Genomic DNA, 52890 nt, shown 5'->3' on the forward strand with positions numbered 1-52890 from the left:
ACGTCCACCGAGAAGGTCGAGACCGGTTGCTCGGTGGTGCGCTTGACCGGGTTGTCGTCCGGCCGCTCGTAGACCTCGGTGTTGGCCGCAGGCACAACCTGCGAGCCGGTCATGACGATGCCATTGAGGGTCGGGGCGCCCGCCATCCTTGCCATTGGCGCCGGTGGCGCGGGCAGCGGTGAAGGCATGGGTCCAACGTGCCTCACCTTCTGCGAGCAGCCCGCCACGACCACGGCGGCCACCAACACCATCACGCAACTGCGTACTTTCATCGGCCAACTCCTTGCCTGGGGTTGGGCGGAGCATAGCGCCCCGCCCGCCATCGGCAAGCATCGGCCGCCGGTCAGGCGCGCAGGCTGGCCAGCGATGCGTCCTGAAGCTGCTGGTAGATGCCGAACTCGTCGCTGACCTTGGCGCCCAATGCCTGCTCGAAGGCATCGCGGTTCGCGCGGGCGGCGTAGGCACGCTGCTCGTCACCGCCCAGATTGGACTGGAAGATGCCCGCGGCACTCACCGGCAGGAAGTCCTCGTAGATGATCGGGTCGGCACTGGCCAGGCCGCGTTCGATCAGCACCTCGGCCGGCAGGTCACGCTCGGCCGCCGGCAACGCACGGCCCACCTCGGTCAGCGCGTAGCGGTAGTAGCCCAGCCCTTCGCGGCGCAGCACGTCGTGGTCGTCCGGGAAGCCGGCGAAGGCGGCCTGCAGGCGCTGCATGTAGTCGCCGCCAGTGCTGCCGGCACCGCCGCTCTCGCGCGCCTGTGCCAGCAAGGTGTCATACAGCGCACGCCCCTTCGGGGTCAGCGCCAGGCCGCGCTGCTCGATCTCGCCGAAGCGCGCGGTGTGGGTACCGGCCTCGTTGTCGGCACCGGACGGGAAATGCACCATCTCCTCCAGCGCCTTGAAGCTGGTCTGGCGCAGCAGGATCGGGCACTCCCGGCGCGGCGGGCCTTCGATCACCGCCTTGGCAGCCAGGCCACGTTCGTGCATCGCTGCCTGCGCAGCATCGATGTCCAGCGTGCGCGGGGTGAGGTGGTTGATGTGCGGGCCACGGAAGCTGACCACGTCGGCCACCAGGCGATGCGCGCCATGCAGCGCATGGTAGGTCTGCAGCGAGACGGTGGCTTCGTTGTGCCAGCGGAAGGTCTCCAGCGCCTCGACCACGAAGCGCCAGGCGTCGTCTTCGACCAGGCCACCGTCGCGCTCGCACTGCTCGATCAACTGCAGCACGCCCGGGGTGAAGATGTTGCGGCGGGACAGGATCTGCGCGGCCTGCGTGCGCAGCGCTTCATCGTCGATCAGCTCCAGCCGCAGCAGCGAGGTGAACACGCGGAACGGGTTGCGGTTGAGCGACTCGCCGTCCACCGGGCGGAACGCGGTGGAATGCACCGGCACGCCGGCCACGGACAGGTCGTAGTAGCCCACCGGCTGCATGCCCATCACCGCGAACAAACGACGCAGCGTCGCCAGTTCCTGCGCGGTACCGACGCGGATCGCGCCATGGCGCTCCACGTCCAGCCGCTCGCGCTCGCCGCTGCGCTGCATCTGCTCGGCCATTGCCGGCTGCGCCGCCAGAACCTCGGCGTTGATCTCGCCCACCAGTTCCACCAGGGTGCCGTACAACGGCACTTCGGTGCGGTACATGTGCGACATGGCCTGCGAGAACAGGCTGCGGATGTGGTCGGAGGAAACGAAACGGTCGGCGGTCATGACTGGGCGCGCTGGCGCGAAATCGAAGGAACCGCCATTTTCGCCCGGAATGCGGTGCCGCGCCTATCCGCCCGGCAACAAAAGCCTCCGTGCCAGCGGTGTCAACGACGCCCGCCCGGCGCGATGCCCCGCCCCGCCGCCATCAGGCTCGCAGGGGGTTCCGCTCGCTCACTGCGCCTTGCGCGCGGCCGCATCCCGCTTCGCGCGATCGCCCAACTGGCGCTGCAGCAACGGATCCAGGCGGATCGGCCGGTCCCAGTGGTCGTAGCTGGCCACGATGGCATGGCGCAGGGCCCGCCATTGCAGGTTGTCCACCGCCCGGCCATCGCGCTCGAGCACGGCCTTCCAGTCTGCGTCCGGCTGGGCGGTGCGGGCACGCACCCACTCCCGGCAACCGGTCGCGCTGACCTGGCCCCAGAAGCAGGCCAGGTAGACATCGGCCGGTGCCCAGCCATGCGCCTGCATCAGTGCCTGGACATACCCCGGGCGTGCCCCGGCATAGCGCACCAGTTCATCCAGGAAGGCATCCGGATAGCGCGCCGCATAGGCATTGATGTCGGCCAGCTGCCGGTCCACCCAGGCATCGCCGGTGGCCGCCGCGTACGCAGGTGCGAGGGCCGTGGCCGGTGCCGCGGCGGGCTGCTGCGCGCCCGCCACGGGGGCTCCCGTGAGCAGGCCCAGCACCAGCAACGTCAGCACGGGCCGGCGCTGCGGATGGCGGACGCTGCCCATGCTCAGCCAGCCTGCGCCGCGATGGCGCGTACCGCCTCGACCCACTGGTGCGCGGTATCGGCCTGGTGCAGGCGCGGTGCATCGTCGGATACACCGTGCTCGGCCTCGTGCGCCCAGGTGACCGCATACGGCGTGTACACGCCCCAGCCGCCGAGCTCCAGCACCGGCTCGATGTCCGACCGCAGCGAGTTGCCCACCATCACGAAGCGCTCGGCCGGCAGGTTGAACTCGGCCAGCACGCGCGCGTAGGTCGACTGGTCCTTCTCCGAAACGATCTCGATGCGCGGGAACAGGTCGCGCAGGCCCGAACGCTCGATCTTCTGCTCCTGGTGGAACAGGTCACCCTTGGTGATCAGCACCACCGGGTACTCGGCCGCGATGGCGGCAACGGCGTCGCGCACGCCGTCGATCACGTCCACCGGGTGCTGCAGGGTGCGGCGGCCGATCTCGATCACCTGGCGCAGGTGGTGGGCGGAGATCTTCTCGTCGGTGAGCTCGATCGCCGCTTCCAGCATCGACAGGGTCATGCCCTTGGCGCCATAGCCGAAGATGGCCAGGTTGCGCCGCTCCACGGCCAGCAGGTGGCGGGCGGTATCGGCATCGTGCAGGTCGATGTAATGGCCGAGGATGGATTCGAACTCCTGCTCGGCCAGGCGGTAGTAGTCCTCGCTCTTCCAGAGCGTGTCATCGCCATCGAAGCCGACCAGGCCGATGGCGGAGGGGGAAGTGGTCTGGTTCATGCGCGACAGGATACCGCGTTACCCCGTCCGGCCATGCCGCGCACCACCCTGGAAACAGGAGCGCCCCTCTCCCCAGCCGGGAAAGGGGCGCTCCACCTGGGGGCTTACTTCTGCTGCTTGGCCGCGTATGCGCGGTACTCGTCCGGGGTCAGCTTGCCGTCCTTGTCGGCGTCGGCGTCATCGAACACCTGCGACAGGCCGGCGTTGGCCTGCGCCTCGGTCTTGCTGATGCTGCCGTCACCGTCGGTATCGACGCTGCCCCAGGTCTGGCCGCCATTGGCGGCGGCCGAGGCCTGCGCGGCGTTGGCGGATGCATCGGCCGCGGCATCCTGCGCCTGCTGCGCCGCGGCTTGGGCGGCGGCGGCCTGGTCCTGTGCATCCTGGGCCATGGCCGGCATCGCCAGAGCGGAGCCCATCAGTGCGGCCAGAGCGAACAGCGGGGCGCGATTACGAATGGTCATCAGGTTTTCCTCGTCGTTGTTGGGAAAGCGCGGCAGGTTCCGCACGGCCCCAACCCTGACGGCCTCCAGCTGAATCGTCCTTGCCCCGGAAATCCGCTGCAGACGTGGCCTTAACCACTCCCCGGCCCACTGCCGTTACCGCCGCGGTTAGCCGGTCGTGAAGTGGATGTAAGCCACCGATTCAACTGTTCCAGCAAAGGCACCTATCGGCCTGGAAACGGCGCTCAGGGTGCATCGGTGGCGTCCTGCGCCAGGTGCCGGGAACTGAATGCCCACCAACCCAGGCCCACGCCGATCAATGCACCGATCACTTCCAGCACCACACGCGTCCCCAGCTGGTCCGGATCGTGGATCGCCGCCAGCGCCAGGCGGGCATACAACGGTGACTCCAGCCGCACCATGCCCAGGTAGAACAGGTTCCAGCCATCCACGCCGCTGGAGATGGCCACCGCGGCAAGGCTGGACCAGCCCACCGCATGCCCATGCGACAGGCCATGCCGCCGGCACACCTGCCACCACAGCGCGTAGACCACGAAGCCGACGGCCAGCGCGATCAATGCCGCTTCGAAGGAGCCGAGCAGACCGTAGTGCAGGACCAGGTTCATGGGGCAACGGGGAGATGACAGGGACAGGCAGTCTACCTGCCATGCCCCGGCTCAACGCACCGGGAAGTCGTACGCCGTGTCCGGGGTGGGCTCCGGCTTGAAGGTGAAATGCCACCATTCCATCGGATAGTTGGCAAAGCCCTCGGCCTGCATCGCGTCGAGCAGCAACCGGCGGTTGCGCGCCTGCGCCGCGCTGATGTCCGGGCTGGCGGTATGCGCCAGCGGATCGAAGCGATCGAAGCCGGTGCCCATGTCCAGCGCCGTGCAGTCGCCGCCACGGCAATCCAGCAGGCCCAGGTCGACGGTGGCGCCGCGGCTGTGGCCGGAGGTCTCGGCGATGTAGCCATCGAGCAGGGTGCGTTTGTCGAGGTTGGGGTAATAGCGCGGCTTGGCGATCTGGTCGGCCGGGTCATGCACCCAGGCCACGAAGGCCTTCACCGAGCGTACCGGCCGATAGCAGTCGTACAACTGCAGCGCCATGCCCTGCGCCTGCAGGCTGCGCTGTACCCGCGCCAGCGCCGCGGCCACCGGTTGCAGCAGATAGCAGCGCGGCGCCTCGTAGCCGGGCACGACGCGGCCGGTGAAGTTGTCCTGGCCGGCGTAGCGCATGTCCAGCACGAAGCCCGGTGCCAGGGTGGCGACATCGACCATGTCCGCCTGCTGCGGCGTGGTGGCGGGCGAGACATCGACCGCCGTCGCGGCGCCGGCGGCGCCGCCCAGCAGCACCATCAACACCGTGTTACGGACACGCGCCGACACGGTGGAATTCCAGGTCCTGGTAGTCATAGCTGAAGTCGATCTCCGGGTCGATGGCGCGCATGCGCATGACAGGGTGCGCCGCATCACCGGAGAATTCCAGCCACGCATCGGCGTCCTCGCCCAAGTCTCGGAACGCGACGAACCACTGCGTGCCGCTGCGCATCACCGGGCCTTGCAGCGTCGGTGACTTGACCGAAGCGAACGCGACACCGCCCCCCGTGGCACACAGCCGCACCTCGCCGAACCACGGATCGCGCCAGACACCCAGCGCATCCGCCACTTCGGCCGGTTGCGCGGCCTTGCGATCGGCCAGCGCCGGACGCACGTGGCCGGCGGCCTGCCGTTGCCGCGCGGCCTGCTCCATCTGCCCGGCGTAATACAGCACGTCCGGCGCGTTGGACGGCGCCGTGTACTGCTTGAGCAGGGCCTGGGTCAGAGCGGTGCGCGCGTCCTCCGCCTCGCCGTTGATCAACATCACCACGCCGGTCCTGCGATCCGGCAGCAGCGCCAGCGACGAATACATGCCCGACAGCGTCCCGGTATGCGCGACCTTCCATTGCCCATCCATGTCGGACAGGCGCCAGCCATAGCCATAGGCGGAGAAATGGCTGTTGTCCCACTCGCGCTGGCGCTGGCTGATCGGCATCGGCATGTGCGCCGTCCACAACGCGCGGCGCTGAGTCTCGTCCAGCCACCCCGGCGCCTGCGCCGGATCCAGCAGCACCTGCATCCAGCGCAGCATGTCATCCAGGCTGCAGCGGATGCCGCCGGCGGCCATCGACGGGAAATCCTCCACGCGTGCCGGGTCGGCCGCGGCGGCGATGTTTTGCCCGTCGTTGCGGTAGTGCGGGCGCGCGATGTTGTCCACCGTGGCCGGCGACCATTCGCCCACCAGGCAGCGCCGCATGCCCAAGGGTTCGAAGATCTCCTGCCGCACCAGCTGCGCGTAGGGTTCGCCGCCGGCCACCGCGGCCACCTCACCGGCGACCACGTACAGCAGGTTGTCGTAGGCGTAGTCGGCGCGGAAGCTGCCGGTCGGCTTGAGATGCGCCAGCCCGGCGATGATGTCGGCACGCCCGAAGTGGTTCGGCTCCGGCCACAGCATCAGGTCGCCGGCCCCCAGCCCGAGCCCGCTGTTGTGGATCAGCAGGTCGCGCACCTGCAGGTTGCGCGTCACCCACGGGTCATGCATGCGGAACTGCGGCAGGTACCGCGTGACCGGGTCGTCCCAGCGTAGCTTGCCGGCCTGCACCAACCGCGCCAGCACCACGGCGGTCATCGCCTTGGTGTTGGAGGCGATCTTGAACAGCGTCTCCGGATCGACCGCCCGGCCCTCGCCCACGGCCAGTTCACCGCGGCTGATGCGCTGGACGACCTTGCCGTCCTCGATCACGCCCACGGCTATGCCCGGCAGGCGGTAGTGCTGCACGGCCTGGTCGACCAGCACTTCGCTGCGCGACGGCCCGGCCGCCTGCGCCACGCCCGTGACGGCCAGCGCGCAGAACCATGCAAGTTGCTTGATGCCCATCACTGCCTCCCCAAAAAGCGAACGGCCCGCCGAGGCGGGCCGTCCGTTCAACGCACCATCAGAAGTTCCAGGTCACGACCAGGTTGGTGTAACGCGGTGCCTGCCAGACGGTGCCTTCGCCGAAGTAGGCCATCTTCGAGCCGGGCGCACTCTCATACCGCGAGTGGACGTTGACCGTGGTCTGCCGGTTGAGCAGGTTGTACACCGACAGGCGAGCCTTCAGGTCGATGCCTTCCACCGGCAGCGTCCACATCACACTGGCGCCCAGGTCCACGACCCACGGCATGCGGCCGAAGGCACCGCGCTCGGAGTACGTCAACTGGCGGGTCTTCCAGTCGCTGCAGTTGTTGGTCGGCGACGACTCACACAGCCAACCCGAACCACCACCACTGAACTCACCCGGGCCACCGGCATTGCGGCTGTCATCCGGCCAGACCACACCGAACGCGGTGATCGGGCCGCCCGAACGGGCCGACAGGGTGCTGCCGAAGGACCACTGCTCGTTGAGCTTGTAGGTGCCGCGCAGCTTGAACTGGTGGCGGAAGTCATTGAACAGCACGCCATAGCGTTCATTGACGGCCGGATGGTCGTAGTACTGCACCAGGTTGGTGTCGGCGTAGCCGGTATCCGAGTTCACCGGGCCTTCGATGTTGCCCTCGCTCTTGGACCAGATGTAGCTGGCATTGAACGACCACTTGTCGTTCCACGCGCGGTCCAGCTGGAACTCCACCGCCTTGTAGGTGCGCTTGGGCTTCTTGTACCCCATGACCAGGCCGCTGCCACCGGCCTTGTAGCCGTCCTTCGACGAATCGAAGGTGACCCAGCTGTTGGTGTCCGGGCACCACAGCGTGTTCTTCTCGCCGGGGTTGATGATCGGCCAGTCACCGGAGTACCAGTCGCAGCCTTCGACATGGTTGATGCGTGCGTCTTCCACCGCGCGGGTCATCTTGCGGTAGGTGGCGTTCACGCCATACGACCATTCCTGGTTGATCGCCTGCTGGAAGCCGAGGATGAACTCGTCCTGGTAGACCTGCTTCAGGTCCTTCGCCACCGCGGTGCGGACGTCGCTCGGCGCCGGTGCGTTGCCGTCGGTGTTGACCGGGCCGATCTGCTGGCCGAGCTTGGGCACCAGGTACGGCTTGCCGGTGAGCGGATGGGTCATCTCGGTCCAGCCGTCGAGCGCATAGTAGGTGTGCTCGTCGATCGTGCCACCGCCAAAGTAGTCGGCGATCTTGTTGGTCAGCGGCGTGTAGTAGCGACCCGCGTTGCCGAACACCTTGGTGGTGCCATCGCCCTTCACGTCCCAGCTGAAGCCCAGCCGCGGCGAGATCATGTCGTTGAACTTGGTCTTGGCGAACGTCGCGCCCGAGGCCAGCTTGTTGTGGAACTGGTCGAAGCGTACGCCCAGGTTCAACAGCAGGTTCGGCGTGACGTTCCAGTTGTCCTCCAGGTAGAACGCCTGCGCCTTGGTCGTCACCGGCGAACCGGTCACATAGCGGCGCGCATCGACGATGTCGGTGACGCCTGCCGGCAGCACGGTGCCGTTGACCGAATCGCCCGGCTTGAGCACCAGCGCCTGGTAGCTCCTGCCATCGCCCGGGTAGACGACCGAACTGTCCGAATCCATGTCCTCCTGGTCCACGCCGAAGCGCAGCAGGTGGTCACCCAGGGTCCACTCGAAGTCCAGGCGTGCCGCCTCGCGCTTGTCTTCGCGGCTGCTGATGCTGCTGTTGGTCGGATGGCAGCCCTGGTTGGACTTCGGGCCATACTTGGTGGTGTAGCTGGCGGCGAGCGTGATGATGCTGCAGTCGCCGTCCAGCGGGCTGTCCGCCACCGAACTGCGCTTGTTCACGCCATACATGGCCTTGGCGACGAAGTTGTCGGTGAGGTGGCCGGTATAGGTGAGCGACCAGTTGTCGCCGCCCGAGCTGCCGCTGCTGACACCCGTGGTTTCACCGAACTGGTTGGTGTCCCACACGTAGTCTTCGTAGCTGTTGGTGACGAAGTCCGACTTGTCGGAGAACGCCAGCAGTTCCAGCATGTGGTTGTCGGTGATGCGCCAATCGAGCTTTCCGCCCCAGAAATCGTTGTTGCTCTTGGTCTTCCAGGCCTCGTTCTCGTCGACGTCCTTGGAGTCGCTGTCGCGGTTTTCGTACATCGCGAAGAAGAACAGCTTGTCCTTCACCAGCGGGCCGGACGCCCACACATTGGTCTTCGTCAGCGGGCTGGTATCACGACTGGTGCGATCACGCTCGTCGATGGTGCCATCGCGGTGGAAGTGATCCTTCTTTGACGAAGCCCACGCCGACGGCTCCATCGTGACCTCGACGCCGCCCTTGAACTCGTTGCCGCCGGACCGGGTGATGGCATTGATGACGCCGCCGGTGCTGCGTCCGAACTCAGCCGAGTAGCCGCCGGTCTTGACCTGGAACTCCTCGTAGAAGTTGAACGGAACGGTCGAGAAGCCCTGGCGACGGTACGGGTCGGTCACGTTCAGGCCGTTGATGTAGGCCACGTTCTCGGCCACCGACGAACCCCCGAAGGTCAGGCCGCCGAAGGTCGCGCCCGATGCCACCACGCCCGGCGCCAGCAGCGCGACGGCTGCCACGCTCTGGTCCACCGGCATGCGCGAGAGTTCTTCGCGCTTGATGTTGAAGGAGGACTCGGTGGAGTACACGTCCACGCGGTTGACGATCTTCGAACCAGTGACCTGCACCGAGTCCAGGGTCACCGCACCACCGTCACCGCCCCCCAGGTTGACCGCGGTGGTGCCACCCAGCGACACGCTGACGGCCAGCGGCTCCTTGTCGGTCTCACCGTCCCGCTTGACCTGCAGGCTGTAATCACCCACCGGCAGCTGGCTCAGTCGATAGGAACCATCGGCACCGACGGTGACGGTGCGGGTCAGGCCGGTGGCCTTGTTGACGATGGTGATCTGGTCACCGCTGCTCGCGCGGCCTGCGATCGCGCCGGTGGCGCTCTGCGCCATGACGCTCGGCGCCAGTGCCCCCAGACACGCGCCCAATGCGACGGTCAGCGCCGCCCGCTTCAACATTTTGCTGTTCATCCCCTGCTCTCTCCTGCAGATAGTGAAGTAACGACTCGAACTGCTGTCTATTGCCCTTCCAGCGGCAGCACCTGCGTCTGGAAGTCGTATTGCCACTGGTTGAAATAGAGGTTCCCGCCCTTCCACTCCACTTCACCACGTTGCAGGTCCACGGTCTCCGAACGGAAGTGCTGCTTGGCCGGCACCAGCGCCCGTGAGTAGTCGTCGTTGAAGGCGATGCGGTAGGCATCGATGCCGCCGAAGTAGAAGTCGCGCTCGGCCGGCACGCTGCTGTCCAGCGCGCCGGTGGTCACGTCCATCGGCACCCAGCCGTACGGGGCCAGGTACACCGCGCCCCAGTCGTGCAGGTTGTTGTAGCCCACCGCGTCATCGGAATAGACCATGCCCGATTGCCAGCGCGCCGGGATGCCGTTCAGCCGCAGCAGCGCCACCAGCAACAGCGTCTGCTGGCCGCAGTCGGCATGGCCGGCGTGCAGCGCGTAGTCGGAGATGTTGCTGATGGTGGAGTATTCGCGCGCGCCACCCCACGGGATCTGGTCCACCGCGTCGAACAGCTTCCGGGCGACGCGGTAGGGGTTGGTCTCGTTGCCCACCACCTTGCGCGAGAACGCACGCAGCGCCGGGGTGAACACCACGTGCGGCGCGCGCTGCGCCAGGAAGGGCGCCAGCGCCGGGTCGGATGGCGTCGGCAGCACCTTGTCCGGGTCGATCACGAAGCGACGCGCGGAGATGGTGACTTCATAGTTGACCGAGAACTCGGTCGGCGTGCCCGCCACCGCGGTGCGCTCCAGGTAGGCGGTGCGCTGCAGGGTGTCTTCGGGCGCGACCTGCGCACCGTCCGGCACGCTGCCCAGCCAGCGGATGTTTTCCTGCTGGCCCGGGATCGCGCGCGGGTACGGGATCCAGGCACGCACGGTCTCGCCGGCGGGCACGGCGTCGGCCTTGACCGTGATCGACTGGGTCACGCGGATGCGGCGCGGACTGACACTGTTGCGGCCGCTGCGGTCGGAGGCGGCGATGACTTCGGCGTGGTGCGGCCCCAGCCGCTCGTACGGCCCCGGTCGCGAGATGCGCTTGTCCGCCGGGCGACGCTGCGAGGCTTCCTCGCTCAGCAGGAACAGGTTGTTCGGGGCACGGTTGAACCAGCGGCGCTGGCCGTCGATGTCCAGATGCTCGATCAGGCCGGCATCGTCCCAGGCCTTGAACTCGGCCTCGCGCAGGTCGGGGATGGAGCGGCGCACCGCGGCCTTGGCCTGCGCTTCGTCCAGGCTGAAATCCAGCCGCATCCGGCGCATGCGCTCCTGCTGGAAGGCATAGGCCTGGCGCGCCTGCGCATCGGTCCCCGGCGCGGCCAGGGCAGCATCGATCTCGGCCTGCGCACCGGCGAAGTCACCGCGGTCGATCCGTGCTTCCAACGCCGGCAAGGGCAGCGTTGGGGCCTCGCCGGCCTGCGCCGTGCAGGCGATGCCCAGCCCCAGCAGGGAGACGGCTACCTTGCGGGCGAGAGCGACACGGACAAAGCAGGCAGAATCGACAGTTGAAGCCACGGCAACACATCCAGAGGTGCAGGGTGGTAACGGCTGTTTAACACGCACCCGATAGCCGGTCAATAATTTATTCTTGCTTTCATGGATGAAAGGAATAAATATTCCGAAGCATCTCCAAGGGGAGTTCCAATGAACGTGATCCCGGCACACCTTCCGCGCCGACGCCTCGCCCCGCTGTCGCGGGCCCTGCTCCTCGCTGCGGCGCTCTGCGCCGGCCCGGCGTGGGCACTGTCGCCGCCGCAGGCGCCTGCCCCGGCCTACGCGGGCATCCTTGGCCTGGAGGAGAGCTTCCTCGCACCGCAGCATTGGATCGCGCAGTTGCCCGATCCCGACGCGGTGATCCTGGACCGCGCCGGCATCGACGCGCAGAACGCGCGCATGCGCCAGCAGGACAGTTCCATCCACGACCTGCGTGCGTTGCCGGCCAACCTGCCGCGCGCCCTGGTGCTGGAGCAGATCAACGGCATTTCCCGCGCCCCCACCCGCCCACTGTACGACGTGCAGGGCAAGCCGGTGGGCGCGGCCCAGCTCAAGGCCATCACCGACAACCTCGCGCTGGAGCGCGTGCCGGCCAGCCGCCCGATCCAGTACGGCCTGGTCGTCCACCGCGCCGCGTTGCGGGCCTTCCCCACCGAACTGCGCGTGTTCAGCAGCCAGGGCGACACCGACATCGATCGCTTCCAGGAGTCGGCGCTGTTCCCCGGCGACGCCGTGGCGGTGCTGCACGAGAGCGCCGATGGCAAGTGGGTGTTCGTCAGCAGCGAGCGCTACGCCGCCTGGATGGAGAAGCGCTTCGTCGGCATCGGCGACGCCGCGCAGGTGTTCGGCTACGGCAGCACCGGCCCGTACCGGGTCATCACCGGCGCCACCGCACGCACCGTGCACACGCCGGAGGAGCCGCGCGTGTCCGACCTGCAGCTAGAAATGGGCGTGCGCGTGCCGGTGCTGTCCGACTGGCCGGCGATGACCCCGGTCAACGGCCAGCAGGGCCATGGCAGCCATGTCATCCAGTTGCCGGTCCGCAACGCCGACGGCAGCCTGGCACTGGTGCCGGCCCTGTTGCCGCGCTCCCAGGACACCGCCGCGGACTACCTGCCACTGACCCCGCGCAACCTCATCACCCAGGCCTTCAAGTTCCTCGGCGAACGCTATGGCTGGGGCCATTCCTACGATACCCGCGACTGCAGCGGCTTCGTCTCGGAGATCTACCGCAGCTTCGGCGTGCTGTTGCCGCGCAACACCAGCGCCCAGGCGATCAGCCCGGCGCTGGACCGCACCGCCTTCAGCGAGGCCGACGGCAAGGCCCGGCGTGACGCGGCCGTCGCCAACCTGCAGGTCGGCGACCTGGTCTACATCCCGGGCCACGTGATGATGGCCATCGGCCAGTCCAACGGCATGACCTGGGTGATCCACGACACCTCCGGCGGCAGCTGGTTCGACGCCAGCGGCAAGCGCGTGCACGCCAGCCTCAACGGCGTGTCGGTAACGCCCCTGGACCCGATGATGGCCAGCGACACCGCCCGCTACATCGACCGCATGACCAACATCCAGCGCATCGGCCCGCACACCACCAAATGAAGATCACCGACATCGAACTGGGCATGCTGCGCGTGCCCCTGAAGACCCCGTTCAAAACCGCGCTGCGCACGGTGGAAACCATGGAGGACGTGGTGGTGCTGGTCCGCACCGACAGCGGCCACACCGGCTATGGCGAGGCCCCGCCCACGGCGGTGATCACCGGTGACACGCACGGCTCGATCATCGAGGCCATCAACACCTTCATCAAGCCGCGCCTGATCGGCGAGGACATCAGCAACCTCAACCGCATCTGCGGCCTCATCCAGTCCTCGTTGGAGCGCAACACCAGCGCCAAGGCGGCGGTGGAAATCGCCGTGTACGACCTGTGGGCGCAGCTGCACGGCGCCCCGCTGTACCAGATGCTGGGTGGCGGCGACCCGGTGATCACCACCGACATCACCATCAGCGTGGACTACATCGACAAGATGGTGGCCGACTCGCTGTCGGCGGTCGAGCGCGGCTTCGAGTCGCTGAAGATCAAGGTGGGCAAGGACATCGGCCTGGACATCGAGCGGGTCAAGGCGATCCACGCCGCGGTCGAGGGCCGCGCCCTGCTGCGCCTGGACGCCAACCAGGGCTGGACCGCCAAGCAGGCGGTCTACGCGATGAGCGCGCTGGAGAACGCCGGCGTGGTGCTGGAACTGCTGGAACAGCCGGTCAAGGCCGCCGACATCGCCGGCATGAAGTACGTGACCGAGCGGGTGAACACCCCGGTGATGGCCGACGAAAGCGTGTTCAGCCCGCACCAGGTGTTCGACCTGATCCAGCAGGGCGCGGCGGACATCATCAACATCAAGCTGATGAAGACTGGCGGCATCTCCAACGCGATCAAGATCGCCGACATCGCCTCGCTGTACGGCGTGCCGTGCATGATCGGCTGCATGCTGGAGTCGAGCATCAGCGTGGCCGCCGCGGTGCACCTGGCGGTGGCCAAGTCCGGCGCGATCACCAAGGTCGACCTGGACGGCCCCTCGCTGAGCCAGTTCAATCCGGTCGAAGGCGGGGTGATCTTCAACGAGTCGGAGATCACCATCACCGACGCCCCCGGCCTGGGCATCCTCCAGGTGCGCGACCTGGAGATGATCAAGCCGTGATGCACGCGGCGACGGCAACCGCTGCTGCAGCCGTTGCCGCCGACGCACGAATTGCCGTTGCTGTTGCTTATGCCCCCTCCCTTGCGCAACGCGCAGGGGAGGGCCGGGGAGGGGTAGCTCTGGCTCTGCCCTTGCCGTCCCGTAAAGCGAGCCGAGCACCGCAGCCCACCGAGGGAACAAGGCACGGGGGTTGGAGCGCAGCGCCTCCCGGCGATGCTTACTTCTGGAGTCCCCTCCCCACCCCTCCCCCGCACTGCGTGCGAGGGAGGGGGCGCACCCCAAAGCAACCACCACACTGCGTGCGAACGAGGGAGCCCAGGCACGTACTCCATCCTCTCCAAAGCGACCGTCCATCCCGTAAAGTCACCCACGAACTCCCGGCACACCGCCCATGGCCCCACTGCTGAAAATCCGCGCCGAACGCGAACAGATGTCGGCCATTGAACGTCGCATCGCCGACTTCATCCTCGACAACGCCCACCTGCTGCGCGACTACTCCTCCCAGCAGCTGGCCAATGCCCTGGGCATCAGCCAATCCAGCGTCGTCAAGTTCAGCCAGAAGCTGGGCTTCAAGGGCTATCCCGACCTGAAGTACTCGGTCGGCTCGGCCGTCGCGCTGGCCGGCAACGGCGAGACCACCGACTGGCCGCCGGAAGAACAGCCCGGCGGCTACCTGCTGGCCGCCGACACGCTGCGCCGCGCCAAGTCCGCCGCCGAGGAGGAAACCATGGCGGCCAACCCGCAGGCCGACGTCGAGGCCGTCATCGCGCTGGTCGACAACGCGCCCAAGGTCTTCATCTACGGCCTCGGCGACGACGGCCTGTACGCCCGCGAATTCGCCATGCGGCTGTCACTGCTGGGCATCCTCACCGTCCAGCACGCCGACCCCATCCTGATGACCGCCAACCTCTCCGCCGCGCGCCCCGGCGACGTGCTGCTGGTGTTCTCCGAGTTCGGCAAGCTGCCGCAGCTGTGGCAGCTCTCGCGCCAGTTCCAGGAGGTCGGCGGCAAGGTCGTGTCGATCACCCGCCACACCGCCAATCCGCTGCGCGCACACGCCGATGCCGCGCTCGCCATCTGCGCGCATGACCGGCAACCGCAGATCGCGCAACTGCTGTACCGTTGCTCGCTGCAGTACCTGCTGGACTTCGTGTTCGTGCTGTTGTGCCAGTCCAACCCGGACCGGCAACGACAACTGGCATTGAACCAGGAACGCATCCAGCACCTGATCGACAACTGACAGCCGGAGCCGCCGCCATGCCATCCCTGTTTCCCTCCCTCGCCCGGCAGGTGCTGTCACCGCTGTTGTGCCTGTTCGCACTGGCGGCCCCGCTCGCCTCGGCCCATTCGCGGCCTGCGCCGGCGCACGCCGCGCGCCAGTTGATCCTGGTCACCACGCCCAGCTGGGACACCCCTTCGGGCCACCTGCAGGCCTTCGAGCGCACCGAACACGGTTGGCAGGCACATGCCAGCGGCTTCGACGTGGCCCTGGGCCGCAACGGCAGCGCCTGGGGCATCGGCCTGCATCCGCCCCAGTCCGATGGCCCGCACAAGCGCGAGGGCGACGGCCGCAGTCCCGCCGGCCTCTTCGCCATTGGCCCGGCCTTCGGCTATGCCGAACACATCCACAGCGCCCTGCCCTACCTGCCGATGCAGGCCAGCAGCTACTGTATGGATGTACCGGCCTCGCCGCTGTACAACCGCATCGTCGATGCCGCCCAGGTCGGTGCCGACGCGGTCAAGGGCTCGACAGAGGCCATGCGCCTGGACCTGCACAACGACGGCGACCGCCGTTACCGCGAAGGCTTCGTCATCGAACACAACCCCGGCAACGTGCCGGGCCAGGGCAGCTGCATCTTCGCCCACCTGTGGCGTGCCCCCGGCGAAGCCACCGCCGGCTGCACCGCGATGGAGCCGCAGCAGATGAGTGACCTGCTGGCCTGGCTCAACCCCGCCGCCCAGCCCGTGTTCGTGCTGCTGCCCCAGGCCGAGTACGAACGCCTGCGCCGTGACTGGGGACTGCCCTCCCTGGCGGAGGCCGCGCCTTGAGCACGCCTGCACGCCGCTTCACCGTCTCCGCGCCGGTCAAGGTGCTGATCGCGCTGGCCATCGCCGCCATCGTCGGCCTGTCGCTGGCCCGGTACGATCCGGCGCTGGCGCTGAAGGTGGCCGATGTCGCCCGCCCGATCGGCCGGCTGTGGCTCAACGCGCTGCAGATGACCGTGGTTCCGCTGGTCACCGCGCTGGTCATCGTCGGCGTCAACACCGCCAGCAATGCCGCCGCCTCGGGCCGTACCGCGCGCAACGCGATCATCGTGTTCCTGGTCCTGCTGGTCGGCTCGGCCGCGTTCTCGGCCCTGGTCACCCCCGCCCTGCTCGACCTGGTGCCGCGTGATGCCGAAACCATCCGGACCTTCCGCGAGGCGCTGCGCTCGCCGGCCACCGCCGCCACGCCGCCATCGGCGGCGCAGTGGATCAGCGGGCTGATCCCGAGCAACGCGCTGGCCGCGGCCGCATCGGCCTCGATGCTGCCGCTGGTGGTGTTCGCCATGTTCTTCGGCTTCGCCCTGAGCCGGCAGGAAGCCGGGCGCCGCGAGCGGCTGCTCGACCTCATCCGCACCGTCTCCGACACCATGATCAGCATCGTGCGCTGGGTGCTGTGGGCCGCGCCGGTGGGCGTGTTCGCACTGGTGCTGGTGGTCTGCGCCGAGGTCGGCATGAGCGTGCTGGGCGTGATCGGCTACTACATCGTGCTGATGTGCGTGATCTACATCCTGATCACCCTGCTGCTGTACGTGGTCGCACGCTTCGCCGCCGGCGAACCGCTGCGCCGCTTCGCCGCCGCGCTGGTGCCGGTGCAGGTGATCGCCGGCAGCACGCAGTCCTCGCTGGCCTCGTTGCCGGCGATGATCGACAGCGCGCGCAACCGGCTGGGCTACCCGCCGGCGCTGACCGCGCTGGTGCTGCCGATGGCGGTGTCGCTGTTCCGCATCACCAGCCCGGCGCAGTACATCGCCGTGGCCAGTTTCATTGCCTGGCTGTATGGCTTCGAGATCCACGCCTCGCAGTACGCGGTGGCGGTGCTGCTGGCGGCCGTCATCAGCATGGGCTCGACCGGCCTGCCCGGCCAGGCCAACTTCATGACCAACAACCTGCCGATCACCCAGAGCATGGGGCTGCCGGTGGAACCGCTGGGCGTGCTGCTGGCGGTGGACACCATCCCCGACGTGTTCTGCACCATCGGCAATGCCACCGGCGGGGTCACCGCCACCGGCATCGTGGCCCGCCATACCGCGCCCCACCCGGAACCGGGACCGGAACCCACCGAACCGGGCTGAGCCTGGCCGGAGGGGGTGAAATGACGAAGGGCGGGTGCATGGCACCCGCCCTTCGTCGTTGCGCTGTACCGCGCGGGCTCAGTCCTGCGGCGGCAGCGGCGGTGCGCCGTACAGCGCGTCGGCCGCCATCGTGTCGCGGGTGTTCTTCTGCACGGCCACCGCGCCAAACAGCGACAGCGCGTAGGACATGCCGTAGAACCCTTTCTCGCTCAGCAACAGGGTCGCGTTCCACAGCCCGACCACCAGCAGCAACAAGGCCGACAACAGGGCGAACCAGCACAGGCTGTAATACAGCGCACTCACCGGGATCCCCTCCACGCGGTCGCGCACGCTCTTCTGCAGGGACACCGCGGCGAACAGGCCGAACAGCAGCAACGACAGGTAGTAACCCTTCTCGTTGAGCAGCATCTCCGCGTTGAACAGGCCCACCAGATAAGCGACCGCGCCGAGCATCAACGCCGTCCACGATGCGGCGATGAAGGCTGCCGAGGGTCGTTGCACCTGAGGTTTCATCAGCCAAACTCCTTGTAGGGACACACCGCCCGGTCTTGGACGTGAGCCGCTACGTTATGCGATCCATCGCCACCTTCCCAGAGGCCCGGGCCCGGAAGATCCCGACGGGCATGGTGTAATGGCGCGGTTGGACAGACGTTTCCCCTCATTGGAGAACCCCATGCCCCGTCCCCTCCTGCTCAGCCTCGCACTGGCGATCACCCCGGCGCTGTTCAGCACCGCCTGCGCCGCCGACCCCGCCGATCCGGCCGCCGAAGCGGCCATCAAGCCCGCGCAATGGCCCTTCGCCGCCACCGAGGTCGCCCGCTTCAACGAGCCGTGGGCGATGACCTTCCTGCCCGATGGCAGCCTGCTGGTCACCGAAAAGGCCGGCAAGCTGCTGCACGTCGACCCGGTCAGTGGCAAGCGGAACGAGATCAGCGGCGTACCGACCGTGGCCTATGGCGGCCAGGGTGGCTTCGGTGACGTGCTGGCCCATCCGCAGTTCGCCAGCAATGGCTGGGTCTACTACAGCTATGCCGAGGACGGCCAGGACGACACCCGGGGTGCCGCGGTGGCGCGCGCCCGGCTGGTGCTGGCCGCCGACGGCAGCGGCCAGCTCAGCGACGCCCAGGTGATCTGGCGGCAGACCCCCAAGGTCAGCGGCCGCGGCCATTACGGCCACCGCCTGGCGTTCGGCCCGGACGGCAAGCTGTGGATAAGCTCCAGCGAGCGGCAGAAGTTCGACCCCGCCCAGGACATGAAAACCAACCTGGGCAAGATCATCCGCCTCAACGACGATGGCAGCGTTCCGGCCGACAACCCGTTCGTGGCGCAGGGTGCGCCGGCCGACCAGGTGTGGTCGCTGGGCCATCGCAGCGTGCTGGGCATCGCCTTCGACGGCAACGGCAAGCTGTGGGAGCACGAGATGGGCCCCAAGGGCGGCGACGAGCTGAACCTGATCCAGCGCGGCGGCAACTACGGCTACCCCATCGTCTCCAACGGCGACCACTACGACGGCCGGCCGATCCCCGACCACGACACCCGCCCGGACTTCATCGCGCCGGTGGTGACCTGGCGCCAGGTGATCTCGCCCGCCGGCTTCGTCATCTACAACGGCGCGCTGTTCCCGCAGTGGAAGGGCAGCGGCTTCATCGGCGGGCTGTCCTCGCAATCACTGGTGCGCGTGGCCTTCGACGGCGACACGGCCCGCGAAGCGGAACGCTTCGACATGGGCAAGCGCATCCGCGAAGTGGAGCAGGGCCCGGACGGTGCACTGTGGTTGCTGGAAGACGGCACCAACGCCCGCCTGCTCAAGCTGACCCCGAAGGCCGGCTGATCGCGGCCGTTGCATCCGGCGACAAGGACCTGTTGCGATGTTGCTGCGTTACCTGCCCGCCATCGTGATCGGCGCGGTGGTGGCGGTCCTCACCGCCACCGCCTCGGTGCTGATCCTGCTCGATCACCCCGCCGCGCTGCTGGTCGTCCTCTACGCGCCGCTGCTCGGCATCGTGTTGTTGCCAGCGCTGCTGCTGGCATGGCTCTACGCGCTGGTCCGCGACCGCGGCAGGACACCCTGGGTGGCGCATCTGGCGATGCTGGGCCCGGCCGTGCTGGCGGCGCTGATCGTGCCCGCGGGACAGAGCCTGCGCAGGCAACATGACGGCCTGTTCGGAGCCCCTCCGGTTTCCGAAGTCCACGTGAACCTGACCGGCCAGACACTGTGGCTGGACGACAGCGTCAGCACCGGCTTCACCAGCACGCCGGGCATCGGCCATGTCATGCCGGTCCCGGCCCTGCCGGTCGGGCAGACCACGCAGGTCACCCGCTGGCCGCCGGCACGGCGCGCCGACGGCCGTGCGTTCCCCTATGCGGGACATGCGCTGAAGCCGAGCCGCCTGCAGATCGGCCGGGCCCTGGGCGATGGGCGGCCCTCGCCCGATGTCGTGCCGCTGCGGCGGCCATCGGCCGCCTTGCCATACGACCTGCCGGCGCGTGACCTCCGCCACGTCTACTACCACTACCCGGACCATGTGGACGTGGTCCTCACGCCGATGCGATCACCGCTACTGGTACGCACCCCCGCCCGCCGTGCGCCCGCGGGTTTGACCCTGGTTTCGGTGGCCGATTCGGGCACGGTGCCAATCGTTCGGCTGGAGCTCAACGGGCAGAACGTCGACCTGCTCCACACGGAACTCGCGCAGGCCACCTGCCCCAACCGGCGCGAGCCACAGGCGCCGGTCGTGCTCGGCACCGACACCCCGCTCACGGTCCGCTGGCAGCGCGCCTACGCCCCGCAGCATTGGCACGAAGCACAGCTGGCGTACCCCGCGTTGCCACTGCCCAGCGGCCTGGCGAAGCAGGCCTATACCGCGCAGCTGATGCTGTATTTCAGCGACACCCTGCCACCGGCCGTGCAACGCTTCCAGGAAGTGCCCACCGGCGACGTCCGGCTGAGCCTGGCCACCAGCCCCGCACCGGCGGCACATGCAGCGGTCTCGGCCTGCGCGGACGTGGCCAGCGGCTACGACCTGCAGGTGGTGAAACCACTGTGACCCGCGCTCAGCGCAGGCGCAGGCGCAGCCCGATTGCCTGCACCAGCCCATAGCAGAGCAGCGCGGCGACCAGGCTCATCGTCAGCGGGCTGGCATTGCTGCCGCCCTGCATCGCCCCGGCGCTGAACGCGCCGCTGTACCAGCGCCACGCCAACCGCCCGACCAGCACCAGCGACAGCACGCCACCGATCCACGGATTGGGGATGTACCCGGCATGGCCGTCGCGTGCGCTGAACCGGGTGTGCTTCAGCGCGAACAGCCCCAGCGCCACGCCGGCCACCGCGCCGCCGAGCATTCCCCAGGCCACGTGCGGCAGGAACAGCGCCGCCCAGCCGAGCAGCAGCACCAGCACCGACAGCAGCACGATGCGCGCGACGTTGCGGTGCGGACGCCACGGCTGCCAACCGAAGTGCCGGCGGATGCGCCGGTAGTACAACAGGCCGAAACCGGCGGTCATCAACCAGGGCATGTAGACGGGCAGCGCGGCCATTTGTGTCTCTCCGGGGAATGGCGCGAGCATCGCATGCCGGCCCGCCGCCGGCAGGTGTCATCTGTCACCCACGTCGCAGGAGCGCCCTTGGGTGCTCCTGCCGGACGATCACGGTGCCAGCAGCTCGAAGCTGGCCGCCTCGCCGCTGGCCGACGACGCACACACCCACACATCGAACAGGCCCGGCTCGGCACTGAATTCGCCGTCCACGCCGGTGAAGGCCAACTGCTCGCGGACCAGGCGGAACGTCACCTGCTGCGACTGCCCCGGCGCCAACGCGATCTTGCGGAAGTCCTTCAGCTCACGCATCGGCCGCACCCGGCTGGCGACGCGGTCGTGCACGTACAGCTGCACCACTTCCTCGCCGGCAACCTCGCCGGTATTGGTCACCGTCGCGCTGACCTCCAGCGTGCCGTCCCAATCCATCTGCGCGGTGCTCAGCCGCACCGCGTCATAAGCGAACGTGGTGTAGCCGATGCCATGGCCGAACGCGTACAGCGGCGCATTCGGAATCTCGCGCCAGCGGGCCTTGAACTCGGACATCGTCGGCAGCTCCGGGCGCCCGGTGCGCGGGTGGTTGTAGAAGTACGGCTGCTGCCCGGAAGCGAGCGGGAAGCTCACCGGCAACCGCGCCGACGGGCTGTAGTCGCCGAACAACACGTCGGCCACCGCATGGCCGGTCTGCGTGCCAAGGAACCAGGTCACCGCGATGGCCTGCGCATCACGCACCGCACCGTGCAGCGCTAGCGCGCGCCCGTTGCGCAACAGCACCACCAACGGCGTGCCGGTGGCGGCGACCGCGTCGGCCAGCGCCTGCTGCGCGGGCGGCAAGGTGATCTCCACGCGCGACTGCGCCTCGCCGGTGTAACGCTGCGGCTCGCCCAGCGCCAGCACCACCACCTCGGCGCGTCGTGCAGCGGCCACCGCTGCGGCGATGCCGCCGTCCAGCGGCGCCTCCAACGCACAACCGGGCACGATCTCCACGCTTGCCGCGTCTCCCAGCGCCGCACGCACGCCGTCCTCCAGCGTCACGTAGCGCGACTTGTCGCCGAACAACGTCCAGCAACCTTCGATGTTGTCGCGGTCCTGCACGAACGGGCCGATCAGCGCGATCTTCTGCCCCTGCTTCTTCAGCGGCAGCACCGCGTTCTCGTTCTTCAGCAGCACGATCGAGCGGCGCGCGGCATCGCGCGACAGCGCATCGTGCGCAGCGATATGCGATTGATCGGCCTCGCGCACGGCATCCAGCGAACGGTACGGGTCATCGAACAGGCCGATGGCCTCCTTCAACCGCAGGATGCGGCGCACCGATTCATCCAGCACCGACATCGGCACCTCGCCCGCCTCGACCAGCCCGGCCAGGTGGCGGTCGTAGAAGCCGCTCTGCATGCTCAGGTCCAACCCGGCCAGGAAGGCCTTGCGGGTGGCGTCCACCTCGTCGGCGGCGTAACCGTGCGCGATCAATTCCATGTCGGCGGTGTAGTCCGACACCACCACGCCATCGAACTTCCATTCGTGGCGCAGCAACTCGGTCAGCAGCGCACGGTTGGCGCTGGCCGGCACGCCGTTGATGTCGTTGAAGGCGCTCATCAGCGACAACGCGCCGGCTTCCAGCGCGGCCTTGAACGGCGGCAGATGGATGTCGCGCAGGCTCTGCGGCGAGATGTCCACCTGGGCGTACTCCATGCCCGCGGCGACCGCGCCGTAGGCAGCGAAATGCTTGGGCGTGGCCAGCAAGGCATCGGCAGCGGTCAGGTCCTGGCCCTGGAAGCCACGCACGCGGGCGGCGGCGAACGCACAACCCAGCACCACGTCCTCGCCTGCGCCCTCGGCACCGCGGCCCCAACGCTGGTCCCGGGCGATGTCCACCGCCGGCGCGTAGGTCCAGTGGATGCCGGCCGCGGTGGCCTCCACCGCGGTGGCGCGGGCGGTGCGCTGGGCCAGGTCCGGCTCGAAGCTGGCGGCCTCGCCCAACGGGATCGGGAACACCGTGCGCATGCCATGGATCACGTCGGCTGCCAGGATCACCGGAATGCCGAGCCGGCTCTCCTCCACCGCCACCTTCTGGATCTGGCGGCCCTGTTCGGCGCCGACGCCGTTGAACAGCGACCCCACCCGCCCCGCACGGACCTGCTCCAGCACCTGCTCGGCATTGCGGACGTTGGCCTCGGGATTGATGTCCGGAACGAAGGGCCGGACCATGTCGGCGAATACGCTCAACTGGCCGACCTTCTCTTCCAGGGTCATGCGGGCGATCAGGGACTCGATGCGGTCGTGGGCCACCGGCAATCCTTCTTCATGTAAACGTTTGCAGTGTGCGGATTCTAGCGCCACCGCCGTGAATCACAGCGCGCGCGATCACAGCCCCGCACGGTGGGCGCCGGGCCGGTAGCGTCCGGCGCAGTACGGCCCCACCCGACCGGCGTCCCGTCCCAGGGGGAGCGCCGGGCCACGCGCGGCAGGCGCCTTCCCGGCAATCCCCGCCGGCGTCCTACACGCCTGCGTCCTGGCGCTCGCGCACCGCCATCAGCATCGCGTCGCTGGACTCCTGGAACACCCGCAGCCCGAACTCCGGCAGGATCGCCAGCAGGTGGTCGAATACGTCGGACTGGGTGCGCTCGTACTGCGCCCACGCCGTCGGCGCGAAGCAGTAGATCTCCAGCGGCAGGCCCTGCGGGGTGGGCGCCATCTGCCGCACCAGCAGGGTCATGTTCTGCTTGATGTCCGGATGGCTGCGCAGGTAACGCTCCACGTAGACGCGGAAGGTTCCCAGGTTGGTCATGCGGCGCGCGTTGACCGGCTCGGGGTGGGCCTGCGCCACCTGCGCGTTCCACTGGCCCAGCTCTTCCTGCTTGGCCGCGAAGTAGTCGTCCAGCAGGCCGAACTGGCCCAGCCGCTCCAGCGCGGTGGCATCGAGGAAGCGCACGCTGTGCTGGTCCAGGTAGATCGAGCGCTTGATCCGCCGCCCGCCCGACTCCTGCATGCCGCGCCAGTTGCGGAACGACTCGGTCACCAGCTTCTTGGTCGGGATGGTGGTGATGGTGTTGTCGAAGTTGCGCACCGTCACCGTGTGCAGGGCGATGTCGGTGACGTCGCCATCGGCGTTCTGGCTGGGCATCTCGATCCAGTCGCCGATGCGCACGCGGCCATCGCCGCTGATCTGCACGCTGGCCACCAGCGACAGGATGGTGTCCTGGAAGATCAGCATCAGCACCGCGGTCGCCGCGCCCAGGCCGGTGACCACGTGCAGCAGCTTGACACCGGCCAGGGTCGCCACGATCGACAGGCCGGCGAGCACGAACACCACGATCTTGGCCACCTGCAGGTAGCCCTTGATCGGCTTGTTGCGCGCGTCCGGGCGACGCTCGTAGAAATCATTGAACACGTCCAGCGCATGCGCCACGGCCAGGGCGATGGTCAGCACGGTCCAGGCATGGCACAGCGCCTTCAGCCCGGCCACCAGCTCCGGCGGCAGTTCCGGCACGATCGACAGGCCGGCGGCGATCACCACCGACGGCACGATGTTGGCCAGCCGTGCGATCACGCGCAGCGGCTGCTTGGCGTTCTTCTCCGGGCCGGAGAAACGCTCGATCACCTTGCGCAGGCCGCTGAGCAGGATGCGCTTGGTGACGAAGTTGGCCAGCCAGGCCACCAGCAGCAGCGCCACCACCACCACCGCCGGGTACGCCAGCGGATAAGGCGCCAGCGTGCTTTCCAGTTGGTCCAGCCAACGGATTCCCATTACCGCCATCGGTTCTTGCTCCTCTTTGTTGCAGGGTCCTGGCCGCGACGGGGCGCGCGCGCCCGATGGGCGGCCCGGGCAGGCCGTCCGGCAGCTTCAGGACAGGGGGTTACCCGGCAGCGCGCGAGCGCTCGATGATCACGCCCACCGCGCGCGCACCGCGCACCGCGCCGGGCTTGCTCAGCTTCAAGCGCAGCCACTGCACCTCGAACTCGTCCAGCACGATCTGCGCGCAGCGCTCGGCCAGCGTCTCCACCAGGCCGAAGTCCGAGCCACGCACGAATTCCATCAAGCGCTTGCTCACCGCCTTGTAGTTCAGCGTGTCGACGATGTCGTCGCTCGCCGCGGGCTTGCGGTTGTCAAAGCCCATTTCCAGGTCGAACACCAACGTCTGGCGGATGCGCCGCTCCCAGTCGTAGATGCCGATCAGGGCGTCGATCTCGAGCCCTTCGATGAATACTTTGTCCATTGAACACAGGGAACAGGAATTGGGGAATACGCAATGGTACGTGCCGGGGCGTTAAGCAGGGGCGTTTGGCTGAACGGCGCCCGCTGCGATCCCGCGTGCAATCGCGCGGAGTGGCGCCCCCCGCAACCGCGATCAATCCGGTGATGCAGCCGCGACCCCGTGCGCCGTTCCTGCCCTATTCGTCCACCAGCGGCGGCAGCGTCGCCATGTCCCAACGCGGGGTGACCTTCACTTCCGGCGGGCTGTGCTGGCCGGCCTTCAGGCGCAGCGCACCGGCGAAGGCGATCATCGCGCCGTTGTCGGTGCACAGCGCCGGGCGCGGGAAACACACCCGGCCACCGCGCCGCTGCGCGGCCTCATGCAGCTTGGCGCGCAGGCGCTTGTTGGCGCCCACGCCGCCGGCCACCACCAGTACGTCGCAACCGGCCGCATCCAGCGCGCGCTCGCACTTGATGGCCAGCGTGTCGACCACCGCGTCCTCGAAACCGCGCGCGATGTCGGCGCGGGTCTGCTCGCTCTGGTCGCTGTCGCGCCAGGCCAGCAACACCTGGGTCTTCAGGCCGGAGAAACTGAAGTCCAACCCCGGCCGGTCGGTCATCGGGCGGGCGAACCTGTAGCGTCCCGGCGTGCCGATCTCGGCCAGCCTGGCCAGTTGCGGGCCACCCGGATACGGCAGCCCCATCAACTTGGCGGTCTTGTCGAAGGCCTCGCCGGCGGCGTCGTCCAGGGTCTCGCCCAGCAGCCGGTACTTGCCGATGGCATCGACCGCGATCAGCTGGGTGTGGCCGCCGGACACCAACAGCGCCACGAACGGCGGCTCCGGCGGGTCGTCCTCCATCAGCGGCGCCAGCAGGTGGCCTTCCATGTGATGCACGGCAATGGCCGGCACATCCAGGCCCCAGGCCAGCGACCGTGCCACCCCGGCGCCGACCAGCAATGCCCCGACCAGACCCGGGCCGGCGGTATAGGCCACCCCGTCGATATCGGAGATGGCGATGCCGGCCTCGTCCAGCGTCTGCCGGATCAACGGCAGGGTCTTGCGCACGTGGTCGCGGCTGGCCAGCTCCGGCACCACACCACCATATTCGGCGTGCAGCGCGATCTGGCTGTAGACCGCGTGGGCGCGCAGCGCGGCGCCGCCGGACAGGTCGGTGTCATAGACGGCAACGCCCGTCTCATCGCAGGATGATTCAATGCCGAGGACTTTCATGGGCGTATTGTGAACCTCCCCAGCCTCGGGGCAAACCCCGGGGGACTTGCGCACCCGCTCAAAGCGACTATAATGCGCGGCTCACCGGGCGTGACCCGGTTTCATTGTGTCCCGGAGATTCCATGCCCAGCGTCAAAGTCCGCGAGAACGAGCCCTTCGAGTTTGCTCTTCGCCGCTTCAAGCGCACTTGCGAAAAGGCCGGCGTGCTGGCCGAGACCCGCAAGCGCGAGTTCTACGAAAAGCCGACCCAGGAACGCAAGCGCAAGGCCGCTGCTGCCGTCAAGCGCCAGCTGCGTCGTTCCTCGCGTGACGTGACCAAGCGTCAGCGCCTGTACTGATCGGACGCGACTCCTGAACGGGGGGCTTCGGCCTTCCGTACTGGGGTAAGAGCCGGCACGCGCAAGCGTAGCCGGCTTTTTGCGTTCCCGGCCCCCGTGTTTCCAAACCGTATTCCGATCCCGAAAGAGGTGATCCATGAGCCTGAAGCAACAGCTGACCGATGACATGAAGGCCGCCATGAAGGGCGGCGACAAGCACTCGCTGGGCGTGATCCGCCTGATCAACGCGGCCATCAAGCAGCGTGAAGTGGACGAGCGCATCGAACTGGACGATACCGCCGTGATCGCCGTGCTGGACAAGATGGTCAAGCAGCGCAAGGACTCGGTGACCCAGTACGAAGCGGCCAACCGTGAAGACCTGGCCTCGATCGAACGCGATGAGATCGTGGTGATCGAGCGCTACCTGCCGGCCAAGATGGACGAAGCCGCCATCAGTGCCGCCATCGCGGCGGCCATCGCCGAAACCGGCGCGGCCAGCGCCGCCGACATGGGCAAGCTGATGGGCGTGCTCAAGCCCAAGCTGGCCGGACAGGCCGACATGGGCCTGGTGTCCAAGCTGGTCAAGCAGGCACTGGCCGGCTGACCCCCCAAGGCCCGCGGCAACGCGGGCCTTGTCCGTCCGAGCGGCCTCGGCCGCGAAGCTGACCGACCGCGTGCATCCCGCACCCCACGCACCACCGGCTTCGCGCCTGAAGGTGCTCCCGCGGCCACTTGGTGCTTCACCCTCTTTTTTCATCACATCGCTTAACGTGCATGGCCTGCCGTGCCGTGCGACCGCAATGCCCTACCTGTCCCCCGACAAGCTGAAGCAGCGCCTGGATCAGTTGCAGCAGAGCCTGCCCGGCGCCCTGGTACGCCGCTTCGCCGAAGCCGACGTGATGACCCAGGCCGCGTCACTGGCCTTCTATACCCTGCTCTCGCTGGCACCGCTGCTGGTGCTGCTGCTGTGGCTGACCGCTTCGTTGTACCCGCCCGCACAGCAGGCGCTGGTCGACCAGATCGCCTCCCTCGCCGGCCGCAGCGTGGCCGAGGTCGCGCAGACGGTGATCAACAACGCCACCTCGCGCCCCGACCTGGGCTCGTTGGCCGGGCTGTGGAGCGTGGCCCTGCTGTTCATCGGCGCGACCGTGGTGTTCGCCCAGCTGCAGGGGGCGCTGAACCTGATCTTCCGCACCGACATCCGCCGCTTCGAGGGCGTGCTGGGCTGGCTGAAGAAGCGCGTGTTCTCGGCCGGCGTGGTGCTGGCGCTGGGCTTCCTGCTGATCGTCTCGATGGTGGCCACCACCGCGTTGCAGGTGGTGTTCTCGCACCTGCCCTCGGCCCTGCCCGCAGTGGGCTACATCACCACGCTGGTGATGTATGCGCTGGGCTTTGCCTTCCTCTACCACTACCTGCCCGACCGGCCAGTGGAATGGCGCCAGGCCTTCATCGGCGGTGCCATCACCGCCATTCTTTTCACCCTGGGCCGCTACGGCATCGGCCTGTACATCGCCAATGCCGCCCCGGGCAGTGCCTACGGCTCGATGGGGACGCTGGTGATCATGCTGGTGTGGATCTACTACGCCAGCGTGGTGTTCTTCGGCGGTGCACTGATCACCGCGGTGATCGATGAGCGGGCACGGGCACGGCGCGCGCTGCCAGATACGCCTGCAGAGACGGACTGAAGCAGCGGCCGTTGCTCTGTCCTCCGGCCTCGTCAAGGGAAGGGGCTGAAGTCCGCGCCCCATCCGCTTGCCTGCCACTCAACGCCAGCGACCAGGGCAACCCCTCCCCAGCCCTCCCCTTGGCGATGCCAAAGGGAGGGAGCCGTACACGGCGTACCGACGGATCATCACCAACCGCCCCTCCCTTTCGCCAAAGGCGCATGGCAGGGCTGGAGAGGGGCACGCTCCCGGCGGCCAAGCCCGACGCAGGCGAGTACACTTCTCCTCCATCCCTGTTGTGTGCCCCGCCCTCCGGCGGCGCTGTTCATTGCCGCATGGCCCGACTTCCCGACGCGTTCATCGACGACCTGCTTGCCCGCACCGACATCGTCGAGGTGATCAACACGCGCGTCCCGCTCAAGCGCAAGGGCAAGGAATACGAAGCGCGCTGCCCGTTCCACGACGAGCGCTCGCCCAGCTTCTACGTCTCGCCGACCAAGCAGTTCTACCACTGCTTCGGCTGCGGCGCGCACGGCACCGCGATCAGCTTCCTGATGAACTACGACCGCCTCGAGTTCCTCGACGCGGTCGACGAGCTGGCCAAGCGCGTCGGCATGGAAGTGCCGCGCGAGAACAACCCGCGCAGCCAGCAGCAACAGGACGACAGCCGCGACCAGTACTCCGCGCTGGATGCGGCCAGCCGCTTCTTCCAGAAGCAGCTGGAAGGCAACGACAAGGCGCGTGCCTACCTGGACAGCCGTGGCGTCGATGCCGACACCCGCGCGCGCTTTTCCATCGGCTACGCGCCGGACGGCTACAGCGCGCTGAAGGATGCGCTGGGCAAGGACGAACGGCGCATGAAGCTGCTCGACCGCGTGGGCCTGTTCTCCAAGAACGACCGCGGCCACGTCTACGACAAGTTCCGCGACCGGGTGATGTTCCCGATCTTCGACCGCCGCGGCCGGGTGATCGCCTTCGGCGGCCGCGTCATGCAGAAGGACGACGGCCCCAAGTACCTCAACTCGCCGGAAACCGCGCTGTTCCACAAGGGCCGCGAACTGTACGGGCTGTGGCAGGTGCGCCAGGCCAACCAGAAGATCGAGCGCCTGATCGTGGTCGAGGGCTACATGGACGTGGTCAGCCTGTTCCAGTTCGGCGTCACCCAGGCGGTGGCGACACTGGGCACGGCGACCACGCCGGACCACGCCGAGCTGCTGTTCCGCAACGCGCCGGACGTGTACTTCTGCTTCGACGGCGACAACGCCGGCCGCAAGGCCGGCTGGAAGGCGCTGGAATCGGTGCTGCCGCGCATGAAGGACGGCCGCCAGGCGTTCTTCCTGTTCCTGCCCGATGGCGAGGACCCGGACACCATCGTGCGCAAGGAAGGCGCCGAAGCCTTCGACGCACGCCTGAAGCAGGGCACGCCGCTATCGCAGTTCTTCTTCGACGAGCTCAGCCGCGAGATCAACCTCGGCACGCTGGACGGCAAGGCCCGCCTGGCCGAACGCGCGCGGCCGATGCTGGCGCAGATCCCCGACGGTGCCTTCGGCGACCTGATGAAGCAGGAGCTGGCGCGCCTGACCGGCATCGGCGCCAACAGCTCCGTGCCTGCCAGCGCCGCAGCGCGGCCGGCCGCACGCGGCAACGTGATGCCGGTGCAGAAGCGCAGCCTGGTACGCGCGGCCATCGCCATCCTGCTGCAGCAGCCATCACTGGCCATGAACCTGCATGGCCACCACGCCATCGGCGGCCTGCGCCTGCCCGGCATCGAGCTGCTGCTGGAACTGCTGCAGCTGGTCGAGCAACGCCCGGACATCAGCACTGGCGCGCTGCTGGAGCATTTCAACGAGCGCGAGGAACAGGCCGCGCTGCACAAGCTCGCCGCCATCGCCCTGCCCGGTGATGAGGCCAGCTGGGGCCAGGAACTGCAGGACGCCATCAACCAGCTCGAAAAACAGCTGCTGCAGCAACGCCTGGACGAACTGCAGGCCAAGCAGCGCCAGCAGGGCCTGGATGAAGCCGACAAGTACGAGCTGCGCGAGTTGCTCAAGACCCGGGCCACGCTGCGCTGACCCATCCACCGGAGGTTGTTCGATGACTGGTTTCCGTTCGCTCCTGCTGCTGGCCGTGCTTGCATCGGCCAATGCGATGGCCACCGACGCTCCGCTGCGCCAGCCCCGCCCGCAGTTGCTCACCGCCGGCCAACCCAGCGCGCAACAGCTGCGCGATGCCGCCCGCTCCGGCGTCACCACCGTCATCGACCTGCGTCGGCCCGACGAAGACCGCGGCTACGACGAAGGCGCGCAGGCCGAGCAGCTCGGCCTGCGCTATGTCCGCCTGCCCATTGCCGGCGCCGCCGACCTCACCACGGCCAACGCGCGCACCCTGCAGCGCCTGCTCGCGCAGGACGACGGCACCACCCTGCTGCACTGCGCGTCGGGCAACCGTGCCGGCGCACTGCTGGCCCTGCTCAATGCCCGGCTCGAAGGTGCCTCCACCGCCGACGCATTGCAGCTCGGCCGCGCGGCCGGCATGACCTCGCTGGAAGCCAGCGCGCGCAGCGCCATCGAGGCCCCTGTCCCCTGAGCATGCCTTCACCCGCACCTGATCGAGGAACCCCTGCCTGATGAAACGCTGGTGGTCGCGCCTGCGGCCTGACAACTTCACCCTCGCGCTGCTCGCCACCATCGCGCTGGCCACCGTGTTGCCGATGAGCGGCGCGTTGGCCCGCGGCTTCGACCACTTCACCGACATCGCCATCGCCGCGCTGTTCTTCCTGCACGGCGCGCGGCTGTCGCGCGAGTCGATCATCGCCGGCATGCTGCACTGGCGCCTGCACCTGGTGATCCTGGCCTGCACGTTCGTGCTGTTCCCGCTGCTGGGGCTGGCCTTCAAGCCGCTGTCCGGCGCGCTGCTGACACCGGAGCTGTACCTGGGCGTGCTGTTCCTGTGCACCCTGCCCTCCACCGTGCAATCGTCGATCGCCTTCACCTCGATGGCCGGTGGCAACGTGCCGGCCGCGGTCTGCGCCGCGTCGCTGTCGAGCATCCTCGGGGTGTTCCTGACCCCATTGCTGATGACCCTGCTGGCCGGCACGCAGGGCGGCATGGCCAACCCGCTGCATGCGGTCGGCGCGATCATGCTGCAACTGCTGGTGCCCTTCGTCGCCGGCCACCTGTTGCGCCCGGTGATCGGCGGCTGGGTGGAGCGACAGCGCCCGCTGCTGCGCTACACCGACCAGGGCACGGTGCTTCTGGTGGTGTATGCCGCCTTCGGTGAGTCGGTCAACGAAGGCCTGTGGACCAAGACGCCGCTGGTCTCGCTGCTGACCACCGCGGTGATCGCCGTGGTGTTGCTGGCCATCGCCATGCCCGGCATCACCTGGCTCGCGCGCAGGCTGGGCTTCAGCCGCGAGGACGAGATCCCCATCGTGTTCTGCGGCTCCAAGAAGAGCCTGGCCACCGGCGTACCGATCGCCAAGGTGCTGTTCGCCGGCGGCAGCCTCGGTGCGATCGTGTTGCCGATCATGATCTACCACCAGATCCAGCTGATCGTCTGCTCGATGGTCGCCCAACGCTACGCCGCCAAACAAAAAGCCCCGTAGGAGCGGCCTCGGCCGCGATGCCGATAGACATGCGGTCCGCAGCAAAGCACGCCATCACGGACGCTACGGGTGGACGGGGTTCATCAACGGTGGCGCCTTACCGGCTTCGCGGCCGAGGCCGCTCCTACACGGTAGAACGGCCCGGCTTCACAGCCAGGGCAGCAACCAGTGGTCCACCAGCAGGAAGGCGAACAACGCCATCAGGTAGACGATGGAATACCAGAACGTCTTCATGTTGAACATTTCGTCCGGCGGGTCCTGCATCTTCCATGCGTACCACAGGAACACGATGTTCAACACGCTGGCACCGCCCAGGTAGAACATCCCGCTCATGCCGATCGCCACCGGCAGCAGCGTCACCACCACCAGCACCACGGTGTAGATCAGGATCTGCCGGCGCGTATGCGGCACGCCGTGGGTCACCGGCAGCATCGGCACGTCGGCCTTGGCGTAGTCGGCGCGGCGGAAGATCGCCAGCGCCCAGAAGTGCGGCGGCGTCCACACGAAGATGATCAGCACCAGCAGCGAGGCATAGGCCCAATCGGAGCTGCCCTGCATGCCGGTCACCGCCGCCCAGCCCAGCAGCGGCGGAGTCGCGCCGGCCAGGCCGCCGATGACGATGTTCTGCGACGTCGCCCGCTTCAGGTACACGGTGTAGATCACCGCATAGCCGATCAGCGAGGCAAACGTGAGCACCGCGGTGATCACGTTCACCCACAGCACCAGCAGGGTCATCGACAGCGCCGTCAGCGCGCCGGCGAACACCAGCACCTGGCGCGGCGTGACCTTGCCCACCACCAGTGGCCGCCACGAGGTGCGTGCCATCTGCGCGTCGATGCGCGCGTCCAGCAGCTGGTTGATCGCCGCCGCGGCGGCCGCCGACAACCAGATGCCGATGAAACCCACCGCACCGGACACCACCTGCGCGGTGGTCGGCAGGGTCGGGATGGCCAGGCACATGCCCACCAGGGCGGTGAACACGATCAGTGCCACCACCTTGGGCTTGGTCAGGTCCCAATAGTCTTGCCAGGTCGCGCTCATGCCATCACTCCGGGGCACGCAGGCGTGCGAGCAACGACACCAGCACGAACAACAGCGCCACTGCCCCGCCGCTGTGCATCACCGCCACCGCCAGCGGCAGGGCCAGCTTGACGTTGAGCACGCCCAGGCTGATCTGCAGCAGCACCAGCAGGCCCAACGCGGTCGACCAGCCGCGCATGCCGGGCAGGCGGAACATGCGGACCGACAGCACCAGCAGGTACAGCGACACCACGACGGCCATCATCCGGTGCGCCATCTGGATCGCGATGCGCGAGGCGCCGTCGAGCACGCCACCTTCGTAATCCACGCCGATGCCACGCCACAGGGTGAAGCCTTCGCCGTAGTTCTGCTGCGGCCACCACTGGCTGACGCAGCGCGGGAAGTTGTCCAGCGACACGCTGCCGCCACCGCAGGCCAGCGCCGCGTAGTTGGCGCTGACCCAGCCGCCGAGCGCGATCTGCAGCACCAGCAGGGCCAGGCCGGCACGCAGCCACCAGCGCAGGCGCGGCGCCTCGGCCAAGGTGATCGGCAGGTGCGTGGCCCGCCAGGCCATCCACACCAGCAGGCCGAACATGGCCATGCCACCGAGCAGATGGCCCATCACCACGATCGGCTTGAGCAGCCAGGTCACCGTCCACATGCCCAGCAGGGCCTGGAACACCACCACCGCCAGGGTCAGCACCGCCGCCCGTGCCAGGTCGATGTTGGACCAGCGCAGAGCCGCCAGCAGCAGGATCGCCTCGCCGCCGATGGCCAGCACGCTCGAAGCCACGTGCTCGCCGCGCATGTACAGGGGAATGGCCAGCGCCACCAGCACCGAGGCGGTGACGATCTGGGCGATGCCATGCCGGCGCCGGCGTGCCGCCAGCAGCGCCAGGGTCAGCACCTCGACGCCGAGCAGGCCGGCCAGGAAGCGATGCACCTGCTCGCGCCAGGCCTTGTGGCTCTCCAGCGGGCGGATCTCGCTGGCCACGTGCTGGGCGGCTTCCATCTGGGTCTGCGGCCAGGTCACGCGGCCGTAGCAGGTCGGCCAGTCCGGGCAGCTCAGCCCGGCATCGGACAGCCGCACGAACGAACCGAACATGATCGTGCTGGCGGTCATGATCAGTGCGAACCACGCCAGGCGGTGGAAATTGCGGTACAGCGCCGGACGCGCGTGGGCATTCATCGAACGGGACTCACTTCAGTTTCAACAGCCTGGAAAGGTCGGCCCGCAATCCACCGGGTTCGAAGCCGGGCGCATAGCGCAACACCACAAAGCCATTGGGATCAATCACATACACCGGGGTTCCAGCCGGGTCATCGACACCCGGCAGCTTCGCCCGGAACGCGGGCTGGGCCTGCAGCACCTTCAGTGCCGGCGTGACCGCCACCGCTGCCGGCGGCGAGCCCAGCCACAATATCTCGACATTATCCGCGTTATGCCCGAACAGCTGCCAGACCTTGTCCAATTGCTGCGACAAAGTGACGCAGGCCGGTGCGCAATCGGCCGGCGGTGCCAGCACGATGCGCCAGGTGCGCTCGGCCGGACTCCAGACATAGGGCTGGCCGTCGGCCAGCCGCAGCGGTTCCTGGCGCAGATCGATCGGCGGCTCGTACAGCTGCCCATGGTTGCGGTTGATCTGGGGGGTCCAGCCGGAGAAGCGCAGGATGCCGGCCAGCGCCATCGAACCGAAGAACATCGCGAAGATCAGCAGCAGCACGCGGCGGCCCTTGTTGCGGACGGCAAGCTGTTCGGGCGTGAGGGCATTCATGCGTGGCAGTTTCCCATGTGGACCAGTGAACTCGAACGTCTGTCGGTGGGCAACCGTGGCCATTCCCCGCCCTGCGCCAACGCCGGGAAGAAAGGAATGACGAGCAGCGCCCTGCATGCCATCGGCAGACGGGCCGATGAACGCCCGTGGCGCTGCCGGAGAATCGAACGGACCCGGGAGAAACGGCTCCTGCCCGCGCCGCGGCATCGACCCGTCACCGCCTGGCCCGCCCGCGCCGCCATTGCAGCACCACGGCGATCACCAGCACCGCCAAGGCCATCGCGAACCATTGCACCGCGTAGCCGAGGTGGCGTGACGGCGGCAGCGTGTTGGGCAGCAACTCCAGGTCGCGCTCGTATCCCAGCGGCAACGCAGGATCCAGCCGCAGCACCTGCGGGGCCATGGGCGCATCTGCCACTCCCAGCGCGCGGGAAATGGCCGGCAATTCGATGCGCGTGGCCAGCCAGGTCCGCGGCTGGTCGGCCGCTGCCAGTGCCGGGCCCAGCGCCAACCCCGCCGAAGGGGGCGGCGCCCACAGGCCTTCCAGCGTCTGTACGCCCGGCTGCGGCATGATCGCCGGCATCCGCCGGTCCGCCGGCAACGGTAGCCAACCCAGGTCCACCAGCACCACCTGCCCGCCGTCGGCACGCGCCGGCTGGTAGACCTTCACCCCGGCCCGGCCGTGGCGCAGCTGGTTGTCCAGCAGGATGCTGCCGGGCAGGAACTGCAGCCGGTCGCGCACCCAGTGCAGCACCCGCGGCGCCTGCATGGCCTGCTGCACGGTCATCGCCTTGTCGCGCCCGGGTGGCACCTGGTCCAGCAGGGCCTGCTTCTCGTGCATGCGATGCAGCTGCCAGACGCCCAGGCCGCAGAACACCGTCGCCACCAACAGCGCCAACGACCAGCCGAACGCGCTTGTGTGCTGTCGCGTCATGACAAGCGGCCCCGGAGCGGGTGATATAGCGTTGCCAATTCACCCATCGGGCCGCGCATGAACGATTCGTTGAAGACCTTGCTGGTAATCGCGTTTCTGATCGTCATCGTCTGGAATCTGGGAGCCGGCCTCTACTACCTGATGATCGATCGTGGCCAGACCAAACGCACGGTCAACGCGCTCACGCGGCGCATCGTCCTGTCGGTGGTGCTGATCCTGCTGGTCGGGCTGGGCATCTACACCGGCTGGATCAAGCCGCACGGCGTCGGCGGCTGAGTCGCAGCAGAACGGGAGTGAAGCCCATCAGCGCTTCACCTCCCTGCGTGCCATGCGTCCGCGTCGATCAGAGCACGTAGACGAACAGGAACAGCATCAGCCACACCACGTCGACGAAGTGCCAGTACCACGCCGCCGCTTCGAAGCCGAAATGGTTGTCGCGGGTGAAATGCCCCTTGGCCGCGCGCAACCACATCACGATCAGCATGATCGTGCCCAGCGCCACGTGGGCACCGTGGAAGCCGGTCAGCATGAAGAACGTGGAGCCGTAGATGCCCGAACCCAGCGTCAGGTTCAGCTCCTTGTAGGCATGGATGTATTCCTCGGCCTGCAACGTCAGGAACACGCAGCCGAGCACGATGGTCAACCCCAGCCAGGTCAGCAGCTGCCTGCGGTTGCCGGCCTTCAGTGCATGGTGGGCGATGGTCAGGGTCACGCCGGAGGTCAACAGGATCAACGTGTTGATCAGCGGCAGGCCCCACGCCGGGATGGTCTGGAACGCGCCGCCGATATCGGCCGGGCCGTTGGTCGGCCAGGCCGCCGAGTAACCGCTCCACAGCAGGTCGTTGGTCGCCACGCCATGGCCTTCGCCACCGAGCCACGGCAGGCCCATGTTGCGCGTGTAGAACAACGCGCCGAAGAACGCGCCGAAAAACATCACCTCGGAGAAGATGAACCAGATCATCCCCATCCGGAACGAGCCGTCGACCTGCCGGTTGTAGTTGCCGGCCACCGATTCGCGGATGACGTCGCCGAACCAGAGGAACAGGGTGAACACCAGCATCGCCAGCCCGACGAAGAAGGTCCAGCGCCCCCAGCTGGCGTCGTTGAGCCAGCTGGCCACCCCCACCATCAGCACCAGCATGGCGATCGAGCCGACGAAGGGCCATTTGCTCTGGCTCGGCACGAAGTAGACGTTGGCATCAGGCGTGTTGTGGGCCATGGCGTTGCTTCCGGGTCCGTGATCAGGGAGCTGCATGGGCGGCGGCCGCGGTCGAAGCCGGGGCCAGCTGCTCGGTCAGCGCATCATTCTTGTAGAACGTGTACGACAGGGTGATGGTGCTCACGTCGTCCGGCAGGTCCGGGTCGACGATGAAGCGCACCGGCATCTCGCGCTGCTCCCCGGCCTGCAGGGTCTGCGCGGTGAAGCAGAAGCATTCGGTCTTGTTGAAGAAGCCGGAGGCACGCGCCGGCGCCACGGAGGGCACCGCGCTGCCGACCAGCGGCCGTTCGCTTTCGTTGCGGGCGTAGTACAGGGCCTCGTTCAACTCACCCGGCACCACGTCCATCGTCAGCTTTTCCGGATGGAACGCCCACGGCAGCTTGGAGTTCACGCCACCATCAAACTCCACCCGCACCGTGCGCCGGGCCTTGCCGGCACCGTCATGCGTGGCCGCCGCCTGGCTGGCGCCGCGTTCCAGCCGCACGCCGAACACCTTCTCGCAGGCGATGCGGTACAGCGGCACCAGCGAGAAGGTGAGCACGAACACGCCCAGCGCGACGCCGATCAGCCGGACCATGCCGGCATTGCGGGCAGGCTTGGGCGCAGGCGTGGTCACTGCGCCAGCACCCCGGACAGGATGAAGCCGACGTACACCGCCACCGCGATCACGCCCACCACCAGCGCGGTGCGGCGTGCACGCCGACGGCGCTGGGCCAGTTCATCCGGTTGCCACTGGCTGTTCATGCCCTGCTCCTCAATGGGTCACGTCGTCGTGGGCCAGGTCGCCCGGCTTGATCACCGGCGGGACGGTGAAAGTGTGCGCCGGTGCCGGCGACGGCACGGTCCATTCCAGGCCCCTGGCGCTTTCCCAGGCACGCGCTTCGGCACGCTTGCCGCTGCGCAGCGAGGACAACAGGATGCCAGCCATCAGGAACGGGGTGACGAACATGCCGAACGCACCGATCGAGCTGACCAGGTTCCAGTCGGCGAACACCGGGTTGTAGTCGGGGATGCGGCGCGGCATGCCGGCCAGGCCCAGGAAGTGCTGCGGGAAGAACAGCAGGTTGACGAACACCATCGTCCACCAGAAATGGAACTTGCCCCAGAACTCGTTGTACATGCGACCGGTCCACTTCGGCCACCAGTAGTACACCGCCGCGATCAGCGCCAGCACCGCACCGGTGACCAGCACGTAATGGAAGTGCGCCACCACGAAGTAGGTGTCGTGGTACTGGAAGTCGGCCGGCACGATGGCCAACATCAGGCCGGAGAAGCCACCGATGGTGAACAGGATGACGAAGGCGATGGAGAACAGCATCGGCGTTTCGAACGTCAGCGAGCCCTCCCACATCGTGCTGACCCAGTTGAACACCTTCACCCCGGTCGGGATCGAGATCAGCATCGTGGCGAACATGAAGTAGATCTCGCCGCCCAACGGCATGCCCACCGTGAACATGTGGTGCGCCCACACGATGAAGGACAGGAAGGCGATGGCCGCCGTCGCGTACACCATCGCCTGGTAACCGAACAGCGGCTTGCGGCTGAAGGTGGGGAGGATCTCGCTGACCACGCCGAACGCCGGCAGGATCATGATGTAGACCTCCGGGTGACCGAAGAACCAGAAGATGTGCTGGTACATCACCGGGTCACCGCCACCGGCGGCGTTGAAGAAGCTGGTACCGAAGAACTTGTCGGTCAGCAGCATGGTCACCGCACCGGCCAGCACCGGCATCACCGCGATCAGCAGGAACGCGGTGATCAGCCAGGTCCAGCAGAAGATCGGCATCTTCAGCAGGTCGATGCCCGGCGCGCGCATGTTCAATACGGTGGCGATGATGTTGATCGCGCCCATGATCGAACTGATACCGGCCACGTGGATGGCGAACACGCTGAAGGCCACGTTGTAGCCGCCCTGCAGCGACAGCGGCGGGTACAGCGTCCAACCACCAGCAGGGGCGCCACCGGGCAGGAACAGCGTCATCAGCAGCAGGGTGAAGGCCACCGGCAGCAGCCAGAACGACCAGTTGTTCATGCGCGGCAGCGCCATGTCCGGCGCGCCGATCTGCAGCGGGATCATCCAGTTGGCCAGGCCGACGAAGGCCGGCATCACGCCACCGAAGATCATCACCAGCGCATGCACGGTGGTCATCTGGTTGAAGAATTCCGGCTTCATGTGTTGCAGGCCGGGCTCCATCAGCTCCCAGCGGATCAGCACCGACATGAACGCGCCGATGATGAACATCGTGAAGCTGAAGAGCAGGTACAGCGTGCCGATGTCCTTGTGGTTGGTGGAGAAGAACCAGCGTTCGAAGAAGCTTTGGTGGTGACCGTGGTGCTCGGAGTGATCCACTGCGGAGTTCGCCATTGCAACTACACCTCGTTAATCCAGTTTCCAGGCATCGCGCCGGCCTGCCGGCCGGCACGCAGTGGGATCAGGCGCCGGTTGCGGCCGGCGTCGCCGGCGCGGCTTCCGGTTGCGGTGCTTGCTCGGAGGCCGGCGCCGCGGGTGCAGCGGCCGGTGCCGCCTCCGCCGCGGGTGCGGGTTTGCGCGAGGCCAGCCAGGTCTTGAAGTCTTCCTTGGACACGGCCTTGACCACGATCGGCATGAAGCCATGGTCCTTGCCGCACAGCTCGGCGCACTGGCCGCGGTAGACGCCGACTTCCTCGATGTTGGTCCAGCGCTCGTTGATGAAGCCCGGCACCGCGTCCTGCTTCCAGCCCAGCGCCGGCACCCACCAAGCGTGGATCACGTCATCGGAGGTGATGACGAAGCGGACCTTGGTATCGACCGGCAGCACCAGCGCGTTGTCCACGTCCAGCAGGTAATGCGGATCGGTGGCCAGGGTCGGCACCGCCCCGCTCTGCCGCAGTTCGTCGGACTTGCGGTCCAGGCGGCTGGTGAAGGCGACATCCTCGCCCAGGTATTCGTACTTCCACATCCATTGATAGCCGGTGATCTTCACCGTCATCTCCGAATCGCGGGTGTCGTACATGGCGATCAGCTTGGCCGTGGCCGGCCAGGCCATCACCACCAGGATCACGATGGGAATGACGGTCCAGATGATCTCGGCCTTGGTGTTGTGGCTGAACTGCGCGGCCACCGCTCCCTTGGACTTGCGGAACTTGAACACCGCGTAGAACAGCGCGCCGAACACCAGCACGCCGATCACCACGCAGACCCACAGCGCCACCATGTGCGCTTCCCAAGCCATGCGCGCGGTATGGGTCACGCCCTTGCCCATGTTGAGCTGCCACTGCTTGGGGTCGGCGGACTGCGCCCACGCCACAGGTGCCGACAGCGCCACGGCTGCCAGCATGCATCCGTACTTCAACTTCCCGCCCCACCCGCTGCTTTGCTTCATGCCTAGACCCTTGACGTCGTCGGTTTGCAGCCATTGCTGGCTGCGAGCAAGCCTTCAAGTGCCGCCGCAAGTTCCTGGCGTTCGGCAGGTGCGAGGAAACTCCCCACTTCCACCCGCTTTCCACTGGAAACCAGCAGGACCCGTCCCTCTCCGGTGACCAGCCGCACCCAATACGGGTGTGCCCGGAACACCGGTGAACTCCCGGCCGCGGGGATCACCTCCACGCAGTCCGGTCCTACCCGGATCTCTTCCCGGCGGTCGCCGCTGCGCCAAGCCGCACGCAACGCCCAACCCACCAGCAAGCAATGCACCAACGCGAAGACCGGAGCGAAGACGTTCCCGGACAGCCAACCCAGGCCTGCGGTGAACACCATCAGTCCAGCCAACGCGGCGAACAACAGGACGAACTGCCGGGCCGTGAGCGCCCGTGGGGGATGCAGCACCAGCTGCGCATGTGAGCCATCGGAAACCGACCGAAGCATCTGGATCATGTCGCAACCGCGTCCGTACCGCGGAGAACGACCCGATGGTAGCCCTGCAAATTCACACCGGCAAGCTTCCATTCATCGATGTCGGATTGTTGCAGCGCACACTCGAATCGCCGCCAGCCCGCCAAACATCGGCGGATAATTTGACGGTTTCGGCACAAACTGGAAATGCACCTCTCGCTTTACCGAAACGCCTGCCACACAAGGCTTTCGGCCGGGTGAAAGGACGCCAGGGGGGACTGGGAAAACCGCCGGCAAGGATTAAAATGGCCGAATCCGACAACCCTGGTCCCAGGCATGAACGCAACACCTTCCACTGCTGTCGCTCCCTCCGCGGAAGCCCTGCTTTCGCCCGAGCTGCCACCGGTACCTGCCGCACTGCGACAGGCCATCACCGATGGTTGGCTGAAGGACGAAACCACCCACGTCCGTGAGCTGCTGGCGCAGGCGCGCCTGCCCGCCGCCGAGCAGGCGCAGGTGCAGGCCACCGCCGCCGACCTGGTGCGCCGCGTGCGCGCACGTGCCAAGAACCAGGGCGCGATCGAGGCCTTCATGCGCCAGTACGACCTCGGCAGTGAGGAAGGCGTGCTGCTGATGTGCGTGGCCGAAGCGCTGCTGCGCATCCCCGACCAGGAAACCGCCGACAAGCTGATCCGCGACAAGCTCGGCGAAGCGGACTGGAAGAAGCACATGGGCCAGTCCGACTCGGTGCTGGTCAATGCCTCCACCTGGGGCCTGATGCTGACCGGCCACCTGGTCGACCTGGCCGATGCCACCAAGCGCGACGTGCATGGTGCGTTCAAAAGGTTGATCGGCCGCGTCGGCGAGCCGGTGATCCGCTTGGCCGTGCGCCAGGCCATGAAGATCATGGGCCACCAGTTCGTCATGGGCCGCACCATCGACGAAGCGCTGTCGCGCTCGCACAAGGGCGACAACAGCAACTACCGCTACTCCTTCGACATGCTCGGCGAAGGCGCGCTGACCATGAAGGACGCGCTGCGCTACCTGGAGGACTACCGCCGCGCCATCCACGCCATCGGTGGCGACAACATCGCCCGCGGCGGCAAGGCCGACGGCGACGTCACCGCCTCGCACGGCATCTCGATCAAGCTTTCGGCGCTGTACCCGCGCTACGAGCATGCCAAGCGCGAGCGCGTGCTCAAGGACCTGGTCCCCGGCGTGCTGGAGCTGGCCCAGCTGGCCAAGTCCTACGGCATCGGCTGCACCGTCGACGCCGAGGAAACCGACCGCCTGGAGCTGTCGCTGGACATCATCGAGCGCGTGGTCAGCGATCCCTCGCTCAAGGGTTGGGAAGGCTTCGGCATCGTGGTGCAGGCCTACCAGAAGCGCACCCCGTACACGATCGACTACCTGGCCGACCTGGCCCGTCGCATCGGCCACAAGCTGCAGGTGCGGCTGGTCAAGGGCGCCTACTGGGACGCGGAGATCAAGCGCGCCCAGATCGAAGGCCTGGCCGGCTACCCGGTGTTCACCCGCAAGCAGAACACCGACGTGTCCTACATCGCCTGCGCCAAGCGCCTGTTTGGCCACAGCGACACGCTGTACCCGATGTTCGCCACCCACAACGCGGCCACCATCGCCGCGGTCAAGCAGATCGCGCAGGGCCGCACCTACGAGCACCAGAAGCTGCACGGCATGGGCGATGACCTGTACGCCGAGGTGATCCCGGCCGACCGCCTCAACGTGCCCTGCCGCGTCTACGCGCCGGTCGGCTCGCACGAGGACCTGCTGCCGTACCTGGTGCGTCGCCTGCTCGAGAACGGCGCCAACTCCAGCTTCGTCAACCGCATCACCGACGAGGACGTGTCCATCGACGACCTGATCCGCGATCCGGTCGAGGCGGTGTCCTCGTTCGCGTCCATCCCGCACCCCAAGATCCCGCTGCCCATCGACCTGCTGCGCAGCCAGAACCACGACAGGAACAATTCCATGGGCATCAACCTCGCCAACGACAACGACCTGCGTGCCCTCGCCCAGCAGCTGCATGCGGCCATCAAGCCATGGCAGGCTGCGCCGCTGGTGCCGGGCGCGACCAGCACCGGCGCCACGCTACCGGTGACCAACCCGGCCGACAGCCGCGAAGTGGTAGGCCAATGGCAGGCCGCCGACGGCGCCACCGTGCAGCAGGCACTGGCCAATGCCGTGGCCGCACAGCCGGCCTGGAACCGCACCCCGGCCGCCAGCCGCGCCGCCATCCTCGAACACGCCGCCGACCAGCTGGAAGCCCGCATCGCCGAGTTCATGGCGCTGTGCGTGAAGGAAGCCGGCAAGAGCCTGCCCGACAGCGTTGCCGAAGTGCGCGAAGCGGTGGACTTCCTGCGTTACTACGCCAAGCAGGCGCGCGAGCAGTTCGGCACCGCCGAAAAGCTGCCCAGCCCGACCGGTGAATCCAACGAACTGCAGCTGCACGGCCGTGGCGTGTTCGTCTGCATCAGCCCGTGGAACTTCCCGCTGGCGATCTTCCTGGGCCAGATCAGCGCCGCGCTGGCCGCCGGCAACAGCGTCATCGCCAAGCCGGCCGAGCAGACCAACCTGGTCGGCTACTACGCGGTGAAGCTGCTGCTCGACGCCGGCGTGCCGGAAGGCGTGCTGCAGTTCCTGCCGGGCGATGGCGCCACCGTCGGTGCCGCGCTCACCGCCGACCCGCGCGTGGCCGGCGTGGCCTTCACCGGCTCCACCGAGACCGCCCGCGCCATCAACCGCGCGATGGCCGCACGCGATGCCGCCATCGGCGTACTGATCGCCGAGACCGGCGGCCAGAACGCCTTCATCGCCGACTCCTCGGCGCTGCCGGAACAGCTGGTCAAGGACGCGATCGCCTCGGCCTTCACCTCGGCCGGCCAGCGTTGCTCGGCCGCACGCGTGCTGTTCGTGCAGGACGACATCGCCGACAAGGTGATGGGCATGCTGGCCGGCGCGATGGCCGAACTGAAGATCGGCAACCCGGGCGAGCTGTCCACCGACGTCGGCCCGGTCATCGACGCCGACGCACTGCAGATCCTCACCGGCCATGCCGCACGCATGGACGCCGAAGCCCGCCTGATCGCCACCGCACCGCTGTCCGGCGAAGCCGCCAACGGCACCTTCTTCGCCCCGCGCGCCTACGAGCTGAAGGATCTGGGCCAGCTGCACAAGGAAATCTTCGGGCCGGTGCTGCACGTGATCCGCTGGAAGGCCGATCAGCTGGACGCGGTGATCGACCAGATCAACGCCACCGGCTACGGCCTGACCCTGGGCGTGCATTCGCGCATCGACGAGACGGTTGACCGCATCGCCGCGCGCGTCAACGTCGGCAACGTGTACGTCAACCGCAACCAGATCGGCGCGGTGGTCGGCGTGCAGCCGTTCGGCGGCCAGGGCCTGTCCGGCACCGGCCCCAAAGCCGGCGGCCCGCACTACCTGCTGCGCTTCGCCACCGAGAAGACGGTGACGGTGAACACCACCGCCGCCGGCGGCAACGCCTCGCTGCTGACCCTGGGCGACTGATCGCACTGCCGCAGGAACAAACAAGAACCCCGCGAAAGCGGGGTTCTTGTTTGGCCGCACCCACATGAAACAACGAGGGCCGGACCACCGCTGTTGCGGTTGCAGTTGTGGTTGCTGTTGCGGTTGCTCTTTCCCCTCCCTTTCGCGAAGCGAAGGGGAGGGCCAGGGAGGGGTGCCTTTGCCTTTGCCTTTGCCTCTCCCAAACAAAAAGCCCCGCTTGCGCGGGGCCTTCTGCTGCATCACTGCGGGGCTCGATCAGAACTTGTAGTTGATCGAAGCGGCGAGCACGTCGCCACCCACATCGTACTTGCCCTTCAGCGTGCTGCCGGTGGCCGAGACCAGGTTGATCGACGGCTCGTCGGTGAACAGGTGGGTGTAACCGAAGTTGAACTCGGTACGCTCGGACGGGGTCCAGCCCAGGCCGACCGACAGCCACTTGCGGGTCACGTCCGGCACGCGCACGTCACGGTGCTCGTTGCTGGTCGGGCTCTGGTCGTAGGCAACGCCGCCACGCAGGGTGAGGGTGTCGGACAGCTTGTACTCGGTACCGATCGAGGTGAAGGTCGTGTCGTTGTACTTGAACGGCAGATCCTGGTCCGGCTGGTTCGAGGCGAAGTCGATGGTCACGGTGTCGAACGACGGCGACCAGGCGGTGCGGGTCACGTCGCCCATCACGGTCCAGCGGTCATTGATGCGGTGGGTCACGCTCAGGGTTGCCGAGGCCGGCAGCTCCAGGGTGGCCTTGCCCGAGGTGTTCACGTACTGGCCCGGACGTGCCTGTGCCAGCACGGCAGCGGCGGTCGGCGGCACGTTGAAGGTGGCCTTGCCGCCGGTGATCTTGTGCTCGACCTTGGAGCGGTAGCTCAGCGCGATGTTGGTGTCTTCGGTCGGGCTGAAGGTGCCGCCGATGGTCCAGCCGAAGGCATTGTTGTCGCCTTCCACCTTGTAGGAACCGTCGGCATTACCCGGACGGAAGCCCAGCTGCGCGCCACCCGGGCTGGCATACAGCGCGGTACCGAAGTCGATCGCGCTGGTCAGCTCGATGGTCAGGTGCTCGACGAACACGCCGGCGCCGAAGGACACGTACGGGTTCACGTCGTAGGAGAACGAAGCGCCCAGGTCGATGGCCTTCAGGTCGGTCTTGATGCCGTGGTAGCGGCCCACCCAATCCTTGTCGTATTCGGTGGTGAAGCCGAACGGCACGGTCAGCGACGCACCGAAGTGCATGTTGTCGTTCTCGCCGAACGGGATGTGCAGGTAAGCGGCCGGAACCGGCGCGATCATGCCGGCATCGCCGCCATTGCCGCCACCGATCGGGGTACCGGTGCCCGGGCCGGTCGGGCCGACGTAACGGCCGCCTTCGCTCTTGAAGTCAGCCGAGAAGCTGATGGCGCTCACGTCGGCCTGGAACTGGCGGCCGTCCAGCAGACGCATCGAGGCCGGGTTGGTCGCCACGACGGAGGCATCGCCCCAGGCGCTGGTCGAACCTGCGAAAGCGCGGCCCAGGCCCTTGGCGCTGTTTTCCTTCAGCTGGAAGGCGGCAGCATGGGCGTGGCCGAAAGCCAGGGCGCCGGCGATGCCGACAGCCAGTGCGGTGACGCGGGCAAACGTGGAAGCGGTCATGTTCGAATGTCTCTCCGTAAACGGTGGTGGTCGTTTTTGCGCCTGCACTTCCAGTCCGCCAGGACGGCCTGGGAGCGCGCCGGAGTCCCCTCCCGACATACGACGCCGTATGCAGTATCACTCAGGGGCATTAACTAAACAATAACGTCGGCCGGAAAAATTATGCCTCCCCCGGATGACGGTGCCGGGTTAGGCTTGCAGCCCGATGTTCGTCTCGATCCCCTCCCGCAAGAAGCCGGGCCTCCGCTGGGCCGTGCCGTTGCTGTTCACGGTCATCTGGCTGGCCTTCCTGTGGTCGATCTCACGGCCGGATGAGGCTCGCCGCTCGCTCTGGATGGACTGGGGCGCCTTGTCCACCGGCCTGGGCAACCCGCAGGACTGGTGGGCGGCGCTGAGCGACGGCAGCGTCCTGCGGCTGTTCACCGCGCTGTTCCTGCACGCCGACTGGCTGCACCTGCTCGGCAACCTGGTGTTCCTGCTGATCTTCGGGCTGCCGGCCGAGCGTGTGCTCGGCCCCTGGCGCCTGCTGCTGTTGTTCCTGGCCGGTGGTGCGGTGGCCAACCTGGCGGCCCTGTATGCGATGGGTACACCGGACCGCATCATCATCGGGGCCAGCGGTGCGGTGTCGGCGTTGATGGGGGCCTACCTGACCCTGTTCCCCGGTGCCCGGCTGGGCGTGGTGCTGCCCCTAGGCCTGTTCCTGGAGTTCGTCCGTGCCCCCGCCTTCCTGTTGATCGGGGTCTGGGCAGCACTGCAGGTGGTGTTTGCCTACATCGGCCCCAGCTTCGGCATGGTGGCCTGGTCGGCACATGTGGCCGGCTTCCTGTTCGGGATCGTCTACGGCCTGTACATCCGTGCCGCCATTGCCCGCAAGCTGCGCAAGAACCACGGCTTCTGAGCCGGCTTCTATAATCACGCGATGAGCAGCAAACCCCTGTACAAGGTCACCTTCCTCAACCACGGCAAGGTCTACGAGCTGTATGCACGGCGCGTCGGCGGCAGCCACCTGTGGGGCTTCAACGAGATCGCCGAGCTGGTGTTCGACATCCACGACGGGCTGGTGGTCGACCCCACCGAAGAGCGCCTGCGCGAGGAGTTCGGCAACACCCGGGTGCTGCACCTGCCGATGCAGAGCATCGTGCGCATCGAGGAAGTGGAGAAGAAGGGCCAGCCCTCCATCCGCGACGCAGCCACCGGCGAGAAGGTAGTCACGCCCTTCCCGCTGCCCGGCAAGCCACGCTGAATCACCTGGAAAAAGGCCCCGCGATGCGGGGCCTTGTCTGCATCACTTGTCGCCGTCCACCGGCTCGGGCGTGTCAGCCGGCTCCACGGGCGTGGCCGGTGCTGCCTTCGCCGGCGCTTGGACAGCCTCCGGCTTGGCCGGCGCCGAGGGCGTTGCCGGTGCTGGCGCCGGTGTGGCGGCGGCGGGCTTTGCCGCGGCTGCCGCAGCGGCCTGCGCGGCGACCACCGAGCCGGGCTGCTTGAGTTCCTGCAACGCCTGCTGGATCGGCGCGTCACCCGGCAACACCACGCCGGCCTTGCCACCGTCGGCCTCATCGTCACCGTGCAGGTGGCCGGGCAGGCTGGCCTCGCTGTAGTCGACCAGGCTGGGCGGCAGGTCTTTCGTGGCCTCGTCCGCTTCGGCGGTCAGCTCCACCTCCGGCACGATGCCGGTGGCCTGGATCGACCGCCCGCTGGGCGTGTAATAGCGCGCGGTGGTCAGTTTCACCGAGTCGCCGTTGTCCAGCGGCAACACCGTCTGCACCGAGCCCTTGCCGAAGGTACGGCTGCCGACGATGCGGGCGCGCTGGTTGTCGCGCAGCGCACCGGCCAGCACTTCCGAGGCACTGGCCGAACCGGCATCCACCAGCACCACCACCGGCGCACCCTTGAGCAGGTCGCCCGGGGTGGCATCGAACCTGGCGTCGCTGATCGAGATGCGGCCACGCGTGCTGACGATGCCGCCCTTGTCGAGCAGGTCGTCGGCCACCTGCACCGCGGCGGTCAGCAGGCCGCCAGGGTTGCTGCGCAGGTCCAGCACCAGCCCCTTCAGCTTGCCACCGGCCTGCGCCTGCAGCTGCGCCAGGTTCTTCTGGAAGTCGGCACCGGTATCGGCCTGGAAGGTACTGATGCGCACATAGCCATAACCCGGCTCCAGCATCCTGCTGCGCACGCTGGTGACGCGGATGGTCTCGCGCACCACGGTCACGTCGAACGGCTTCTGCTGGCCGCGCTCGATGGTCAGCACCACCTTGCTGCCGGCTTCACCGCGCAGCGGTTCCATCGCCTCGATCGCGCTGATCGGCTTGCCGTCGATCGCCACGATCAGGTCACCGGCGCGCAGGCCGGCGCGCGCGGCCGGCGTATCGTCGATCGGCGACACCACCTTGAGCGTGTTGTCGTCCTGCTGCAGCAGCTCCACGCCGATGCCTTCGTAGGCACCATTGGTCTGCTCGTCGAATGCCTCGGCGTCGGCCTTGTCGAAGTAGGTGCTGTGCGGATCCAGTTCCAGCAGCAGGCCGCGCACGGCCGACTGCATCAGCTTCTTGTCATCGACCGGATCGACATACGCCGCGCGCACCGCGTTGTAGACGGCGACGAAACGGCGGATCTCATCCAGCGGTACGCGCGAGGTCACCGATTCCTTGGCGTCGGGATCGTCGGCCCGGGACGCCTTGTCCGGGGCGCTCTGCGCCAGCGATAGCGCGGGGGACAGGGCCAACAGCAGGGCAGCTGCAAGACGGGCTACACGCATGAACCACTCCATGAGAAAACGGATGCGTGCCAAGGCACGCCGGGTCCGATTATGCGCGAAGCCCGGCTAAATTCCCGTTGAACCCGGCCATGCCCGCCGCCCCGGCCGACATGTGCGGTTTAGCTGCGCGCCTGGCCCGTCAACGCCGCATGTACTACTGGCGCTGCAGCCAGGTCGAGGGATCGACCGGCTGGCCGTTGCGGCGCAGCTCGAAGTACAGCGCGGTCACACCCTGCCCGCCCGAGTTGCCGACCTTGGCCACGGCCTCGCCGCGGCGCACCCGCGCCCCGGCGTCACGCAGCAGGGCATCGTTGTGGGCGTACAGGCTCATGTAGCCATTGCCATGGTCGACGATCAGGATCATGCCGTAACCGGTCATCCAGTCGGAGAACACCACCGTGCCGTCGGCCACCGCGTTGACCGTGCTGCCGGCCGGCGCACCGATCAGGACGCCGCTGCTGTTGCGGCCATCGGGGAGACGGCCACCGTAACGGGCCAGCAGGTTGCCCGACAGCGGCCAGCCCAGCCCGCCCACCCGGGGGGCTGGCGCATTGGCCACCACCCGCGGCGGCGTCTTGCCCGGCGCGGCGCGTGCCGCATCCCGCGGTGCCGTTGCGCCGTTCGCGGCCTGCCGGGATTGCGCGGCGGCGGCACGGCGGGCAGCGGCGCGGCGTTCGGCCTCGGCACGGGCAGCGGCGGCACGCAGGTTGGCCAGCAGGCGTTCCAGCGATTGCGCGTCCTTGCCCAGGGCCTTCTCGCGGTCGCTGCGGTCCTGGTAGCGCTGGTCCAGTTCGGCCACCACCGTGGCACGCTGGCGACGGTCCTGGGCCAGCGTGGCGGCATCGCGGCGCTGCTGCTCGCGCGCCTGCTCCAGCTCGCGGCTGCGTGCGGTGATCTGCTGCTCGGTACTCTCCAACGCCGTCAGGTCGGCCGTCAGCGCGGTGATGGCGGCGGCACGCTCGCGTTGCAGGTAACGGTGATAGGCCAGCTGCCGGTTGCCATCGGCCACCGTGTCCTGTGACAACAGCAGCTTCAGTGGCGCGTGGTTGCCCAACTGGTAGGCGCCGCGGAGCAAGGCCGCCAGTTGCCGGCGTTGCTGGGCAAGGCCGCCCTGCAGGGTGGCCTTGCGCTGCTGCAGCTCCGCCAGGGCCTGCTGCTCGCGGCGCACCGCGGCATCGGCCTCGGCCACCGCGCGGCCACTGCGCGCCACCTTCTGGTCGGCGGCGCGCAGCTGCTGCTGGGCCTGGTCACGCTGGCCCTCCAACTGGCGGCGTTCCTGCGACACATTGCGCAGTTCACCCCGCAACTGCTGCAGCTTCTTCTCCGCATCACGGGACGTGTTCTGCGCCAGCAGCGGCCCGGCCAGCAACGCCAGCACCAGCAACCCGGAGGCCCGCAGGCGCGATGGGGCAGGCAGCCGGTGCAGGACGGGGCGGTGGCGGGTCTGGCGCAAGGGCGTTCCAGTGACTTCAGGCAGATGCGGATTGTAACCAAGCATGGTGCGATCATCCCCTGTCCCCTGAACGCCCCGGCGGAGACCTTCCATGAAACGTTTGCTGCTCACCCTGGCCCTGGCCTCCCTCGCCCCGTTGGCCATGGCCGACGACGACATCAGCAAGGTCAACGGCGCCATCAGCACCAACGCCGGCACCACCTACCGCGACCTGGACACGGTGAACGGCAGCATCCACCTGGCCAGCGGCGTCAGCGCCCGCGGCGTGGAAACGGTCAACGGCAGCGTCCACATCGAGGACAACGTCAGCGCCCGCAGCGTCGAGACGGTCAACGGCGCCATCCGCAGCGGCCGCCAGCTGGTGTTGAGCGGCGGGCTGGAAACCGTCAACGGCAGCATCTTCGTCGACCGTGGCAGCCGCATCGGCGGCGACGTGGAAACCGTCAATGGAGGCATCGGCCTGGTCGGCACGCAGGTGCAGGGCAACATCGAGACGGTCAACGGCGACATCACCGTCGGCGTCGATTCGATGATCAAGGGCGGCATCAAGGTGACCCGTCCCTCGTTCAGCATTTCGCTGACGCCGCCGCGCAAGCCGCGCATCATCATCGGCCCCAACGCCGTGGTCGAAGGCAACCTGGTGTTCGAGCGCGAAGTCACGCTGTACGTGCATGACAGTGCCCGCATCGGCCCGGTCAGCGGCGCCACGGTACAGCGGTTCTCCAGCGAGCGCGCACCGGCTGACTGAGCACCGTGGGCGCATCGCGCCTAGAATCGGGGTTCGATCGGAAACCGGAGTTCCCATGCCCCGCAAACTGTTGTTGTGTCTTGCCGCCAGTGCGGCGCTGGTCGCCTGCAAGGGCGAACAGGCCGCACCCGTCACCGCCGCGCCACCGGCACCCGCGCCCACCCAGGCGCCGACGCATGCCTTCGATGCGCAGATCAACGCCGGCGACTTCGGCGAACTGGTGAAGCAACTGGCCTCCGATGCGTTCGAGGGTCGGGCGCCGGGCACGCAGGGCGAGGAACTGACGGTCAACTACATCCGTGACCAGATGCAGCGCATCGGCCTGCAACCGGGCAACGGCGACAGCTGGTTCCAGGACGTCCCGATGACCGAGACCACGGCCGATCCCGGCACCGTGCTGAAGATCCAGCAGGGCGGGGCCAGCCGTGACCTGGCGTTCGGCACCGACATGGTGATCGGCACGCGCACCGGGCAGCCCGAGATCAGGATCGACAACAGCGAGCTGGTGTTCGTCGGCTACGGTGTCGACGCCCCCGAACAGAACTGGAACGACTATGCCGGGCAGGACTGGAAGGGCAAGACCGTGGTCATGTTCGTCAATGATCCCGGCTTCCACAGCAACGATGCCAAGCTGTTCGACGGCAAGCGCATGACCTATTACGGGCGCTGGACGTACAAGTTCGAGGAGGCCGCGCGCAAGGGCGCCGCCGCCGCGCTGATCGTCCATGACACCGCCGGCGCTTCGTACGGGTGGGACGTGGTGAAAAACTCCTGGGGTGGCGCGCAGTACGACCTGCCGGCGGCCGAGGACAAGGAACCGCGCCTGCAGGCCCAAGGCTGGCTCAGCGCCGAGGCGGCGCGCACGCTGTTCTCCGATGCCGGGCTCGACCTGGACAAGGCCTACCGCGATGCCAACAAGCGTGGCTTCAAGCCGGTACCGCTGCAGGCCAGCCTTTCGCTCGACCTGAAGAGCACCATCGCGCAGAAGAAGTCGCGCAATGTGGTCGGCGTCCTGCCAGGCAGCAAGCGTGCCGACGAAGCAGTGCTCTACATGGCGCACTGGGACCACCTCGGCAAGCACGAGGGCGAGGAAGGCGACAACATCTACAACGGCGCGGTCGACAATGCCACCGGCGTGGCCGGCATCCTCGAGATCGCCGACGCGATGGCCCACCAGGCCCTGCCGCCGGAGCGCTCGGTGGTGTTCCTGGCGGTCACCCTGGAGGAATCAGGCCTGCTTGGCTCGCAGTACTACGTCAACCATCCGACCTTCCCACTGGACAAGATCGCCGGTGTCATCAACATCGACGCCATGTCGGTCAACGGCCGCGCCCGTGACATGACCGTCACCGGCTTTGGCAGCTCGGAGCTGGAGGACATCCTCAAGCCGCTGGCTACCGCGCAGAACCGTACCCTGCATGCCGAATCCTCGGTGCAGAGCGGTTTCTACTTCCGTTCGGACCATTTCAACTTCGCCAAGGCCGGCGTCCCGGCGCTGTATGCCGACGGTGGGGAAGACCTGGTCGACGGTGGCATCGAAGCCGGCAAACGTGCCGCCGAGGCCTACGGCAAGGATCGCTATCACAGCCCGAAGGACGAGTACGACCCCGCCACCTGGAAGCTCGACGGTACCGTCGAGGACCTGCAGTTGCTGTATGGCGTCGGCAACCAGCTGGCCGGCGACGACGCTTGGCCCAACTGGTACGAAGGCAACCCGTTCAAGGCCAATCGCGACGCGATGATGAAGAGCAAGGCCAGCAACGCCGAAGCGAAGTAAGCCAATCGCAGAACCGGAAACGGCGCCGCAAGGCGCCGTTTTTTATGCCCATGCCGCGGGCAACCCCACGGCCCCGTAGGCGCCCTTCTGATAGGAGCGCCCTTTGGCGCGAAGCCCGCACCCGAGCAGCGCCCCGGCGCCTTCGCACCCACGCCTATCACCCGCTCCAGCCAATCTCGCAGCGAAGCAAGTCCCAGTCTCGCGCCTGAAGGCGCTCCTACGTCAACGGCGGAGCAACGAAGTTCCACGCGCGGTCCATCGCCCATGGGTAGGAGCGCCCTCGGGCGCGAAGCCGGCGCCCGAGCAGCACTCCGCACCAATCGTACCCACGCGTATCACCCGCTCCAGCCCTCCCCGCTGCCGGGGAGCCAAATCCCAGCCTCGCGCCCGCGGGCGCACCACCCGGGCGCGCGCCCACCGGCGATGTTCCGGGCAAAGAAAAAGCCCGCTGCGGCGGCAGCGGGCTTTGGGGTTTAAAACCTGGCGATGACCTACTCTCGCACGGCTTGAGCCGCACTACCATCGGCGC

General features: G+C 67.6%; 48 protein-coding genes (1 of these 48 only partly in view). 19 read left to right on the forward strand and 29 right to left on the reverse strand.

Annotated features, from left to right (window positions below):
* The 10 genes from IB227_RS13965 to IB227_RS14010 all read right to left on the reverse strand — a co-directional run.
* Positions 1-272, reverse strand: partial view of a VWA domain-containing protein gene (locus IB227_RS13965; RefSeq protein ID WP_192287872.1) — the start only. The gene continues 1354 nt to the left of window position 1, outside the view; 272 of the gene's 1626 nt are visible here — the first part of the coding sequence; it begins with the start codon at positions 270-272; the stop codon falls past the left edge of the window.
* A gap of 71 nt (positions 273-343) precedes the next feature.
* On the reverse strand, positions 344-1708 hold the full coding sequence (locus IB227_RS13970; protein ID WP_192287873.1) for a VOC family protein: 1365 nt from the start codon (positions 1706-1708) through the stop codon (positions 344-346).
* A gap of 168 nt (positions 1709-1876) precedes the next feature.
* A complete protein-coding gene (locus IB227_RS13975) occupies positions 1877-2440 on the reverse strand; it encodes a hypothetical protein (protein ID WP_225591827.1) in 564 nt (187 codons plus the stop codon).
* Between the two features lie 2 nt (positions 2441-2442).
* Complete coding sequence (locus IB227_RS13980) at positions 2443-3180, reverse strand: HAD family hydrolase (protein WP_192287874.1); 738 nt, start codon at positions 3178-3180, stop codon at positions 2443-2445.
* A gap of 104 nt (positions 3181-3284) precedes the next feature.
* Positions 3285-3641 carry an EF-hand domain-containing protein gene (locus IB227_RS13985; protein WP_132865927.1) on the reverse strand — a complete coding sequence of 119 codons (357 nt, stop codon included), beginning with the start codon at positions 3639-3641 and terminating at the stop codon, positions 3285-3287.
* Between the two features lie 224 nt (positions 3642-3865).
* A complete protein-coding gene (locus IB227_RS13990; RefSeq protein WP_132865928.1) occupies positions 3866-4246 on the reverse strand; it encodes a hypothetical protein in 381 nt (126 codons plus the stop codon).
* A gap of 51 nt (positions 4247-4297) precedes the next feature.
* Positions 4298-4975 carry a M15 family metallopeptidase gene (locus IB227_RS13995; RefSeq protein WP_192287950.1) on the reverse strand — a complete coding sequence of 226 codons (678 nt, stop codon included), beginning with the start codon at positions 4973-4975 and terminating at the stop codon, positions 4298-4300.
* Positions 4976-4985: 10 nt separating this feature from the next.
* The gene (locus IB227_RS14000) at positions 4986-6533 is read right to left on the reverse strand and encodes a serine hydrolase (protein ID WP_192287875.1); all 1548 of its coding nucleotides are present in this window, start codon (positions 6531-6533) and stop codon (positions 4986-4988) included.
* A 58-nt stretch (positions 6534-6591) separates the two neighbouring features.
* Positions 6592-9600, reverse strand: coding sequence for a TonB-dependent receptor (locus IB227_RS14005; RefSeq protein ID WP_192287876.1), 3009 nt, complete (start codon positions 9598-9600; stop codon positions 6592-6594).
* 47 nt (positions 9601-9647) lie between these two features.
* On the reverse strand, positions 9648-10967 hold the full coding sequence (locus tag IB227_RS14010; protein ID WP_243694111.1) for a transglutaminase domain-containing protein: 1320 nt from the start codon (positions 10965-10967) through the stop codon (positions 9648-9650).
* A gap of 309 nt (positions 10968-11276) precedes the next feature.
* On the opposite strand from IB227_RS14010, the gene IB227_RS14015 reads away from it, so the two are divergent.
* The 5 genes from IB227_RS14015 (at position 11277) to IB227_RS14035 (ending at position 17157) form a co-directional block, all read left to right on the forward strand.
* On the forward strand, positions 11277-12725 hold the full coding sequence (locus tag IB227_RS14015) for an SH3 domain-containing protein (RefSeq protein ID WP_192287877.1): 1449 nt from the start codon (positions 11277-11279) through the stop codon (positions 12723-12725).
* Positions 12722-13819 carry a dipeptide epimerase gene (locus tag IB227_RS14020; RefSeq protein WP_192287878.1) on the forward strand — a complete coding sequence of 366 codons (1098 nt, stop codon included), beginning with the start codon at positions 12722-12724 and terminating at the stop codon, positions 13817-13819. The genes IB227_RS14015 and IB227_RS14020 overlap by 4 nt, the downstream gene beginning before the upstream one ends.
* Positions 13820-14210: 391 nt before the next feature.
* Entirely contained in the window at positions 14211-15059 is an 849-nt protein-coding gene (locus tag IB227_RS14025; protein ID WP_192287879.1) for a MurR/RpiR family transcriptional regulator, read from the forward strand.
* 17 nt (positions 15060-15076) lie between these two features.
* Positions 15077-15868 (forward strand): hypothetical protein, encoded by a 792-nt coding sequence (locus IB227_RS14030; protein WP_192287880.1) that lies wholly within the window; start codon positions 15077-15079, stop codon positions 15866-15868.
* Entirely contained in the window at positions 15865-17157 is a 1293-nt protein-coding gene (locus IB227_RS14035) for a cation:dicarboxylase symporter family transporter (RefSeq protein WP_192287881.1), read from the forward strand. The genes IB227_RS14030 and IB227_RS14035 overlap by 4 nt, the downstream gene beginning before the upstream one ends.
* Positions 17158-17235: 78 nt before the next feature.
* On the opposite strand, the gene yiaA is transcribed toward IB227_RS14035, so the two are convergent.
* Positions 17236-17670, reverse strand: a complete 435-nt coding sequence (gene yiaA / locus IB227_RS14040; RefSeq protein WP_192287882.1) for an inner membrane protein YiaA — start codon at positions 17668-17670, stop codon at positions 17236-17238.
* Positions 17671-17830: 160 nt separating this feature from the next.
* Here yiaA and IB227_RS14045 point away from each other — a divergent pair, with 160 nt between their 5' ends.
* Both IB227_RS14045 and IB227_RS14050 read left to right on the forward strand, forming a co-directional pair.
* The gene (locus IB227_RS14045; RefSeq protein WP_192287883.1) at positions 17831-18988 is read left to right on the forward strand and encodes a PQQ-dependent sugar dehydrogenase; all 1158 of its coding nucleotides are present in this window, start codon (positions 17831-17833) and stop codon (positions 18986-18988) included.
* A 37-nt stretch (positions 18989-19025) separates the two neighbouring features.
* Entirely contained in the window at positions 19026-20204 is a 1179-nt protein-coding gene (locus IB227_RS14050; protein ID WP_192287884.1) for a hypothetical protein, read from the forward strand.
* A gap of 7 nt (positions 20205-20211) precedes the next feature.
* Here the strand turns inward: IB227_RS14050 and IB227_RS14055 are convergent, their stop codons facing one another.
* From IB227_RS14055 to tsaD, 5 genes are all read right to left on the reverse strand, one after another.
* Positions 20212-20694 carry a hypothetical protein gene (locus tag IB227_RS14055; RefSeq protein ID WP_132865938.1) on the reverse strand — a complete coding sequence of 161 codons (483 nt, stop codon included), beginning with the start codon at positions 20692-20694 and terminating at the stop codon, positions 20212-20214.
* Between the two features lie 108 nt (positions 20695-20802).
* Positions 20803-22977: a glycoside hydrolase family 3 N-terminal domain-containing protein gene (locus IB227_RS14060; protein WP_192287885.1), complete on the reverse strand. Its 2175-nt coding sequence runs from the start codon at positions 22975-22977 to the stop codon at positions 20803-20805.
* Positions 22978-23185: 208 nt separating this feature from the next.
* Positions 23186-24445: a mechanosensitive ion channel family protein gene (locus IB227_RS14065; protein WP_192287886.1), complete on the reverse strand. Its 1260-nt coding sequence runs from the start codon at positions 24443-24445 to the stop codon at positions 23186-23188.
* A 100-nt stretch (positions 24446-24545) separates the two neighbouring features.
* Positions 24546-24905 (reverse strand): dihydroneopterin aldolase, encoded by a 360-nt coding sequence (gene folB / locus IB227_RS14070; protein WP_192287887.1) that lies wholly within the window; start codon positions 24903-24905, stop codon positions 24546-24548.
* 175 nt (positions 24906-25080) lie between these two features.
* Positions 25081-26115: a tRNA (adenosine(37)-N6)-threonylcarbamoyltransferase complex transferase subunit TsaD gene (gene tsaD, locus IB227_RS14075; protein ID WP_192287888.1), complete on the reverse strand. Its 1035-nt coding sequence runs from the start codon at positions 26113-26115 to the stop codon at positions 25081-25083.
* Positions 26116-26237: 122 nt separating this feature from the next.
* Between tsaD and rpsU the strand changes: the two genes are divergently transcribed.
* From rpsU to IB227_RS14105, 6 genes are all read left to right on the forward strand, one after another.
* Positions 26238-26453, forward strand: a complete 216-nt coding sequence (gene rpsU / locus IB227_RS14080; RefSeq protein ID WP_002808376.1) for a 30S ribosomal protein S21 — start codon at positions 26238-26240, stop codon at positions 26451-26453.
* 136 nt (positions 26454-26589) lie between these two features.
* Positions 26590-27036 (forward strand): GatB/YqeY domain-containing protein, encoded by a 447-nt coding sequence (locus IB227_RS14085; protein ID WP_192287889.1) that lies wholly within the window; start codon positions 26590-26592, stop codon positions 27034-27036.
* Between the two features lie 196 nt (positions 27037-27232).
* Positions 27233-28117 carry a YihY/virulence factor BrkB family protein gene (locus IB227_RS14090; RefSeq protein ID WP_132865944.1) on the forward strand — a complete coding sequence of 295 codons (885 nt, stop codon included), beginning with the start codon at positions 27233-27235 and terminating at the stop codon, positions 28115-28117.
* Between the two features lie 314 nt (positions 28118-28431).
* The gene (gene dnaG / locus IB227_RS14095) at positions 28432-30168 is read left to right on the forward strand and encodes a DNA primase (RefSeq protein ID WP_192287890.1); all 1737 of its coding nucleotides are present in this window, start codon (positions 28432-28434) and stop codon (positions 30166-30168) included.
* 22 nt (positions 30169-30190) lie between these two features.
* Positions 30191-30682 (forward strand): sulfur transferase domain-containing protein, encoded by a 492-nt coding sequence (locus IB227_RS14100; RefSeq protein ID WP_192287891.1) that lies wholly within the window; start codon positions 30191-30193, stop codon positions 30680-30682.
* Positions 30683-30722: 40 nt separating this feature from the next.
* Positions 30723-31700, forward strand: coding sequence for a bile acid:sodium symporter family protein (locus tag IB227_RS14105; protein WP_192287892.1), 978 nt, complete (start codon positions 30723-30725; stop codon positions 31698-31700).
* A 147-nt stretch (positions 31701-31847) separates the two neighbouring features.
* On the opposite strand, the gene cyoE is transcribed toward IB227_RS14105, so the two are convergent.
* The 4 genes from cyoE to IB227_RS14125 all read right to left on the reverse strand — a co-directional run bounded on the left by cyoE (position 31848) and on the right by IB227_RS14125 (position 35429).
* Positions 31848-32741 (reverse strand): heme o synthase, encoded by an 894-nt coding sequence (gene cyoE / locus IB227_RS14110; protein ID WP_132865948.1) that lies wholly within the window; start codon positions 32739-32741, stop codon positions 31848-31850.
* Between the two features lie 4 nt (positions 32742-32745).
* Positions 32746-33909, reverse strand: a complete 1164-nt coding sequence (locus IB227_RS14115) for a COX15/CtaA family protein (protein ID WP_192287893.1) — start codon at positions 33907-33909, stop codon at positions 32746-32748.
* Between the two features lie 10 nt (positions 33910-33919).
* The gene (locus tag IB227_RS14120) at positions 33920-34495 is read right to left on the reverse strand and encodes a hypothetical protein (protein ID WP_192287951.1); all 576 of its coding nucleotides are present in this window, start codon (positions 34493-34495) and stop codon (positions 33920-33922) included.
* Between the two features lie 214 nt (positions 34496-34709).
* Positions 34710-35429, reverse strand: a complete 720-nt coding sequence (locus tag IB227_RS14125) for an SURF1 family protein (protein WP_192287894.1) — start codon at positions 35427-35429, stop codon at positions 34710-34712.
* Between the two features lie 57 nt (positions 35430-35486).
* Between IB227_RS14125 and IB227_RS14130 the strand changes: the two genes are divergently transcribed.
* Positions 35487-35705: a twin transmembrane helix small protein gene (locus IB227_RS14130; RefSeq protein ID WP_132865951.1), complete on the forward strand. Its 219-nt coding sequence runs from the start codon at positions 35487-35489 to the stop codon at positions 35703-35705.
* A gap of 67 nt (positions 35706-35772) precedes the next feature.
* Here IB227_RS14130 and IB227_RS14135 read toward each other — a convergent pair whose 3' ends face one another.
* The 6 genes from IB227_RS14135 to IB227_RS14155 form a co-directional block, all read right to left on the reverse strand.
* Positions 35773-36648, reverse strand: a complete 876-nt coding sequence (locus tag IB227_RS14135; protein ID WP_192287895.1) for a cytochrome c oxidase subunit 3 — start codon at positions 36646-36648, stop codon at positions 35773-35775.
* 22 nt (positions 36649-36670) lie between these two features.
* On the reverse strand, positions 36671-37225 hold the full coding sequence (locus IB227_RS14140; RefSeq protein WP_192287952.1) for a cytochrome c oxidase assembly protein: 555 nt from the start codon (positions 37223-37225) through the stop codon (positions 36671-36673).
* A gap of 35 nt (positions 37226-37260) precedes the next feature.
* Entirely contained in the window at positions 37261-37392 is a 132-nt protein-coding gene (locus tag IB227_RS18580) for a hypothetical protein (protein ID WP_263863716.1), read from the reverse strand.
* Positions 37393-37402: 10 nt separating this feature from the next.
* Positions 37403-39013, reverse strand: coding sequence for a cytochrome c oxidase subunit I (gene ctaD, locus IB227_RS14145; protein WP_192287896.1), 1611 nt, complete (start codon positions 39011-39013; stop codon positions 37403-37405).
* A 67-nt stretch (positions 39014-39080) separates the two neighbouring features.
* Positions 39081-39965 (reverse strand): cytochrome c oxidase subunit II, encoded by an 885-nt coding sequence (gene coxB / locus IB227_RS14150; RefSeq protein WP_225591828.1) that lies wholly within the window; start codon positions 39963-39965, stop codon positions 39081-39083.
* Positions 39966-40012: 47 nt separating this feature from the next.
* Entirely contained in the window at positions 40013-40501 is a 489-nt protein-coding gene (locus IB227_RS14155) for a DUF2244 domain-containing protein (RefSeq protein ID WP_132865956.1), read from the reverse strand.
* A gap of 294 nt (positions 40502-40795) precedes the next feature.
* On the opposite strand from IB227_RS14155, the gene putA reads away from it, so the two are divergent.
* Positions 40796-44005, forward strand: coding sequence for a bifunctional proline dehydrogenase/L-glutamate gamma-semialdehyde dehydrogenase PutA (putA, locus tag IB227_RS14160; protein ID WP_192287898.1), 3210 nt, complete (start codon positions 40796-40798; stop codon positions 44003-44005).
* Positions 44006-44260: 255 nt separating this feature from the next.
* On the opposite strand, the gene IB227_RS14165 is transcribed toward putA, so the two are convergent.
* On the reverse strand, positions 44261-45628 hold the full coding sequence (locus tag IB227_RS14165) for an outer membrane protein transport protein (protein ID WP_192287899.1): 1368 nt from the start codon (positions 45626-45628) through the stop codon (positions 44261-44263).
* Between the two features lie 205 nt (positions 45629-45833).
* Between IB227_RS14165 and IB227_RS14170 the strand changes: the two genes are divergently transcribed.
* A complete protein-coding gene (locus IB227_RS14170) occupies positions 45834-46526 on the forward strand; it encodes a rhomboid family intramembrane serine protease (protein WP_192287900.1) in 693 nt (230 codons plus the stop codon).
* A 21-nt stretch (positions 46527-46547) separates the two neighbouring features.
* Positions 46548-46871, forward strand: coding sequence for a DUF1820 family protein (locus IB227_RS14175; RefSeq protein ID WP_192287901.1), 324 nt, complete (start codon positions 46548-46550; stop codon positions 46869-46871).
* Positions 46872-46913: 42 nt separating this feature from the next.
* Here IB227_RS14175 and IB227_RS14180 read toward each other — a convergent pair whose 3' ends face one another.
* Both IB227_RS14180 and IB227_RS14185 read right to left on the reverse strand, forming a co-directional pair.
* The gene (locus IB227_RS14180) at positions 46914-48383 is read right to left on the reverse strand and encodes a S41 family peptidase (protein ID WP_192287902.1); all 1470 of its coding nucleotides are present in this window, start codon (positions 48381-48383) and stop codon (positions 46914-46916) included.
* A 154-nt stretch (positions 48384-48537) separates the two neighbouring features.
* On the reverse strand, positions 48538-49836 hold the full coding sequence (locus IB227_RS14185) for a peptidoglycan DD-metalloendopeptidase family protein (RefSeq protein WP_225591829.1): 1299 nt from the start codon (positions 49834-49836) through the stop codon (positions 48538-48540).
* A 91-nt stretch (positions 49837-49927) separates the two neighbouring features.
* On the opposite strand from IB227_RS14185, the gene IB227_RS14190 reads away from it, so the two are divergent.
* Together IB227_RS14190 and IB227_RS14195 are read left to right on the forward strand one after the other, a co-directional pair.
* Positions 49928-50584, forward strand: coding sequence for a hypothetical protein (locus IB227_RS14190; RefSeq protein ID WP_192287904.1), 657 nt, complete (start codon positions 49928-49930; stop codon positions 50582-50584).
* Between the two features lie 55 nt (positions 50585-50639).
* Complete coding sequence (locus IB227_RS14195) at positions 50640-52361, forward strand: M28 family metallopeptidase (RefSeq protein ID WP_192287905.1); 1722 nt, start codon at positions 50640-50642, stop codon at positions 52359-52361.
* The last annotated feature ends 529 nt before the right edge of the window (positions 52362-52890 follow it).

This window comes from Stenotrophomonas sp. STM01 (genome assembly GCF_014852135.1).
GTDB classification, from domain to species: Bacteria; Pseudomonadota; Gammaproteobacteria; order Xanthomonadales; family Xanthomonadaceae; genus Stenotrophomonas; species Stenotrophomonas capsici.

What these genes read in the sequence shown, in the direction of transcription:
- IB227_RS14030 (WP_192287880.1), top strand. Translation starts at nt 15,077, where the DNA reads ATGCCATCCCTGTTTCCCTCCCTCGCCCGGCAGGTGCTGTCACCGCTG.
- IB227_RS14195 (WP_192287905.1), top strand. Translation starts at nt 50,640, where the DNA reads ATGCCCCGCAAACTGTTGTTGTGTCTTGCCGCCAGTGCGGCGCTGGTC.
- IB227_RS14085 (WP_192287889.1), top strand. Translation starts at nt 26,590, where the DNA reads ATGAGCCTGAAGCAACAGCTGACCGATGACATGAAGGCCGCCATGAAG.
- IB227_RS14090 (WP_132865944.1), top strand. Translation starts at nt 27,233, where the DNA reads ATGCCCTACCTGTCCCCCGACAAGCTGAAGCAGCGCCTGGATCAGTTG.
- IB227_RS13985 (WP_132865927.1), bottom strand. Translation starts at nt 3,641, where the DNA reads ATGACCATTCGTAATCGCGCCCCGCTGTTCGCTCTGGCCGCACTGATG.
- IB227_RS13970 (WP_192287873.1), bottom strand. Translation starts at nt 1,708, where the DNA reads ATGACCGCCGACCGTTTCGTTTCCTCCGACCACATCCGCAGCCTGTTC.
- IB227_RS14015 (WP_192287877.1), top strand. Translation starts at nt 11,277, where the DNA reads ATGAACGTGATCCCGGCACACCTTCCGCGCCGACGCCTCGCCCCGCTG.
- IB227_RS18580 (WP_263863716.1), bottom strand. Translation starts at nt 37,392, where the DNA reads ATGAACAGCCAGTGGCAACCGGATGAACTGGCCCAGCGCCGTCGGCGT.
- IB227_RS14180 (WP_192287902.1), bottom strand. Translation starts at nt 48,383, where the DNA reads ATGCGTGTAGCCCGTCTTGCAGCTGCCCTGCTGTTGGCCCTGTCCCCC.
- IB227_RS13975 (WP_225591827.1), bottom strand. Translation starts at nt 2,440, where the DNA reads ATGGGCAGCGTCCGCCATCCGCAGCGCCGGCCCGTGCTGACGTTGCTG.
- tsaD (WP_192287888.1), bottom strand. Translation starts at nt 26,115, where the DNA reads ATGAAAGTCCTCGGCATTGAATCATCCTGCGATGAGACGGGCGTTGCC.
- ctaD (WP_192287896.1), bottom strand. Translation starts at nt 39,013, where the DNA reads ATGGCGAACTCCGCAGTGGATCACTCCGAGCACCACGGTCACCACCAA.
- IB227_RS14155 (WP_132865956.1), bottom strand. Translation starts at nt 40,501, where the DNA reads ATGATCCAGATGCTTCGGTCGGTTTCCGATGGCTCACATGCGCAGCTG.
- IB227_RS14175 (WP_192287901.1), top strand. Translation starts at nt 46,548, where the DNA reads ATGAGCAGCAAACCCCTGTACAAGGTCACCTTCCTCAACCACGGCAAG.
- cyoE (WP_132865948.1), bottom strand. Translation starts at nt 32,741, where the DNA reads ATGAGCGCGACCTGGCAAGACTATTGGGACCTGACCAAGCCCAAGGTG.
- dnaG (WP_192287890.1), top strand. Translation starts at nt 28,432, where the DNA reads ATGGCCCGACTTCCCGACGCGTTCATCGACGACCTGCTTGCCCGCACC.
- IB227_RS14000 (WP_192287875.1), bottom strand. Translation starts at nt 6,533, where the DNA reads ATGGGCATCAAGCAACTTGCATGGTTCTGCGCGCTGGCCGTCACGGGC.
- IB227_RS14020 (WP_192287878.1), top strand. Translation starts at nt 12,722, where the DNA reads ATGAAGATCACCGACATCGAACTGGGCATGCTGCGCGTGCCCCTGAAG.
- IB227_RS14025 (WP_192287879.1), top strand. Translation starts at nt 14,211, where the DNA reads ATGGCCCCACTGCTGAAAATCCGCGCCGAACGCGAACAGATGTCGGCC.
- IB227_RS14130 (WP_132865951.1), top strand. Translation starts at nt 35,487, where the DNA reads ATGAACGATTCGTTGAAGACCTTGCTGGTAATCGCGTTTCTGATCGTC.
- IB227_RS14065 (WP_192287886.1), bottom strand. Translation starts at nt 24,445, where the DNA reads ATGGCGGTAATGGGAATCCGTTGGCTGGACCAACTGGAAAGCACGCTG.
- IB227_RS14050 (WP_192287884.1), top strand. Translation starts at nt 19,026, where the DNA reads ATGTTGCTGCGTTACCTGCCCGCCATCGTGATCGGCGCGGTGGTGGCG.
- rpsU (WP_002808376.1), top strand. Translation starts at nt 26,238, where the DNA reads ATGCCCAGCGTCAAAGTCCGCGAGAACGAGCCCTTCGAGTTTGCTCTT.
- IB227_RS14005 (WP_192287876.1), bottom strand. Translation starts at nt 9,600, where the DNA reads ATGAACAGCAAAATGTTGAAGCGGGCGGCGCTGACCGTCGCATTGGGC.
- IB227_RS14135 (WP_192287895.1), bottom strand. Translation starts at nt 36,648, where the DNA reads ATGGCCCACAACACGCCTGATGCCAACGTCTACTTCGTGCCGAGCCAG.
- IB227_RS13995 (WP_192287950.1), bottom strand. Translation starts at nt 4,975, where the DNA reads ATGGTGCTGCTGGGCGGCGCCGCCGGCGCCGCGACGGCGGTCGATGTC.
- IB227_RS14045 (WP_192287883.1), top strand. Translation starts at nt 17,831, where the DNA reads ATGCCCCGTCCCCTCCTGCTCAGCCTCGCACTGGCGATCACCCCGGCG.
- IB227_RS14170 (WP_192287900.1), top strand. Translation starts at nt 45,834, where the DNA reads ATGTTCGTCTCGATCCCCTCCCGCAAGAAGCCGGGCCTCCGCTGGGCC.
- IB227_RS14165 (WP_192287899.1), bottom strand. Translation starts at nt 45,628, where the DNA reads ATGACCGCTTCCACGTTTGCCCGCGTCACCGCACTGGCTGTCGGCATC.
- IB227_RS14120 (WP_192287951.1), bottom strand. Translation starts at nt 34,495, where the DNA reads ATGAATGCCCTCACGCCCGAACAGCTTGCCGTCCGCAACAAGGGCCGC.
- folB (WP_192287887.1), bottom strand. Translation starts at nt 24,905, where the DNA reads ATGGACAAAGTATTCATCGAAGGGCTCGAGATCGACGCCCTGATCGGC.
- coxB (WP_225591828.1), bottom strand. Translation starts at nt 39,965, where the DNA reads ATGCTGGCAGCCGTGGCGCTGTCGGCACCTGTGGCGTGGGCGCAGTCC.
- IB227_RS14100 (WP_192287891.1), top strand. Translation starts at nt 30,191, where the DNA reads ATGACTGGTTTCCGTTCGCTCCTGCTGCTGGCCGTGCTTGCATCGGCC.
- IB227_RS14115 (WP_192287893.1), bottom strand. Translation starts at nt 33,909, where the DNA reads ATGAATGCCCACGCGCGTCCGGCGCTGTACCGCAATTTCCACCGCCTG.
- IB227_RS13980 (WP_192287874.1), bottom strand. Translation starts at nt 3,180, where the DNA reads ATGAACCAGACCACTTCCCCCTCCGCCATCGGCCTGGTCGGCTTCGAT.
- IB227_RS14105 (WP_192287892.1), top strand. Translation starts at nt 30,723, where the DNA reads ATGAAACGCTGGTGGTCGCGCCTGCGGCCTGACAACTTCACCCTCGCG.
- putA (WP_192287898.1), top strand. Translation starts at nt 40,796, where the DNA reads ATGAACGCAACACCTTCCACTGCTGTCGCTCCCTCCGCGGAAGCCCTG.
- IB227_RS14190 (WP_192287904.1), top strand. Translation starts at nt 49,928, where the DNA reads ATGAAACGTTTGCTGCTCACCCTGGCCCTGGCCTCCCTCGCCCCGTTG.
- IB227_RS14125 (WP_192287894.1), bottom strand. Translation starts at nt 35,429, where the DNA reads ATGACGCGACAGCACACAAGCGCGTTCGGCTGGTCGTTGGCGCTGTTG.
- IB227_RS13990 (WP_132865928.1), bottom strand. Translation starts at nt 4,246, where the DNA reads ATGAACCTGGTCCTGCACTACGGTCTGCTCGGCTCCTTCGAAGCGGCA.
- IB227_RS14140 (WP_192287952.1), bottom strand. Translation starts at nt 37,225, where the DNA reads ATGGTCCGGCTGATCGGCGTCGCGCTGGGCGTGTTCGTGCTCACCTTC.
- yiaA (WP_192287882.1), bottom strand. Translation starts at nt 17,670, where the DNA reads ATGAAACCTCAGGTGCAACGACCCTCGGCAGCCTTCATCGCCGCATCG.
- IB227_RS14055 (WP_132865938.1), bottom strand. Translation starts at nt 20,694, where the DNA reads ATGGCCGCGCTGCCCGTCTACATGCCCTGGTTGATGACCGCCGGTTTC.